General features: G+C 60.4%; 53 protein-coding genes and 1 other RNA gene (1 of these 54 only partly in view). 28 read left to right on the top strand and 26 right to left on the bottom strand.

Annotated features, from left to right (window positions below; genetic code table 11):
- Both IQ16_RS14770 and IQ16_RS14765 read left to right on the top strand, forming a co-directional pair.
- On the top strand, positions 1-1,388 hold the 3' portion of the coding sequence (locus tag IQ16_RS14770; RefSeq protein ID WP_145831572.1) for a DEAD/DEAH box helicase family protein. Its footprint begins 118 nt before the window's first position; 1,388 of the gene's 1,506 nt are visible here — the last part of the coding sequence; its start codon lies off the left edge, out of view; it ends in the stop codon at positions 1,386-1,388.
- A 1,213-nt stretch (positions 1,389-2,601) separates the two neighbouring features.
- Positions 2,602-2,988 carry a hypothetical protein gene (locus tag IQ16_RS14765; protein WP_145831571.1) on the top strand — a complete coding sequence of 129 codons (387 nt, stop codon included), beginning with the start codon at positions 2,602-2,604 and terminating at the stop codon, positions 2,986-2,988.
- 154 nt (positions 2,989-3,142) lie between these two features.
- Here the strand turns inward: IQ16_RS14765 and IQ16_RS14760 are convergent, their stop codons facing one another.
- The gene (locus tag IQ16_RS14760) at positions 3,143-3,811 is read right to left on the bottom strand and encodes a recombinase family protein (RefSeq protein ID WP_244635708.1); all 669 of its coding nucleotides are present in this window, start codon (positions 3,809-3,811) and stop codon (positions 3,143-3,145) included.
- Positions 3,812-4,121: 310 nt separating this feature from the next.
- On the opposite strand from IQ16_RS14760, the gene IQ16_RS14755 reads away from it, so the two are divergent.
- Entirely contained in the window at positions 4,122-4,718 is a 597-nt protein-coding gene (locus tag IQ16_RS14755; RefSeq protein ID WP_145831570.1) for a hypothetical protein, read from the top strand.
- On the opposite strand, the gene IQ16_RS14750 is transcribed toward IQ16_RS14755, so the two are convergent.
- Positions 4,719-4,997, bottom strand: coding sequence for a hypothetical protein (locus IQ16_RS14750; RefSeq protein WP_145831569.1), 279 nt, complete (start codon positions 4,995-4,997; stop codon positions 4,719-4,721).
- A gap of 851 nt (positions 4,998-5,848) precedes the next feature.
- Between IQ16_RS14750 and IQ16_RS14745 the strand changes: the two genes are divergently transcribed.
- Positions 5,849-7,495, top strand: coding sequence for an MFS transporter (locus tag IQ16_RS14745; protein ID WP_145831568.1), 1,647 nt, complete (start codon positions 5,849-5,851; stop codon positions 7,493-7,495).
- Between the two features lie 399 nt (positions 7,496-7,894).
- On the opposite strand, the gene IQ16_RS14740 is transcribed toward IQ16_RS14745, so the two are convergent.
- From IQ16_RS14740 to IQ16_RS14720, 5 genes are all read right to left on the bottom strand, one after another.
- Entirely contained in the window at positions 7,895-8,212 is a 318-nt protein-coding gene (locus tag IQ16_RS14740) for a DMT family transporter (RefSeq protein WP_145831567.1), read from the bottom strand.
- 109 nt (positions 8,213-8,321) lie between these two features.
- On the bottom strand, positions 8,322-9,092 hold the full coding sequence (gene budC, locus IQ16_RS14735; protein ID WP_145831566.1) for a meso-2,3-butanediol dehydrogenase: 771 nt from the start codon (positions 9,090-9,092) through the stop codon (positions 8,322-8,324).
- A 214-nt stretch (positions 9,093-9,306) separates the two neighbouring features.
- Positions 9,307-9,798 carry a carboxymuconolactone decarboxylase family protein gene (locus tag IQ16_RS14730; protein WP_145831565.1) on the bottom strand — a complete coding sequence of 164 codons (492 nt, stop codon included), beginning with the start codon at positions 9,796-9,798 and terminating at the stop codon, positions 9,307-9,309.
- 64 nt (positions 9,799-9,862) lie between these two features.
- Complete coding sequence (locus IQ16_RS14725) at positions 9,863-10,561, bottom strand: sensor histidine kinase (RefSeq protein WP_158646935.1); 699 nt, start codon at positions 10,559-10,561, stop codon at positions 9,863-9,865.
- Positions 10,562-10,604: 43 nt separating this feature from the next.
- Positions 10,605-12,209: a GMC family oxidoreductase gene (locus tag IQ16_RS14720; RefSeq protein WP_145831563.1), complete on the bottom strand. Its 1,605-nt coding sequence runs from the start codon at positions 12,207-12,209 to the stop codon at positions 10,605-10,607.
- A gap of 368 nt (positions 12,210-12,577) precedes the next feature.
- Between IQ16_RS14720 and IQ16_RS14715 the strand changes: the two genes are divergently transcribed.
- From IQ16_RS14715 to IQ16_RS14700, 4 genes are all read left to right on the top strand, one after another.
- Positions 12,578-15,373, top strand: a complete 2,796-nt coding sequence (locus IQ16_RS14715; protein WP_145831562.1) for a PAS domain S-box protein — start codon at positions 12,578-12,580, stop codon at positions 15,371-15,373.
- On the top strand, positions 15,373-15,783 hold the full coding sequence (locus tag IQ16_RS14710; protein ID WP_145831561.1) for a response regulator transcription factor: 411 nt from the start codon (positions 15,373-15,375) through the stop codon (positions 15,781-15,783). Before IQ16_RS14715 ends, IQ16_RS14710 begins: the two co-directional genes overlap by 1 nt.
- A 31-nt stretch (positions 15,784-15,814) precedes the next feature.
- The gene (locus tag IQ16_RS14705) at positions 15,815-16,444 is read left to right on the top strand and encodes a response regulator transcription factor (RefSeq protein WP_145831560.1); all 630 of its coding nucleotides are present in this window, start codon (positions 15,815-15,817) and stop codon (positions 16,442-16,444) included.
- Between the two features lie 252 nt (positions 16,445-16,696).
- Positions 16,697-17,335, top strand: a complete 639-nt coding sequence (locus IQ16_RS14700; protein ID WP_145831559.1) for an FMN-dependent NADH-azoreductase — start codon at positions 16,697-16,699, stop codon at positions 17,333-17,335.
- A 74-nt stretch (positions 17,336-17,409) separates the two neighbouring features.
- On the opposite strand, the gene IQ16_RS14695 is transcribed toward IQ16_RS14700, so the two are convergent.
- The 4 genes from IQ16_RS14695 to IQ16_RS14685 are packed head-to-tail and all read right to left on the bottom strand — an operon-like array spanning position 17,410 to position 19,705.
- On the bottom strand, positions 17,410-18,078 hold the full coding sequence (locus tag IQ16_RS14695; RefSeq protein ID WP_145831558.1) for a cysteine hydrolase family protein: 669 nt from the start codon (positions 18,076-18,078) through the stop codon (positions 17,410-17,412).
- 47 nt (positions 18,079-18,125) lie between these two features.
- A complete protein-coding gene (locus tag IQ16_RS47805; RefSeq protein WP_488226070.1) occupies positions 18,126-18,305 on the bottom strand; it encodes a hypothetical protein in 180 nt (59 codons plus the stop codon).
- Positions 18,299-18,676: a hypothetical protein gene (locus IQ16_RS14690; protein WP_244635706.1), complete on the bottom strand. Its 378-nt coding sequence runs from the start codon at positions 18,674-18,676 to the stop codon at positions 18,299-18,301. Before IQ16_RS14690 ends, IQ16_RS47805 begins: the two co-directional genes overlap by 7 nt.
- Positions 18,677-18,718: 42 nt before the next feature.
- On the bottom strand, positions 18,719-19,705 hold the full coding sequence (locus tag IQ16_RS14685; RefSeq protein ID WP_145831557.1) for a nitrilase-related carbon-nitrogen hydrolase: 987 nt from the start codon (positions 19,703-19,705) through the stop codon (positions 18,719-18,721).
- A gap of 403 nt (positions 19,706-20,108) precedes the next feature.
- Between IQ16_RS14685 and IQ16_RS14680 the strand changes: the two genes are divergently transcribed.
- Both IQ16_RS14680 and IQ16_RS14675 read left to right on the top strand, forming a co-directional pair.
- The gene (locus IQ16_RS14680) at positions 20,109-21,512 is read left to right on the top strand and encodes an aldehyde dehydrogenase family protein (RefSeq protein WP_145831556.1); all 1,404 of its coding nucleotides are present in this window, start codon (positions 20,109-20,111) and stop codon (positions 21,510-21,512) included.
- 209 nt (positions 21,513-21,721) lie between these two features.
- Positions 21,722-22,456: an NAD-dependent epimerase/dehydratase family protein gene (locus IQ16_RS14675; protein ID WP_347340202.1), complete on the top strand. Its 735-nt coding sequence runs from the start codon at positions 21,722-21,724 to the stop codon at positions 22,454-22,456.
- Between the two features lie 286 nt (positions 22,457-22,742).
- On the opposite strand, the gene IQ16_RS14670 is transcribed toward IQ16_RS14675, so the two are convergent.
- The 4 genes from IQ16_RS14670 to pdxR form a co-directional block, all read right to left on the bottom strand.
- Positions 22,743-23,741, bottom strand: coding sequence for an adenylate/guanylate cyclase domain-containing protein (locus IQ16_RS14670; protein WP_158646934.1), 999 nt, complete (start codon positions 23,739-23,741; stop codon positions 22,743-22,745).
- Positions 23,742-24,050: 309 nt separating this feature from the next.
- Positions 24,051-24,371, bottom strand: a complete 321-nt coding sequence (locus tag IQ16_RS14665) for a DMT family transporter (RefSeq protein WP_145831554.1) — start codon at positions 24,369-24,371, stop codon at positions 24,051-24,053.
- A 123-nt stretch (positions 24,372-24,494) separates the two neighbouring features.
- On the bottom strand, positions 24,495-24,959 hold the full coding sequence (locus tag IQ16_RS14660) for a carboxymuconolactone decarboxylase family protein (protein WP_145831553.1): 465 nt from the start codon (positions 24,957-24,959) through the stop codon (positions 24,495-24,497).
- A gap of 110 nt (positions 24,960-25,069) precedes the next feature.
- A complete protein-coding gene (gene pdxR, locus IQ16_RS14655) occupies positions 25,070-26,494 on the bottom strand; it encodes a MocR-like pyridoxine biosynthesis transcription factor PdxR (RefSeq protein WP_145831552.1) in 1,425 nt (474 codons plus the stop codon).
- Between the two features lie 162 nt (positions 26,495-26,656).
- Here pdxR and IQ16_RS14650 point away from each other — a divergent pair, with 162 nt between their 5' ends.
- Both IQ16_RS14650 and IQ16_RS14645 read left to right on the top strand, forming a co-directional pair.
- Complete coding sequence (locus IQ16_RS14650; RefSeq protein WP_208751640.1) at positions 26,657-27,310, top strand: FMN-dependent NADH-azoreductase; 654 nt, start codon at positions 26,657-26,659, stop codon at positions 27,308-27,310.
- A 170-nt stretch (positions 27,311-27,480) separates the two neighbouring features.
- Entirely contained in the window at positions 27,481-28,380 is a 900-nt protein-coding gene (locus IQ16_RS14645) for a hypothetical protein (RefSeq protein ID WP_244635704.1), read from the top strand.
- Positions 28,381-28,602: 222 nt separating this feature from the next.
- Here the strand turns inward: IQ16_RS14645 and IQ16_RS14640 are convergent, their stop codons facing one another.
- The 3 genes from IQ16_RS14640 to IQ16_RS14630 are packed head-to-tail and all read right to left on the bottom strand — an operon-like array spanning position 28,603 to position 30,168.
- On the bottom strand, positions 28,603-29,322 hold the full coding sequence (locus tag IQ16_RS14640) for an SOS response-associated peptidase (RefSeq protein WP_145831551.1): 720 nt from the start codon (positions 29,320-29,322) through the stop codon (positions 28,603-28,605).
- 2 nt (positions 29,323-29,324) lie between these two features.
- A complete protein-coding gene (locus IQ16_RS14635) occupies positions 29,325-29,777 on the bottom strand; it encodes a hypothetical protein (protein WP_145831550.1) in 453 nt (150 codons plus the stop codon).
- A gap of 16 nt (positions 29,778-29,793) precedes the next feature.
- Positions 29,794-30,168 (bottom strand): hypothetical protein, encoded by a 375-nt coding sequence (locus tag IQ16_RS14630; protein ID WP_244635701.1) that lies wholly within the window; start codon positions 30,166-30,168, stop codon positions 29,794-29,796.
- A 167-nt stretch (positions 30,169-30,335) separates the two neighbouring features.
- Between IQ16_RS14630 and ku the strand changes: the two genes are divergently transcribed.
- The gene (gene ku / locus IQ16_RS14625) at positions 30,336-31,271 is read left to right on the top strand and encodes a non-homologous end joining protein Ku (RefSeq protein ID WP_145831548.1); all 936 of its coding nucleotides are present in this window, start codon (positions 30,336-30,338) and stop codon (positions 31,269-31,271) included.
- A 68-nt stretch (positions 31,272-31,339) separates the two neighbouring features.
- Here the strand turns inward: ku and IQ16_RS14620 are convergent, their stop codons facing one another.
- The gene (locus IQ16_RS14620) at positions 31,340-34,408 is read right to left on the bottom strand and encodes a DEAD/DEAH box helicase (protein WP_167526328.1); all 3,069 of its coding nucleotides are present in this window, start codon (positions 34,406-34,408) and stop codon (positions 31,340-31,342) included.
- Between the two features lie 372 nt (positions 34,409-34,780).
- Here IQ16_RS14620 and IQ16_RS14615 point away from each other — a divergent pair, with 372 nt between their 5' ends.
- The 4 genes from IQ16_RS14615 (at position 34,781) to IQ16_RS14600 (ending at position 37,669) form a co-directional block, all read left to right on the top strand.
- Positions 34,781-35,977, top strand: coding sequence for an ImmA/IrrE family metallo-endopeptidase (locus tag IQ16_RS14615; protein WP_145831546.1), 1,197 nt, complete (start codon positions 34,781-34,783; stop codon positions 35,975-35,977).
- A 2-nt stretch (positions 35,978-35,979) separates the two neighbouring features.
- Complete coding sequence (locus IQ16_RS14610; RefSeq protein ID WP_347340201.1) at positions 35,980-36,492, top strand: DUF4411 family protein; 513 nt, start codon at positions 35,980-35,982, stop codon at positions 36,490-36,492.
- A gap of 80 nt (positions 36,493-36,572) precedes the next feature.
- The gene (locus tag IQ16_RS14605; protein WP_145831545.1) at positions 36,573-37,235 is read left to right on the top strand and encodes a hypothetical protein; all 663 of its coding nucleotides are present in this window, start codon (positions 36,573-36,575) and stop codon (positions 37,233-37,235) included.
- 101 nt (positions 37,236-37,336) lie between these two features.
- The gene (locus tag IQ16_RS14600; RefSeq protein ID WP_145831544.1) at positions 37,337-37,669 is read left to right on the top strand and encodes a hypothetical protein; all 333 of its coding nucleotides are present in this window, start codon (positions 37,337-37,339) and stop codon (positions 37,667-37,669) included.
- Between the two features lie 139 nt (positions 37,670-37,808).
- Here the strand turns inward: IQ16_RS14600 and IQ16_RS14595 are convergent, their stop codons facing one another.
- The gene (locus IQ16_RS14595; RefSeq protein WP_018640965.1) at positions 37,809-39,200 is read right to left on the bottom strand and encodes a FecR domain-containing protein; all 1,392 of its coding nucleotides are present in this window, start codon (positions 39,198-39,200) and stop codon (positions 37,809-37,811) included.
- A 279-nt stretch (positions 39,201-39,479) separates the two neighbouring features.
- The gene (locus IQ16_RS14590; RefSeq protein ID WP_018640964.1) at positions 39,480-40,262 is read right to left on the bottom strand and encodes a DUF2147 domain-containing protein; all 783 of its coding nucleotides are present in this window, start codon (positions 40,260-40,262) and stop codon (positions 39,480-39,482) included.
- Positions 40,263-40,892: 630 nt separating this feature from the next.
- On the opposite strand from IQ16_RS14590, the gene IQ16_RS46550 reads away from it, so the two are divergent.
- The gene (locus IQ16_RS46550; protein WP_244635699.1) at positions 40,893-41,294 is read left to right on the top strand and encodes a DUF2147 domain-containing protein; all 402 of its coding nucleotides are present in this window, start codon (positions 40,893-40,895) and stop codon (positions 41,292-41,294) included.
- Between the two features lie 356 nt (positions 41,295-41,650).
- A complete protein-coding gene (locus IQ16_RS14580) occupies positions 41,651-42,859 on the top strand; it encodes an extensin-like domain-containing protein (RefSeq protein ID WP_018640961.1) in 1,209 nt (402 codons plus the stop codon).
- Between the two features lie 91 nt (positions 42,860-42,950).
- On the opposite strand, the gene IQ16_RS14575 is transcribed toward IQ16_RS14580, so the two are convergent.
- Entirely contained in the window at positions 42,951-43,292 is a 342-nt protein-coding gene (locus IQ16_RS14575; RefSeq protein WP_018640960.1) for a DUF6665 family protein, read from the bottom strand.
- Positions 43,293-43,346: 54 nt separating this feature from the next.
- Positions 43,347-43,982 (bottom strand): TetR/AcrR family transcriptional regulator, encoded by a 636-nt coding sequence (locus IQ16_RS14570; RefSeq protein ID WP_018640959.1) that lies wholly within the window; start codon positions 43,980-43,982, stop codon positions 43,347-43,349.
- Positions 43,983-44,181: 199 nt separating this feature from the next.
- On the opposite strand from IQ16_RS14570, the gene IQ16_RS14565 reads away from it, so the two are divergent.
- The 4 genes from IQ16_RS14565 to IQ16_RS14550 all read left to right on the top strand — a co-directional run bounded on the left by IQ16_RS14565 (position 44,182) and on the right by IQ16_RS14550 (position 50,854).
- A complete protein-coding gene (locus IQ16_RS14565) occupies positions 44,182-45,492 on the top strand; it encodes an HlyD family secretion protein (protein ID WP_018640958.1) in 1,311 nt (436 codons plus the stop codon).
- 28 nt (positions 45,493-45,520) lie between these two features.
- Entirely contained in the window at positions 45,521-47,104 is a 1,584-nt protein-coding gene (locus tag IQ16_RS14560) for a DHA2 family efflux MFS transporter permease subunit (RefSeq protein WP_018640957.1), read from the top strand.
- Between the two features lie 476 nt (positions 47,105-47,580).
- Positions 47,581-49,380 carry an ABC transporter ATP-binding protein gene (locus IQ16_RS14555; protein WP_018640956.1) on the top strand — a complete coding sequence of 600 codons (1,800 nt, stop codon included), beginning with the start codon at positions 47,581-47,583 and terminating at the stop codon, positions 49,378-49,380.
- Between the two features lie 67 nt (positions 49,381-49,447).
- Positions 49,448-50,854 carry an MATE family efflux transporter gene (locus IQ16_RS14550; RefSeq protein WP_018640955.1) on the top strand — a complete coding sequence of 469 codons (1,407 nt, stop codon included), beginning with the start codon at positions 49,448-49,450 and terminating at the stop codon, positions 50,852-50,854.
- Between the two features lie 30 nt (positions 50,855-50,884).
- Here the strand turns inward: IQ16_RS14550 and IQ16_RS14545 are convergent, their stop codons facing one another.
- Positions 50,885-51,628: a sulfite exporter TauE/SafE family protein gene (locus IQ16_RS14545; protein WP_026311699.1), complete on the bottom strand. Its 744-nt coding sequence runs from the start codon at positions 51,626-51,628 to the stop codon at positions 50,885-50,887.
- 243 nt (positions 51,629-51,871) lie between these two features.
- Between IQ16_RS14545 and IQ16_RS14540 the strand changes: the two genes are divergently transcribed.
- Entirely contained in the window at positions 51,872-52,132 is a 261-nt protein-coding gene (locus IQ16_RS14540; RefSeq protein WP_026311698.1) for a hypothetical protein, read from the top strand.
- A 7-nt stretch (positions 52,133-52,139) separates the two neighbouring features.
- Here the strand turns inward: IQ16_RS14540 and IQ16_RS14535 are convergent, their stop codons facing one another.
- Positions 52,140-53,510, bottom strand: a complete 1,371-nt coding sequence (locus tag IQ16_RS14535) for an aminotransferase-like domain-containing protein (protein WP_026311697.1) — start codon at positions 53,508-53,510, stop codon at positions 52,140-52,142.
- 49 nt (positions 53,511-53,559) lie between these two features.
- Between IQ16_RS14535 and IQ16_RS14530 the strand changes: the two genes are divergently transcribed.
- The 3 genes from IQ16_RS14530 to IQ16_RS14520 all read left to right on the top strand — a co-directional run bounded on the left by IQ16_RS14530 (position 53,560) and on the right by IQ16_RS14520 (position 55,329).
- Positions 53,560-54,018 (top strand): DUF983 domain-containing protein, encoded by a 459-nt coding sequence (locus IQ16_RS14530; RefSeq protein WP_080648014.1) that lies wholly within the window; start codon positions 53,560-53,562, stop codon positions 54,016-54,018.
- 73 nt (positions 54,019-54,091) lie between these two features.
- On the top strand, positions 54,092-54,802 hold the full coding sequence (locus tag IQ16_RS46310) for an alpha/beta fold hydrolase (RefSeq protein ID WP_026311695.1): 711 nt from the start codon (positions 54,092-54,094) through the stop codon (positions 54,800-54,802).
- Entirely contained in the window at positions 54,799-55,329 is a 531-nt protein-coding gene (locus IQ16_RS14520; protein ID WP_051122940.1) for a GNAT family N-acetyltransferase, read from the top strand. The genes IQ16_RS46310 and IQ16_RS14520 overlap by 4 nt, the downstream gene beginning before the upstream one ends.
- Positions 55,330-55,446: 117 nt before the next feature.
- Here the strand turns inward: IQ16_RS14520 and rnpB are convergent.
- Positions 55,447-55,925: RNase P RNA component class A (gene rnpB / locus IQ16_RS14515), an RNA gene on the bottom strand.
- 244 nt (positions 55,926-56,169) lie between these two features.
- Between rnpB and IQ16_RS14510 the strand changes: the two genes are divergently transcribed.
- The coding region (locus IQ16_RS14510; RefSeq protein WP_488226069.1) for a transposase at positions 56,170-56,346 on the top strand (177 nt) is incomplete at its 3' end.

Genomic DNA, 56,346 nt, shown 5'->3' with positions numbered 1-56,346 from the left:
TCGCGCGCGCGATCATTGAGGAGGCCCGACGGAAAGACCGCGGATCTCTGTTTCTTGCCCACCGTCGCGAAATCCTGGCCCAGACCAGCAACAAGCTGCTCGGGATCCCCCACGGCATTATCCGGCCTGGAATTCAACCGCGCCCGCTCGAGATGGTGCAGGTGGCGAGCGTTCAGACTTTGCATCGTCGCGCCATCAAAGCGGGCGTGATGGAGTTGCCTGAAGCCGGCTTGGTCATCGTCGATGAATGTCACCACGTCGTTGCCGACAGTTACCGATCAATCGTCGAGCGGTACCCAGACGCGATCCTGCTTGGGCTGACCGCCACGCCGAGCCGTGGCGACGGTCGAGGCCTCGGCTCTGTGTTCCATAAAATGATCCAATGCCCGCAGGTTGGCGAGCTCGTCACGCAGAAGTACCTGGTTCCGACCCGCGTATACGCGCCCGTAGACCCTGACCTCGGCGGTGTTCACGTTCGCCACGGCGATTATGTCGAGAGCGAGCTAGCTGAGCGCATGGATCGTCCGCAACTGGTCGGTGACATTGTTACCAACTGGATAAAGTTCGGCGAGCGGCGCAAAACGGTGTGCTTTGCGACCAACGTCCGTCATTCGATCCATATCCGTGATGAATTCGCTGTCACCGGTGTCCACGCCGAGCACATTGACGGCACGACGCCGATAGCCGAGCGCGACGCCGCGCTGGCGAGGTTGGCTTCCGGTGAAATCCAGGTCGTCACGAACTGCATGGTGTTGACCGAAGGGTGGGATATGCCCGCGCTCGGCTGTCTGATCCTGGCGCGGCCGACGCAGCAGATGGGCCTCTATCGCCAGATGATCGGGAGAGGGCTGCGACCCGCGCCGGGCAAGGTCGATTGCATCGTTATCGATCACTCTGGGGCCACCTACCGGCTCGGGTTTGCAGAGGATTTCATCAAGTGGACCCTGGATCCTGACCTGCGCGCGGAAAACCCAACCCATACTGCTCGAGATGGGGACTATCCAGGCGGCCCGAAAATCGTCGAATGCCCTGAATGCGGCGCTGCCCGCGTTGGGGGGATGGCTTGTTTGAGCTGCGGCTACTTGCCAGCCCGATCGCCTCGCGCTGTCGAAGTGCTGGATGGTGATCTCGGCCTCGTCGATGCCAGTCGCAGGGCGCAACCCGAGCCTGTCGACCTCCGTATTCGTGATGAATGGCACGGCATGCTCGCCGGCATCGCAGCCGAGCGCGGCTACAAGCCGGGATGGGTGGCTCACCAGTACCATACGCGGTTTGGTGAATGGCCACCACCGGGAGCGGAAGCGGTATTGCGTGAGCCCACGGTGGAGGTCAGGCGCTGGGTGACGTCGCGGATGATCGCGTTTGCACGGCGGCGGAAGTCGGCATGAACAAGAGGCGTGCCACTGAGCGTTTTGTCCGGATTACCGAAGGGATGAGGGAGACCCCGGCTTGGCGAGGCCTCAACGGCAACGCGCGTGCCACCTACTTAGAACTGGCCAGACTCTATCGTGGTAACAACAACGGCCGGATAGGTTTCTCAGCTCGGCAGGCGTCTTCAGTCATTCCAATTTCAATATCCACTGCCGCCCGCGCTTTGGCGATGTTGGAAGAGCGGGGTTTCATCGTCGCAGAGGCCAAAGGACGATTTGACCGTAAACGTCAGGCCACTCGGTGGCGGCTCACCGAGTTCGACAGCAATGTTAGTGGCGAGGGGGCCAGTCGCGATTTCGAAGCTTGGAGTTCGGTCGACATTCCTCCAGCTCGACCTCGCAGAGATAGAGAAGGGAAGGGGATAGATGGATAGCTATAGACTGTCTCACCCATGACACTATGCATAGTGTCACCCATGAGACTATAAGAGGCCTACAGTGTCACCCATGACACCACATAGTCTCACCAGCGATACTGTTAGTCTCACCCATGACACTATGCGGCGAAGATTTTGGCGAACGACCTGAAGCATTGCTCGGCGAACTTTCAGCAACTCGCCATCGTGGCATTATGCTATAATTGGCCCGTCAAGCGCCGAGAGAAGCTGTGCCATGAGTTCATTGCGAGGTCGGCGAGATCCAAGGACCGGTCGCGTATTCGGATTTCAATCCGAAACGCAGCGCCACAACTTCATGATCGGTCGTGCACGGTTCTGCGATGGCCCAAACCGTCTTATGCCCACTTGCACGGCGGTGACCCGATCTGGCGAACCTTGCAAGGCAGCCAGGATGCGCGGCCGATCAACATGTTTTCGTCACGGCGGAAGTCCAAAAGCTAAAAAGACGCGGCTGACGGCCGCATACTTTTCAGGAGATGCGGACCGCATTCAGCGTGCCGAGATGCGATTGGAGCGCAATCGGTTATGTATGCTTTGGTCCCATGATCCCAGCCGGCCGGGCAAGACGATTGTTCTGATGCCCGATGATGAGGAGATCTGTAGAGCATGGGCATCGCAGCAAGATTTCCGGCTCGATACCCTGGACCAGGATCTCCCGGCGTTTTCCGACGCCCTCCGATGGCTATGGGCTAGGAAGTCGCGCGGCCTTGTCAGTGAGGAGGATATGACCGCCAAACTCGCGCGATTGCGCAATCGTATCTTGGAGGCCAGCGTTGCCCTCGATCATTCGCGATAAAAATGGCAGGTTTGTACCTGTAGTTCGGCCGAAGCTTTGGCAGACCGCTACCGTAAAGCGAAGCCGCGACCGAACCGATCGGATTGGACGCGCCCGGAAGCAGCTAAGGGCAAAGTTAGCAACGACCCAGTGGATTGGTGAGCTAGATCGCCAGGGAATTTACGAGCTGGAGGCGTGTGGCATTGAGTGGCCGACCGTTGAAGCGTGGGTCGACGCCCTAAACCCGCAAGAAGCCAGTGCGGCGCGAAGGTTCGTGAAAAACGTCCTGCAGGTGTTAACAGACCATGAGGCGCCGGCGAGGACACAAAACGAGGTCTACAATGAACTTTATCGGCGGTTGATCACCGCCGGCTTCGCGGACTGACCGCCTCGGGGTTTGATCACGGCAGAATGGTCCGCCATAACTCCACGCGGGCCGCTGATGCGCTCTTGGTGGCTCGGAGCCCCCAAGGCCAGTGAAGAAACAGGCCGCTCCTTGACCGTCTCAGGGCGCAGAGACGCTATCACCCCAAGACATCTTATTGGAGCGCCCGCCAGACCGTCGCTTCGCCGACCTCGTACTCGCGAGCCAATTGCGCCAGCGTTTCGCCGGCAGCGTACCGCTCGGCCAGTCGTCTGCGCTGACTGTGATCGAGTGCAGCAGGACGGCCGAACTTTGTGCCCTTGCGCCGGGCCCGCTGAATGCCTTCCTCACACCGCTTGCGGATCAGGCTGCGCTCGAACTCGGCAATGCCGCCCATGATAGTCATGACCAGCCGACCCACATCGGTCGTGGTGTCGCACCAGCTCTCGCCGAGCGAGACAAAGCCGCAGCCTAGTTCCTGCAGGTCATGCAGAATGTTTTGCAGATCGCGGCTCGACCGTGCCAAGCGATCCAGCTTCGAGACTACCAGCACGTCGCCTTGAGTGATTGTCTTCATCAGTTTGGCGAACTCTGGCCGCCCGTTGATCGACTTGCCCGAGACCTTTTCGCTGAACACGCGTTCGCATCCGGCGGCCTTCAGGGCTTCGATCTGCGCAGTGTGATCCTGCGCACCCGAGCTCACTCGTGCATATCCAAGTTTCATTTTCTGCCCCAATATTGAAAGAGACACTTTTGGAATCCAAAAAGCGCGATAATGCAAGGGCAATTTCGATCTTTCAGAAAGTAGAGTTTTTGAAAGATGCGGAGCCATCAGCGGCGACAATCGGCGACCCGACGCATGGTTCGCGGGGTATGATCGTGACCCGGTGACTGCGGCTGCGTCTCAAAACGAACCTATCAGCGGGCGTTCGGCAGACTGCTGAAGCACGGGCCCGAGGGCATGGCTTCTGGCACCGCCCCCTGGTAGCCCCCAACATCGGGATCTGAAACGTTCGCAATACTCCGCGGCAAAATTTCTCTTTCTTGAACTGCGGTTGCGTCGCCCGGTTGTCGCGTGGTGAGTCAAAATGACTCACGAGAAGCTCTTGCAGAATCAATGAGTCTGATACGCTTGCCATTGAAGGAGTTTTCCCATGGCAGATGCCACCTACAACTTGAATGGCGGTTTTAAGCCGACAATGAAACGGTTCGCCGACCTCAGCGGGCCTGACTATTTCCCGACCCCGCCATGGGCAACATTTGCCCTCATCGACAATGAGAGGTTCGACGGTGAGATCTGGGAATGCGCATGCGGCGATGGGACCATGTCCCGTGTGCTGGAGCAGACCGGCCAGCCTGTTCGCAGCTCTGACCTATATGATCGCGGCTATGGGGAGGTCGGCTTCGACTTCCTCGCGCCTAAATGGTCGGCCGACAACATCGTTACCAATCCGCCGTACAACTGCGCGGAAGGGTTTGTCGCTAGCGGCATCAAACATTCAAAGCGCAAGTTCGCATTGCTTCTGCGGCTCGCTTTCCTAGAGGGCGCCAACCGAGCGAATACGATCTTCACCAAAACGCCACCGGCGCGGGTCTGGGTTTTCAGCGAGCGCATCACCTTCTATCCGACTGGCGTCGAGCCCAAGGGGAGCGGTACGACCGCTTATGCTTGGTTTGTGTGGGACAAAGATGCGCGGAGCCAAACCGCATTGAAGTGGTTCAAGCCGGGGTACAAGGCAAAGTTTACCTGACTATCTCCCCGGTAACGCGAGGCCGCCCGGGATTGCCACCAACCGCCCCTCATAGATGGCATTGCCCGGTGAGGCCTTATGAGACGTTATGTTGCGAACCTGCTGCTCCCATACTGCCTCGTTGGTACGCGTCTCGCTCTGTTTCAGATCTTCTTCTGACAGAGTGAGGTGATTTGGAAGCTCTGCGACTAGTTCTTGTATCGTGGCCCGCCCCGCAGCGCTCGCTTGCAGGATGGTTTCGACAGCTTTGGCCACTTCATCCTCAGTAACGCGCGACATTGTTTTCTCCCTAACGCCAATGCACCCCTAAGTCAGCTCAGCCGACAACGAGCAACGCTGCAAGTTCGCCCCGAAAGCCAAAATTGCATGGGCCAGGACTAGATCCTGTGGGCTTTGCGCAAATCTGGGCAACTGGGAATTTTACGGGTGGGGCGGCGATGACGAGGAGGCTGGCACGTCCATACTGCGCGTTCCTGCCATGTTCGTTTTTAGAAAATCCTTCTCCTGACCTGAGCTGGTTTTCGCGGGGCGAACCGCGAACCAATTGTGGCGGTGAAGAATAATCATCTACAGCCGCCGAAGTCTTATTGAGTGTTGTTGCTTGGGTGACGCGGCGCTGCTTCTTTCCGGGGGCGGTGAGGATTGGGCGATGGTGTTTTCGTACTCACGCCGGAGCGCCATCTTCAGATGCACCACAAATCCGACGCCTACGCCTGGCAGTCCAGACGGCGCGCGATGGCAAGGTTCACGGTGATCAACGCTTGATCCCCGAGGGGTCCGGTCAAAACCGCTCGTGAATGAACCCTTCGTTCGCTTCTTGCAGGCGAGCGGCGTCGTGCTGGCGCGCGAGGGCGTTTCTTGGCCCAAGCTGCCGTGTGTCTCAACGGCCTGTCCGCGTTGTTGGGATACGACGTTGAGCGTCGCCTGCTCCCCTTCATCCTTCGTCCACATCAGACCAGCGTGCGCGAGCACGGTGAGCGGCAAGCTCTTGCGGAACAGATTGTCCTGTATGCCGGTTTACGTCGCATTCGCGTCTGGCAGGGACCCCGGCCCCATGATTTGATAGGCGCATCGGCAAGCGGTCCGTAGGCGTCCGATACTGCCAGCGATAACCATCGGCGTGATCCTTGATGTCTTCTGAGGATGAAGCAGTCACAGATGCCCCGGAGCGTGCGGCAGCACATTCCGCTTGGGCGCCGTTCGCAAGTCGCGCGTTTGTCTGGCTGTGGCTGGCCAACACGGTCTCTGCTCTCGGGACCTGGATCCAAAATGCCGCGAGCGCGTGGATCATGACCGATTTGGCGCCAAGTCCAATAATGGTCAGCCTGGTCCAAGCTGCGGCGCAGCTACCGGTACTCCTTCTCGCCCTCCCAGCTGGAGCCATTGCCGACTTGATGGACCGTAGGCGTCTGTTGATCCTGACCAACCTGCTGATGTTAGTCGCGTCGGCGATCCTTGCGATGGTTGCGGCGGTGGGAAATGTTGAACCCGCGGAGCTGTTGTTACTGACCACATTGCTTGCCGTGGGTGCCGCCTTGAACGGGCCGGCATGGGCCGCCTCCGTTCCTCTGACGGTGCCACGCCGGTCTCTTGCGCAAGCCCTGGTTCTCAACTCAGTTGGGTTCAATATCGCCCGAGCCATCGGTCCTGCGATTGGCGGGCTGATCCTGGCGGTTTCTGGTGCAACCGCGGCCTTTGCAGCGAACGCGGCTTCCTTCGCCTTCGTTGCTCTCGTCGTCGGCATCTTTTTGACGTTCCCGCGAAAGCAGGCGACGAACAACGTCCCGCCCGAGCCGTTCCAGTCGGCGATGCGCATTGGCCTCGCCTATGCGTTGGCTGAGCCTATTATACGTAGCACGCTGGTCCGCTCGGTGGCATTCTTTGGCTGCGCAAGTGCCATCTGGGCGCTGCTGCCGTTGTACGTGCGCCAGGTTTTAGGGTTCTCATCCGCATCCTTCGGCCTGATGATGGGCGTCATCGGGGCCGGTGCGGTGTTTGGCGGCTTGATGATGCCCGCACTGAATAGATTGTTTCCACGCAATAACCTGATTTTTCTGGCCGGCGCGGCGTGCGGCGTTTCGTTGGTGCCCCTTGCCATCGTTCCTAGCGCCGAGACCGCCTATCCAGCTCTGTTCGTGTTCGGCATCGGCTGGATCGTCGGTGCTTCGAACCTGCAGGCAACGGTACAGCTGGCGGCAGCGCCTTGGGTGCGCGCTCGTGCGCTGGCGCTATATCAGGCGATCTTCAATGGAGCCATGGGTCTTGGTGCCATCCTTTGGGGTTGGCTCGGTGACTACGCCGGATTGAAGGGAACGATCCTCGCCGCGGGCCTTGCGGGCTGTGCCATTGCTCTTCTCACCCGAGCAATACAGCTCCCGGCAGAGATCGATGATCCCTCTGCCTCGGCCATAACAGATCCCCCTGCTTTGGTGATCGCCGAGGAGATGGCGCCGCTTCTGCACAGCTCCCGGCATCGCCTGCGTGCCGCGATCAGCTACCATATCGACTCGTCTGACGCCCCGGCATTTCTGGTCGCCATGGCGGATGTTCGGTTGTCTCGATATCGCGACGGGGCGGTGGGATGGGCCTTGTCGCGCGATGTCAGCAATCCAATGCACTGGGTCGAGACATTTCTTATTCGCGACTGGCACGAGTTGCAGCGAGGGATGGACCGCCTCAATCTGGCAGACAGCGAGGCCGTCGTTCGTGCGCGCTCCTACCACCTTGGGAAGGAGCCACCCCGCGTGACTCTGCTGCTGCAAGAGAAGAGTGCATGATGCCCGCGGGCGATACCGTCGGGCTCGGCATAGTCCTCGCTCCGGCCGCTCCCATCCGGTTCGCTTTTGGAAGATTATTCTCATGACCGTGGCTCGGTTTTGCGGGTCGCGCGGATGAACCCGACGTCCGCTTATCAGAGGTGAGCCGACCAAGTTGATGCAAGGTATTGAGGGTAGCTTCTGACCCAAGGCAGACAATCGCCAGTGCGGTAGATGCCATGACCCGTGCGATATCGGTGCGGGAGAAATTCGCGGTACGCACCGGTCACGCAGCTTTAAGACTCTCATTTGATAAATGGAGCTAAGCGCGACGAAGGTTCGTTACGATCGAGGCATCAGCTTGAAATTGCACCCTTTGCGGAAGTCGGTAGCTTCATCAACTTTACTGCGCGTCGCTTCTCAAGCGGAAACCAACCTCAGACCAATAACCCCTCCCAAAATCAAAGCGATGAAAAGCATCCGAACAGGTGAGGCTGACTCACCCAGCATTGCGATGCCCACAATGGCGGTACCCGCCGCATCAATGCCGGTCCAGACCGCGTAGCCCGTTCCCACGGGAAGAGTTCGGAGTGCGAGCGAGAGCAGAAAGACGCTCGATAATCCGGTAGCAGCGGTAAACAGCGAGGGTATCAATCTTGTGAATCCCTCCGACAGCTTCATGCCGAAAGCAAATCCGATCTCGAGAACGCCAGCAGAAGCCAGTATCATCCGTGCCATACGATCAAAGCCCCTTAATTAGCTCACGGGATGCATTGGCCAGCCAGGTCGACGCGCTTGGACTGATTTGCTTGCCACCTCATATTCCCTGCCACGGCGCGAGCCCTCGTTAAAGGAAAGGCGCTTGGCCACTCGACGCATCCACGCCGCCGTCGATCGGTAAGTTGACTCCATTTACGAAACTTGCGTCGTCACTCGCCAGAAATGCGATGACGCTCGCGACTTCTTGCGGCTGGGCGCCGCGTCCCATAGGAATGCGCTCTAGCAAGCGTTGAAGCAGTTCGGGATACTGTTCAAACACTGGTGTTGTCAGGTCAGTGAAGGTGGTAGTTGGGCAAACCGCGTTCACCCGCACTCCTTCCTGAGCAAATTCGATGGCCAGACTACGGGTGAGATTGCAGACGGCACCTTTGGTCGCGTTATAGAAACTTAACCCGCGATCACCGCCCAGACCGCTAATGGATGAGACGTTGATGATCGAGCCTTTGCTTTGGATTAAATGAGGAAGCGTGGCTCGTGCTGTGTTAAGGATGCCGTCAACATTGACCGCAAACGCGTCGCGCCAATTCTGAACGGACATCGTGAGGAAGTCTCCGACGGTACCGGTCCCTGCATTATTGACGAGAACGTCAATCCTGCCGAAGCGGTCGACCACGTCGGCAATTAAACGTTCTACGTCCTCGATGATTGAAACGTCACCAGGCCGGACCATACAGCGATCGTTATCAAATGCCGTGCCGACCTCGATTAACTTGAACTCGCGCCGTCCATTCAGAACAACGGCCGCACCTTCGGCATGGAAGCGATTTGCTGTGGCCGCGCCTATGCCGCTGCCGGCGCCGGTAACTACCACAACCTTGTCTCGGAATCTTGCACGCATATCTGTCACCTCCATCTAAGGGCCGAGTGTCGATGCGATCTAAGAGTTCGGATGTCGGCTCGGCATTTGAGCTCCCGTTTGTTCATAACGCTTGGTCACCATTGTCTGCCTGTCCGCGAGCATAGGACGATCATTGAAGAAGGAGCCGTCGGTTCTTCCGACGGCTCCAGTTTTCCCTGGCAGCGGGAGGAGGTGCCAGGACTTGGTCGATGCCCTATTCGTCGCGCCGGCCGAGGGCCGATGCCGCATTCGCTACTTTGAGCGAGGCCGCGGGCGGGGTGCGGAATGCGATCGACAGGCGATTGAACACATTCATCAAGCTGACCGCATAGGTTAGGTCTGCGAGCTCCGTACCGTTGAACTCGGCGACAGCAGATTCATAGTCATAGGCAGGAACGTTGGTCTCGGCTACGCGCGTTACGGTCTCCGCCCAGGCGAGTGCAGCGCGTTCGCGGACGCTGAATAGCGCGCCTGCATCACGCCAGACCGGTACAAGCACGAGCTTTTCTACCGCGACTCCGAACTTGAGCAGATCGCGTGAATGCATATCAATGCAATACGCGCAGCCGTTAATTTGCGATGCCCGCAAATAGACGAGATAGATCAATTCTTTCGCGAGACTGCTCTCCTGAAGGAGCGCGTAAACCCCTCCGAAGGCCTTGTAACCCGCCGGCGACGCCTTGATGTAGTCAATACGGCCGTTCATGGAAGATCCTTTCCTGTTGGTGAGGGCTCTTAGAGACAACGATCGGTATGCGCCGCCGATTGCTTCACTTCTGACCTGGTTTGGCAGCAACGACGTCGACAAGTCGCGACTTGGCTTCGATCGGAAACGTGAGGGTCGATGTGGCGCCTTCCAATCCGAATTCATGGCTGATCGCGCCGCCCAGTTCCTCTGCTAGAGCAGCTACGATTTTCTGCCCTTGGCCGATCCCGTGTGGGCTCTGGGATGAGCCGTTGTCTTTAACGCAACACTCAACCAGCAAGCCCGAGGTACGCAGGGTGACCTCAATGGTCCCGCCGTGATTTCCGAAGGCGTGACGAGCGCTGTTTGTGATCAGCTCCGAAAGGATAAGACCAAGCTTCCAACACCGCTCTGAACCCAACTTGAATGGTCGCAACGCAAGTACCAGCTCAATTCCTTGAGGATCAAGCCGAGCGCACGAGAGCGAATGACAGAGCGCGGTGACATATTCAGATGCGTCAATTTCGGTGCAACTTAACGGCATCTGTAACGCCCGATGCGCCACCGCATAGCAATGTAGCGTATTGCTCACCTTGGCGAGGGCGGACTTGACTTCGTGAGATGTAGAGCGACGCGCGATCGATACAGCGAGTCCAATCACTGACGTGAGCTCATTTTTAACACGATGGGAAAGCTCTTGGATGAGCAAATGGTCGACCGCTGTTGGCTCGAGGCGCAAATCGACAACATTCTTTGCGTTGCCGCTGGAGTGGTTCGTCTGCATGTGTTCGGCCTCCATCCCTTTAGTCCCTGTGTGAAACGAACGTTCAAACGTTCTCTCGGATTAAATCTGCAGCCTTTTCGGCAATCATGATTGTGGGAGCGTTGGTGTTGCCGCCGACGATGGTTGGCATCACGGACGCGTCAACCACGCGCAACGCGTCAACGCCGCGTACACGCAGCCTGGCGTCCACCACCGCCATCGGATCGTCATCCGGACCCATCTTGCAGGTGCCAACCGGGTGATACTGCGTATCGGCTCGGCTGCGAATATCGCTCTCGAGACCGGCAACATCGTCGATTCGCATCGGGTACAGCATTTCCCCGCGGAGTTGATGGAATGGGCGGGATTCGATAATTCCTTGCTGGATCTGGGCTCCCTTGACCAGCAGCCTTAGATCGCGCTCGTCGGAAAGGAAGTTGGGATTGATCCGGGGCGGATCGCGCGGGTCGATGCTGGTAAGTCCTACGACACCTCGACTATGGGGTCGCAAGACATCAACGTGGCAGGATATGCCGTGGCCAAGGTGGAGCTTGCGTGCATGATCGTCGACGATTGCAATGACAAAGATCAATTGCAAATCGGGTGCGGGGACTTCTGGCGATGATCGTATGAACGCGCCAGCCGTGCCGTAGGTCGTTGTCACTAAGCCGGTACGGCTGCATTTCCACTCAAGGATTGCACGCAGCATTCTCGCTGCGCCTCTGAACGAAATGCCAACTGTCCCGATGTCGTCCAGTACGCGCCACGATTGGACGTAATCGATATGATCTTGTAAATTCGCACCAACACCGGGTAGGTCGTTCAGGATCGGAATGCCAAACTGCGCCAGCGCCTCGCCAGGTCCTATTCCGGAGAGTTGCAGAAGTTGCGGCGAACCAAAGGCGCCGCCGGAAAGTATCACTTCTCGCCGGGCGTGCGCCTCCTTCGCCTCCCCGCCCTGGTAATATGTAACGCCGTACGCTCGACGATCCCTCATCAATATCTTGGCAGAGATGGCATGTGTCAAAACTGCTAGGTTCTTGCGCGACAGGTTCGGAGTGAGGTAGGCCTTCGCCGTGCTGCACCGCTCGCCATCCTTATGGGTGACCTGATACGCGAAGGCACCTTCTTGCTGCGCTCCATTGTAATCAGGATTTAACCGGATTTGCCGCAGCGCCGCGGCCTCAAGGAACAGCTTGGCGAGCGGGCTCTCGTATCGCTGGTAGGTAACGTTCAGAGGTCCGCCCTGACCGTGGTATTCATCCTTGAACTCTTCATTGTGTTCAGCCCGCTTGAACAGCGGCAACACCTCGTCATAGGACCAGCCAGGATTGCCGAGCGAGGCCCAGTGGTCGTAATCCCATCTGTTTCCTCGCACGTAGAACATCGCATTGATTGAGCTTGAGCCTCCAAGCACTTTGCCACGCGGTTGATATCCGCGGCGGCCGTTCAGGCCGGGCTGCGGTACAGTCTGGAACGCGTAGTTGTTGAGCTTTGTCGGCACCATTGCGACGAAGGCAGCCGGGGCCTGTATCAGAACGCTCGTGTCTCCTCCGCCAGCTTCGAGCAGACAGACTGAGATGCTCGGATCCTCCGTGAGACGCGACGCGAGCACGCATCCCGCAGAACCCGCACCGACGATGACGTAGTCGAATTCACGTTGGTCCATGACGCACTCCAGCAGGGAGCTTTTGCTTCGGCGCCGATTGCGAAAAACAAGGAAGCGACGGTTTATCGGCTTACGTTCGATTTAACGGGTATCGGCAATGAATCCATTGCACGAAGGTGTCGCCAGCCGTCTGCCGTTTAAGTCGACAAGTCGTGCGATCGTCAGTCGTCGGCCCATGCAAGGGCCTTCGCCGATGCCAGTAAATCCCGAAGATCGCGGACAAAATCGATTGTCGATCGAGCAGGCCAGGGAGTAGGCTTCTGCTCAAAGCCGGAGCGGCGATCTTTGAACCAACACCAAGGTATCATCGACCCCGCGTGGCTTCCCGACGCATTATTCTGCCACGGTGACCGTCAGGAACGAGCCCCATGGAGAACGACCTCAGTCCTGTACTCGATGCGCTTCCAGGATTGGTTTGGACGGCGTTATCTGATGGAAATGTAGATCACGTCAGCCGTCGCTGGTGTGAGTACACCGGTCTTGATGCTGGCCAGCTAGTGGGGGCCGGTTGGCGGCGTGCCGTCCATCCGGAAGATCTACCCGGTCTGCTAGAGCGCTGGCGGTCGATTCTGATAGCCGGCGTGGAAAGCGCGATGGAAGCGCGCCTGCGTCGCTGCGACGGAGAATACCACTGGTTCACTATCCGAGTTCGACCGTTAGTCGACGGGCCCGAAAAAATCGTCAAATGGATCGGACTGAATATTGATATCGAGGACCGAGGGAGGCTTGGTCGGGCGAGCGAGAGTCTTTATCGATCCATTTCCGACACCATTCCTGCGATGGTATTCTTCATGACACCGGCGGGCGAACTCGAGAGTGTCAATCAGCATGTCCTCGACTATGTTGGGACGACGCTCGAGGATCTAAAGGGCTGGAGGACAGGAAGTCTGGTTCACCCCGACGATCTCCCTTCGGTAAGAGTGGCTTGGGACCGATCGATAGCCACGGGGGAGCCGTACGATGTCGAGCAGCGTATGCGACGCGCTGACGGCGTTTATCGATGGTTTCACGTGCGTGGAATGCCCCGCAGGGACGCGCGCGGACAAATTGTACGATGGTACATGATCGAGAGCGATATCGATGACCGGAGGCGTGCTGAGTCGCTACTCTTGGGCGAAAAGCAACTGCTGGAAATGGCGGCCGCCGGCAGTTCAATGTCGGACATTCTAGTGGCACTGTGCCGCCTCGTTGAGACTACGAGCGAGGGCTGCTATTGCAGCGTGGTGCTGGTCGACCCAACCGGCACGCGGCTTGAACACGGCGCCGCGCCTAGCCTTCCGGCCACCTTCATCAACTCAATCATTGGCCGCCCGGTAAATGCCGATTCAGGCCCCTGCGCGATGGCCGCGCATCTGAACGAACAGGTGGTCGCCGCCAATCTCACGCTGGAAACACGATGGGCGGCGCATGCCTGGTGCCCAATGGCCATGGCGCATGGGCTTCAAGCGTGCTGGTCAACACCAATCACGTCGACGATGGGCAAGGTTGCCGGCGCCTTCGCGATCTACTACGACAAGCCGCGCACGCCCACCCGAGAACAACAGGATCTTATCGCCCAATTTTCGCACGTCGCCAGCATAGCCATCGAGCGCTCGCAGAGCGACACCGCGTTGAAGCAAAGTGAAGCGCGGAAGGCCGCGATCTTGGACGCTGCGCTCGATTGTATCATCACGATGGATCACGAAGGGCGAGTAATCGAGTTCAACCCGGCCGCTGAACGCACCTTCGGATATCCCCGTAGCGAGATCGTCGGTCGGGAATTGGCGGCTGCCATCATTCCTCCAGCTCTGCGGAAGAAGCATCGGCAAGGCATGGCTAGATATCTGAAGACGGGTGAAACACGATTGATCGGCAAACGAGTTGAGATGACGGCCGTACGCGCAGACGGCAGCGAATTCCCCGTCGAGCTCGCGATCTCTCGTATTCCTCTGGAGGGACCACCTTCGTTTACGTGCTACCTGCGCGACATCACGGAACGCAGGCGATCGGAAGAGGCACTGCAGCGAAGTGGAGCGTTTCTCACGGAAGCCCAGCACCTAAGCAAGACCGGCAGTTTCTCATGGTGCGTCGCGACCGGAGAGATCATTTGGTCAGAGCAGGTTTATCGCATTTTTGAGTTTGACCAAGCGATTCCGGTGACGCTTCAGCTCATTGGATCGCGAGTTCACCCCGACGACATCTCGCTGATGAAGGATATGATCGCCCGGGTGAGCGCGGAGGCAGAGGATTTCGAGTACGAGCACCGGCTGCTTATGCCCGATCAGTCGGTCAAATACCTTCATCTCGTCGCTCATGCGATCCGGAACCGAAGTGGTCAGCTCGAATACGTCGGCGCCGTGCAGGACGTCACCAAGCGCCGCATTTCGGAGGAGGCACTTGAGGACGTCAGATCGGAGCTTGCCCGCGTATCGAGAATCGCCAGCCTTGGAGCGTTGACGGCTTCGATCGCGCATGAAGTTAACCAGCCCTTGTCGGGCATTCTCACCAATGCCAGCACCTGTCTGCGGATGCTGGCCGCGGATCCACCCAATGTTGACGGAGCGCGCGAGACCGCGCGACGAACCATGCGGGATGGGAAGCGTGCTTCCGACGTGATCGTTCGACTACGGGCGCTCTTCGGCAAACGCCGATTTTCGATGGAGCGAGTTCACCTCAATGAAGCGACGCAAGAGGTCATTGCGCTGCTGCTGAACGAGCTCAAGAGGAATCGAATTATTCTTGAGACCGATTTCGACGATTGCCTTCCGGCCATCATGGGGGATCGCGTCCAGCTTCAGCAGGTTATCCTGAACTTGGTTCGCAATGCGTCGGATGCGATGGGCGGCATCGACAATCGCCCAAAGCGGCTCATCGTCAAAACCGAACGCGATACGGGGAGCGTGCGCCTTACCGTGAAAGACGAAGGAGTTGGCTTCGCCTCGCACGACCTGCACAGGATCTTTGATGCTTTCTTCACAACGAAGGAAGCCGGCATGGGGATCGGCTTGTCGGTCAGCCGGTCCATTATCGAAAATCATCATGGGCGGCTGTGGGCGCAACCAAATGATACCCATGGCGCCTCCGTTTCCTTTTCTATCCCACTTGAGCTTGGGAGTGCGGGGAACCACGAGCTAAACGCTAATTGGGGCCCGGCCACGCGGGACCAAGCGATGAGGAGCCTTTAATGACGAGCCGTTTGCTCGTTTCGATTGTCGATGACGACGAATCGGTACGTGAATCGCTGCCAGACTTGCTGAGGGAATTCGGTTTCGCTGCCGAAGCGTTTTCGTCAGCCGAGGAGTTTCTTGTTTCCGACCATATCGATCTCACGAGCTGCTTGATTCTGGACATGGCTATGCCGGGAATGTCCGGGCCGGACCTACAGCGAGAACTCCGGTTACGCCGGCAAGACGTTCCGATCGTCTTCATTACTGGTCACGGTGACGAGACAGTCCGGCCACGCGCAATGGCAGAAGGCGCGGTGGAATGTCTGCTCAAGCCGTTCAGTGACGCCTCCTTGCGCGATGCCATCGATCTTGCGCTTCGTGTGAGCAGAATGCCGCGTAGTACCATCGAATGCGGGAAGGTACGGTAAATTAGCAGAGCGCTTGTCCTGGATGTCATTCATGTCGCACACCCTACCGATCGTTTTTGTTGTCGACGACGATATTTCAGTGCGCGAGTCATTGGAATTGATGATTAGTTCGGCCGGTTGGCGACCGGAGACCTTCTCATCAGCTCAAGGGTTCCTTTCTCATCCGCGAGTGCAGGCTCCCAGCTGTCTTATCCTTGATGTCAATTTGCCCGATTTGAATGGTCTCGATCTTCAAGTTCGCGTGGCGGGTGATCGCACGGACATGCCAATCATTTTTATTACCGGATACGGGGACGTGCCGACGTCCGTGCGGGCAATGAAAGCCGGTGCGGTCGAATTCTTGACCAAGCCATTCTCCGACGATGCTCTGCTCGAGGCCATTCGTAACGCCATTGAGCATAGCCGCGCGTTAATTGATCAGGCAGTCGAAGTTCAAGTCATAGCCGATCGATACCGGATGCTCAGTCAACGCGAACGAGAGGTCATGTCGTTGGTGACGACTGGCCGGTTGAATAAGCAAGTTGCGTTCGATCTTGGTATCAGCGAAATCACGGTGAAGGCGCATCGAGGGCGGGTCATGAGGAAGATGCAGGCTGGCTCGCTTGTTGATCTAGCAACGATGGCCGCCAAGCTCCGTCTTGGTCAGGACGGGTCCTCTTAGTACGGATCTGTGCTTTTCAACGGCGACGGGGGCCTTCTTCAAAGTTCTTAGGTTGCCTCTGGATCCGTGGACGCTTCCCAAAAGGCGAGAGCCGACTGCCGTTTGTGATCCGAACCCCCGTGGCCGGTTGTACGTGGGCTCGGCAAGTCAGCGACTTGACGATACCATGGTGCAATAGAGGCAGGCTTGAAGAGGATTATGTCTTTCAGGGTGCGAGTCTTCTAACGCTTCTAGAACCTGAGAGAGACAATAATGAAAATCCTTCATGTCATTTGCAGCCCTCGCGGAGACACCTCTGAGAGTTACATATTGTCTCGGAAGATTATCAAATACTTGCTTGAGCGGGAGCCAGCGGCAGTAGTGGTGGATCGAGTAATCGGTGCCGGCGCGATCCCGCATATAGATGAAAGTTACGCGACGGCACTTGGATGCACTCGGCAATCGTCAGCCGAGCGATTTCCAGAGGGCACCATGGCTCGATCTGACGAACTCATTCAAGAGCTAGAGCACTCGGATTACGTGGTCATCGGAACTCCCATGCACAACTTCACCATTCCATCGGCGCTGAAGGCCTGGGTCGATCACATCGTGCGAGTACGCCGTACGTTCAACGCGACAAAGGAAGGCTACAAGGGGATACTGCGCGATCGCCCGGTCTATGTTGCGGTGTCCTCGGGCGGCAGATACTCCGGCGGGCTGGCGCGTCAGCCGGACTTTTTAACCCCGTACATGAGAACTGTGCTAGGCGTTATTGGCTTTACTGACGTCACGTTCTTCTCCGTTGAAGGATCATCCCTTGACCAGGAGGCAGTCACCGAAGCGAGAGCCGGGGCGGATCGAGCGCTACGAGAGCACTTTTCTCCATCGTGCGTTTGGCTTCACTCACCCTAATAGCCTGAGGATGCGTGTGGGACGAACGCCAGAGCGCCACGGGCCTGCGAAATTCCTTACCCGCGTATGACCGGCTATAGCGGCTTTGAACTCGCCTGTCCTGCAGACATTTCGCCAGCGGACGCGGAAGCCCGGATAGCGGAAACCAACTCGGCGGTCGTCAGGATCTCGTGAGCAAAGGTCGGGCCGTCGATGTCCAGCATAGCATGCAGGGCTTCATGTGAGCGCGCTGCCGTCCCATCACGTACCAACGTAACGTGGAAGCCGAGTTCCATTCCAATACGGGCCGTCGCTTCGACGCAGGTGTTCGCCAACAAGCCCGTGCAGATGATCTTCTCCTTGCCGTATCGCTTGAGCTGGTGTTCTAGATCCGTGTTGGGAAAGCCGCTCGACGCCCAGTGCTCGGTTGCAACTATATCGCCCACCTCGACCTGGAAGTCTTTGTGAAACGTCCCGCCCCAACTATTCTTTGCAAAGGCTTGCCGTTCCGCCGCGCCGAGCTGATAGGGCGAGGGATACTTCCAATCCACGTAGTCTCCGGGTTCCCAGCGATGATGTGGAACGTGATAGATCGCGATACCTGCCTCACGGGCGGCTCGAACGATCGTGCGAAGGTTTTCCAGCAGGTTGGCCTCCTCGGCGCCCTCCTTAACCCACGGCCAGAGCTTTCCGCCGACGCTCAGGAAGTCGTTGTAGAAGTCGATGCACAGCAGCGCCGTGATCGCGGGTTCGTAAGTAGCCATCGATTTGCTTCCTTGTCTGCACTCAGCGCGCATTCGGCCCAGGCTTGCTACCGCCTTCGGATATGCAATCGATTCATGTTGCGGCGCGGATCAAAACATCGTGGAATATTCTCATCAAGATCTTGTGCCGCTGCAGTCACGCGTTCGTTGCCGAATTGACCAAAAAGCGCCGATGGTCGGTCGTATTCGATAGTCGCGGCGCCTGACTCATTCTCGTAGACTACGATGCGAAGAGGCGCATAGAGGGTCGCGTCGAGTTCGTGCGTGTCATTTGCGTTGGGATCAGCACATTGCCGATCACGTACTGCACGACATTTCGCTTGCTGGAGACAATTTGCAGCCAGTCCCCATGGGTTGCTACCGAGAAACTGACGAGGCCTGCATCACCCTGAATTTTCTGCAATGCGGATCTCACCTTATCGATATCGCCGTACTGCAGGAGGGTTCGAATGCGGTCATCGAAGTGAGGTAGCCCCTCCAGGGTCGCCCGAGTGTCCGCGTAAGACTTGATCGAGTCGATGCGAATGTGTTCGACACTGATGGTGCTGAGACTGGGTTTGGGAAGACTCTTTGGGTCCGAACGCGCGACGGGAAACATCATTTTCTCCGCTGGTTGCTTAGTTCTCGGTCGCGACGCTCGTCATCCCGTGACGGGAAGCGGATCATTGGCGGTCTCAAGCACAACTGACGACATCTGCGCGTGGACCTCGTGGACGTGCGAAGCCGGTGCGCGATTGATCAGAAGACTGAGCAATTCCGGGCGACTATAGTGACCACGCGAATCCATCAGGCGCTTGCGCTTGTCGATCAATGAAAAGTCGAGATCCGCAATCACCGTCCCCTCATCGGAGCGCAACGGCTGTCCCAGGAGTTGTCCCTGTGGCGTGACGATTGCCGTGAAGCAGCCACCGGAAATCGGTGCAATCGGACAACCGGTGTCTTGCATGATCCGGGCTTGCTGGTCCGCATCGAGCCAGGCACACGCATTGACGACGAAGCAAGCAGACTCCAGTGCGTGCTGCCTGATGTTAATTTCGGTCTGCTCGGCGAAGAGGTCGCCGCCGAATGAGCCTGGGTACATTGCCGCATGAATCTGCTCGCCGTCCGCCATCAGCGCGTATCGCGCCAATGGATTGTAGTGCTCCCAGCATGCCAGCTGCCCCACGCGCCCCACCGCGCTGTCGACGGCCTTGAGCCCCGAACCGTCGCCCTGCCCCCAGATCATACGTTCGTGATGGGTCGGCAGTATTTTGCGCCGGTGCTGGATAAGGGTGCCATCCGCATCGAAGAGCAGTTGAGTGTTGTAGAGCGTTCCACCATCTCGTTCGTTGATGCCGATGGACACAACGACATTGGCTTGCCGGCAAGCCTCGCCGATCGCTGCCGTCGTGGGTGACGGCACGGTCACAGACTGCTCGAACAGGACGAGGTTCTGACCGATCGCTTCAAATGGACGCTGCACGAACGAGAAATAGGGATAGTAGGGCAGAATGGTTTCAGGGAAGGTCGCGAACTGCACACCCTGTCGACCGAGTTCGACGATCTTCTGGACAATCTTCTCCGCCGTGCCTTCACGACTGTAGAGAACCGGACTGATCTGCACGGCTGCTGCTTTGATGATGGTCATGGTTGTATCCTATAAGTGACCGACGTTCATGTGTAGCTAGGCGGGCCCGAGGCCTGGCTCAATTGCACCATGGTGTCGTCGGAAATTTTGCGGGCACCTCGCGCGCGAGCGCCGACGCAACGATGCGGCGGCGTGCGCCAAGACGGCCCAGTGAAGCCAGGCAGAGCCAACAGTTGCGATGAATCGATCCCAAGGTATCGGCGACACCTTGGTCTGATTGAGGCGGAGCATGTGTGTGACCAATTCTTGCTCATGAGTTGTCGCCATTCGATAAACATCTAGCGGGATCGGCCGACGAACGTGTCGTCCGGATGATTGCGCCGGGGCGCGATGCGATGAAGCGCTTCTCTACGTGCCGCGGTTCGGACAGCGGTCGACAGTGCGATTGGACCAGGAGAGAACAATGAACGAATTCAAACTACTGATCGATGGTCAGTTGGTAGCTGGTGCAGCAACGCTCGACGTCATCAACCCAGCAAACGAAGAACTGCTTGCGGTTGCTCCACGGGCTGATATCGCGCAGCTCGACCAAGCGATTGCAGCTGCGAAAGCGGCGTTCCCTGTGTGGTCAGCCAAGCCGGTTCGGGAGCGCGGCGCTCTCCTTGGGAGGTTGGCCGACGCCCTTGAAGCGCGAAACGACGAGTTCGCACGATTGCTGACGCTGGAGCAGGGCAAGCCACTCTCCGAAGCGGTATGGGAGATCACTTTCTCCACAGACATCATTCGCTATCACGCCGAGCTCGATCTGCCGTATGAAGTATTGAACGACAATGCGACGCGAAAGGTCGTGCGTCAGCGCATGCCGCTTGGCGTGGTCGCTGCGATCGTGCCATGGAACTTCCCGGTTGTTCTGCTGGTCCTCAAGCTGGCGCCGGCGTTGCTCGCCGGCAACACGGTGGTCGCGAAGCCGGCTCCGACCACGCCACTCACGACGCTTCTGTTCGGTGAAATCTGTAAGCAGATTCTGCCGCCGGGTACCATCAACATCATCGTGGACAACAATGATCTGGGTGGGGCGTTATCGAGCCATCCCGATGTGACGAAAGTTGCCTTCACTGGCTCGACCACCACCGGGAAGAAGGTGATGAGCGGAGCAACAAGCACCCTGAAGCGGTTGACCCTGGAACTGGGGGGCAACGACGCCGCGATCGTGCTTGATGACGTCGACCCGGTCGAAGTAGCGCCAAAATTGTTTGTCGCGGCAATGATGAACGCCGGGCAGCTCTGCCTCGGAGCTAAGCGCATCTACGTCCATGAGTCGCAGTATGATCGGATCTGCGAGGAACTCGGTCGTCTCGCGCGGGAATCGGTGGTCGATGACGGATTGAAGCAGGGGACGCAGATGGGCCCGCTGCAGAACAAAGCGCAGTTTGAGAAGGTAAAGGGCTTCCTCGAAGACGCCAAACGGAACGGTAAGATCGTTGCGGGCGGCGAAGTACTCGGACGCAAGGGCTATTTCGTTCAACCGACCATCGTCCGGGACATCGCCGACGATGCGCGACTGGTCACTGAAGAGCAGTTCGGCCCGGTCGTCCCGGTGCTGCGCTACTCTGACGTTGATGACGCGATCGCCCGTGCCAATAACTCGGAGTATGGGCTCGCCGGAACGGTCTGGGGCAAGGATCTCGATCGGGCGTTCTGCGTAGCAGCTAAAATCGAAACCGGGACTGTCTGGATCAACAAGTTTCTCGACGTGTCGCCCGATATTCCCTTTGGTGGCGCCAAGCAATCAGGCGTCGGCGAAGAATTGGGACGAGAAGGCCTCGAGGCGTACACTCAAGCCAAGATCATCAATATGGCGAAGTAGCGCTCGGGCATCCGCCCGACATGCGAAGAGTTGTGCGCGTCTCAAATGAGGAATGTCCGGCATCGCGGGAACGCCTGGTCCGGCCCATGGCGGAAATTCACCTGGGATCATAGGAATGGAGCGATTGCGTTCTCATCGCTGGATGCATCGGAAAGAAAGCGCACAGCGGGGTAGTCGCTGTTAAGGCGCATTCTGGCTCAGGAGTAAGAATGATGGGTTATAGGATATTCCTCGCGGGTGCGTCAGGAGCCATCGGTAGACGCCTGACGCCGCTCCTGCGCAGCGCGGGTCATTACGTCTGCGGTAGCACCAGGTCAGAAGCGAATGTCAACACACTGCGGTCGCTCGGGGCGGATCCGATCGTGGTCGACGTCTTCGACGCATCAGCTCTATCACGCGTCGTTGCATCGGCACGCCCGGATGTCGTGATCCATCAGCTCACCGACCTCCCGAAAGACCTCAATCCACGTGAGATGGGAGCAGCGATCGTTCGTACCGCCCGCATTCGTAGTGAAGGTACGCGCAATCTCGTCAGGGCGGCAATCGCGGTGGGCGCCCGCCGGATGGTGGCACAAAGCATCGCGTGGGCCTATGCGCCTGGGGCGGAGCCGCACGCGGAGACGGACCCTCTCGACACGGGTGCCGAGGGGGAAGGCGGTGTCAACGTGCAGGGCCTGATCGCGCTCGAATATCTAACTTTGAAATCGCCGCCGCTAGAGGGCATCGTCCTCCGCTACGGTCAGCTTTATGGCCCCGGAACCATTTCGGACCAGCCGTCAAATTCTGCACCTGTTCATGTCGATGCGGCTGCCTATGCCGCTCTGCTGGCCATGGACCATGGTAGGCCGGGCATCTATAACATCGCACAGTGCAATAGAAGCGTTGCGGTCGGAAAGGCACGCGCGGAGCTGGGTTGGACTTCCGATTTCCGTCTTCCCGCCTAAACATCTCGCATAGTGGTTCAGCGCGACAGGAACATTCGCGCGACTCTCATGAGCGGACATTCGCGGGCCAATAAAGCAAGTCCGTTATGGGACCGACTTTGTTGCAAAAGTCGGCTGCTAACGATGTAAGATGGCTAAGCGCACAGCAGATGCATTGCATCAGTAGGCAGCTTCTAAAAATCGAATTCAGACATCGACGGTGATGGAAGGTTCGCTACCCTGCTGGGCGGACCGCTCCGTTCCCATAGCCGCGTCATCCAACACTTACATACTTCGCCTTGAGCCCTCAGTGTAGTGTTAGGCTGTAGAGATAGAGAGGCTCTTGGCAGCCTCTGAGCAGATGCCGTCCTTCACTTGTGAAGGACTTTGCGACGTCGACGCTGCCTTCAGCAATAAGCGATTGAATGAAATCTCCGGTAACGAGTACTGTCGCGTTGAGTGTCCGGCAGTAGGCTTCCACACGACTCGCAACGTTCACGATATCGCCAACCACTGTAAACTCAAGCCGCTTATCGGTGCCGATGTCACCCTGCACAACCTCCCCCCAGTGAATGCCGACAGCAATGCGAATGGGTTTGCCTGGATTATTGGCATGTCGGTCATTCCAGTGCGCGATGCGATCACGGATTCGTATTGCGCAAAGCGCCGCGTTGGTTGCGTCCCGGTTGCTGGGAAGAGGTGGGCCGAACACGGCCATGAGGCCGTCCCCAAGGAATTTATCTATCGAACCACCGTGCGCAAATACGGCCTCGCTGAGAATTGCCTGCAACTCGCGTAAGAATCCGATGACCTCGTCAGGCGTCTTTCCAGATGTAAGGGCGGTGAATTCGACGACATCGGCGAACAGGACCGCTGCCTTCTCGCGACGAGCTGCAGAAAGGGGGACATCGATCTGAACAAGCCGCTTCACGATTTCTGGCGAGAAGAAACGCGCAAGGTTCCTACGCTCTCGTTCAACCTCAGCAAGACTCTCATTTGCCGACCGATTTTTGAGCACCAGGGCGGTCGTTGTTGTGATGGTCACGAAGCTGACCATTGACCTCAATGGGGCTGCGCCGACAAAGATAATTCCGTGGGTTAGAAGATAGCTGAGCGCGGTTAGCGCCACGCACGAAATTCCACTGAGAATGATGCCCGTGCACTCAAGATCGCGCGCGCCAATCAGAATGGCGGCAACGTATAGGGAGGCAACAGCAAAGTGAATAGTTGAGAGTGTATCGACAAGGAAGATGAGTATTGCCAGGACAATTGCGAAGAAGGGGTGTGCGCGCGCAGAGTGAAACATATTTGCCGCTTTGACGCCTGCTACCGCGGGATTATGAGAAGTATTGTTCCGCAAATGATTGCGAGATGATCGCCAGTGAACCGTTGGGAGCATCGAACAAGCCACAGCGACCGTCGCAGTCAGACGCCTGCCTCAACCTCGATCGTCAATGATACGTATTCGTGACCCGCACCCAAGGGCCATGAAATTGCTTTCTGACTAGTCCAAAACTCTGTCCTTGGCTGCTCGGTTCTGTGAGAAGCCAGACCGCTTCGAGCCACTCGGGCACATCCGGACGTCCATAGTCAGCGAGATCGTGCTTTTTATGCCTCAGTTCGCTGAGACAAGTTTTAACCCAATCACGCCTCCCACAATGAAGACGATGCAGAGCACCCGCGCAGGCGAGGCTGAATCGCCCAGCAATGCCATTCCCAGAATCGCGGTCCCCACTGCCCCAATGCCCGTCCAAACTGCGTAACCGGTTCCTACCGGTAGCGTGCGGAGTGAGATAGAGAGCAAGAAAATGCTGGAAAGGCCGGTAATAGCCGTAAACAGTCCGGGCATCAGACGTGTGAAACCTGCAGACCACTTCATGCCAAAGGCGAAGGCGATTTCGAGAACGCCAGCCATGCTGAGAAATAACCATGCCATGGATACGATCCTTACATTAATACTTGGCAGTGACGCTGAAGGGGTTTCGCGGAGCAGCGAGGCCAACGACGCGAGCGCTCGGGACTGATGTGTCTTGCGCGAAGCGCTCGCCAATGGATCGGCTCAAGCCGCGCGAGCAGGCGCAGCAGCGGCGGGAGGCGTACGGAACGAAATTCCCAACCGATTGAAGGCTCCCATCAGGCCGATCGCATAGGTGAGATCGGCAAGTTCCTTATCGCCGAACGCGGCAGACGCAGCCTCATAATCGACATCGGGGACGCCGGTTTCGGCGACGCGAGTGACCGTTTCCGCCCATGCCAGCGCGGCGCATTCGCGCGGACTGAAAACGGCGCCCGCGTTGCGCCACACCGGCACGAGGACGAGCTTGTCGATCTCGATGCCCGACTTGAGCAGATCGCGGGAGTGCATATCGATGCAGTAGGCGCAGCCGTTTATCTGCGACACTCGTAAATACACCAGATTGATGAGGTCTTTTGAGAGGCTGGAGTTTTGAACATGGACGTAGACGCCTCCGAAAGCCTTGTAGCCAACGGGTGAAATCTTGGCGTAGTCGATACGGTTAGTCATGATGAATCCTCGTTGCTGATTGAGGATTCGATCGTGCGATATCTTGGCCTATTCCAAAAGGTCCAAGAATGGCGTCACTTACTAGTCCATGATTTCTGCTAAAGCCGCGGTCACATCAGCTTCAGGATTTGCCGTCCGAAAGTCTCGGCGGCGCGCTGCGAACTGATATTGGTGAAACTGACCAGCAAGGCCGAGGCACCGCCACCACCTCCCGCCATCCAATCCGACAACGCTTCGGCGTATAGGCCCTCTTCGCGCATGCGTGCGGCAAGCCGGCGGTCCGATCGTCGGCCTTGCAGTCGCAGGATCAAGTGCATTCCTCCCGGCTGTAGATCGATCCGCAGCCGTTTCCCAAGCGGGCCTTCCAGCCCCGCGACCGTCGCTTGCCTGCGCTCGGCATAGAGCTTTCGCATCCGCTGGATATGGCGTGCGAAGTGCCCTTCCGCGATGAAGGCCGTGACAATGGCTTGCGTCAGTCGGGGACAGCCGCCCGCCAACGCCTCGGTGATTTGCTCGACCCGCTCGACCTCGCTTTCCGGCACGACAAGATAGGCAAGCCGAAGGCTCGGAACCAGCACCTTGCTAAAGGTGCCCGAATAGAACACGCGGCCATCGCGATCCAGACTCTTCAACGCCGGCAGCGGACGGCTGACATAGCGGTACTCGCCGTCGTAATCATCCTCAATGATCCAAGCATCGTTTCGCGCAGCCCAGTCCAGCAGCGCGAGGCGACGGGACAGAGACAGCGACATCGATAGCGGAGACTGATGCGCGGGCGTTACCACCGCTGCGCGCGCCCGCGGCGCCAGTCTAAAGCCTTCCGAGACGACCATGCCCTCCCGATCGACCGGCACCGCGACGGCTTCAATCTTCATATGGTCAAGTATGTCTCGCGTCGGTGGGTATCCCGGGTTTTCAAGCCAGACGCGATCTCCCGCATTCAGCAATGAATGCGCGATCAGCTCAATGGTGTGACGATATCCCGAGGTCACGAATATCTGCGACGGCGAGCAACTGATCCCGCGCGATACCCCGAGATAGGCGGCAATTTGGGCGCGCAGCGCCGGCAGGCCGCACACGGGGGGATGAACCATGTCGGACGGTTGCATGGCGCGTACACAGCGCGCGCCAAGCCGCGCCCAGATCTTGCGCGGAAATGCGTCAAGCGCGGGCAGGCCCATTTGGAACGGCAAAATCGAATCCGGACGAAAGCTGGTCGTCGTGGTGCTGCTGCGGGCTTGCGGTGTTGGAATGGCGACTGGTGTTCGCGGTGTGAGACCCGGCGCAACGATGGTGCCGGCCTGGCCGCGGGCCTCGATGTATCCCTCCGCGGCCAGCAATGAATAGGCGGCGTCAATTGTGCCGCGTGCCAAACCCAATTCCTTGGTCAGCGCGCGTGCCGAGGGAATGCGATCGCCCGGATGCAGCAATCCGCTGGCGATGGCGCTGCGAAACCGATCGTAGATCTGCCGATAAAAAGGCTCAGGCGCCGCCGGATCCAGCGGCGAGATTTTGCCGGCTTTTACGGTCGTCATGAGGCTAGCCAACTCCGCGCACGGATTAAAAGCATTATAGCATGGCCCAGTCGCAATCTCAATTCATGGACCTTTGGTGCGGACCATCGGACTCGTAAAACGTTTCGTACGACGATCGGCCTCCAGGCGTCAGCGACGCAGCCGAATCCTTGACCCGAGGCGATGATGAAAATCTTGCATATCACTTGTAGCCCACGCGGACAGATTTCGGAGAGTTACAGGCTCTCTCAGCAGATTATCGGCCATTTGCGGAAGCGCGATCCGGCGGCCCGGTTGGTCAGCCGAGTGATCGGCGGCGGTGCCATCCCGCATATCGATGAAAGTTACGCAAGCGCCCTTGGTGCCGCACAGCAGTCGCCCGCAGAGACGTCGCGGGAAGGCTCGATGTCGCTGTCCGAACAACTCATTCGGGAACTGGAGGATTCGGACATCGTGGTCATTGCAACACCTATGCACAACTTCACTGTTCCCTCCACGTTGAAGGCATGGATCGACCATGTGGTTCGAGTGCGCCGGACCTTCACCGTGACCACGTCCGGCAAGGTAGCGGGTCTGCGCGATCGTCCGGTCTTCGTCGCCGTGTCCTCGGGCAGCAGGTATTCCGACGAGCATCCGCGACAATCCGACTTTCTGACGCCGTATCTGAAGGCCGTTCTAGGCACCATCGGATTGCGTGACGTGACTTTCTTCTCTGTTGAAGGGGTCGCTCCTGGTTCAGACGAAGCAGTCAGGGCAAGAGCAAGGACGGATCGCGCGCTACAGGATCACTTCTCTTCCGGTTCTCCTCTGTCACTCCGCACGGAAGTTTGCGTGTGATGTGCAAGCGTCTTCAGGAACGAGTGAAAGCCCGACCCATGACGGCCGAACATGTCGAAGATAACAGGGCAGTCGCGACATAGAGGATGTCGCCGATTGTCGGTTTCCTTCACCTCTTGCGACCTCGGCGGCGTGCGGTCCTCAACGTTTGCCGAGACAACGGTTGGAACATGTTTCTCGAAGCTACTTTCCTGCTGACACTCGGCCTGCGGATGGCCATCACGGCGGCGTTCGTGGTGACGGCTTCCATCATAACCGAGCGATCGCGCCCGGTGATCGGCGCGTTGATCACGACTTTGCCGATCTCGTCGGGACCATCCTACGTATTTCTGGCGCTTGATCATGATGCGTCGTTTGTGGCGGCTGGGGCGCTCGCGAGCCTACCGATCAACGTTGCGACGATATTCTTGGGGTTGACTTATGTCGTGTTTGCGCAACGCCGGGGAGCGGCCGTGAGCTGCCTCGCCGCGGTCGCGGTGTGGATCGCATTGGCAGCGATCATTGGCGCTGTACAATGGACTGTGACCGGTGGTTTGATTGCAAATACCATTGCCTTTTCGATCGCCGTCCCTCTGCTCGCACGCTACCGCCATGTCGACATGCCGGAGGTAACGCGAGGTTGGTACGACATCCCCTTGCGCGCTTCGTTCGTAGCCGCGCTGGTCGCGGTCGTCATCACGGCATCGTTCGCGGCCGGGCCCAAAATCAGCGGTATCATTGCGCCGTTTCCGATCGTATTCACAAGCATGATGTTGATCCTGCATCCACGTGCCGGCGGCCCTCCGACCGCCGCTGTGTTTGCGAACAGTGCTGGTGGACTGATGGGATTGGGCTTGGCCCTTGCAGCACTGAACGCCTTAGCACCGCAAGTTGGTTCCGCGATCGGCATCAGCTTCGCGCTTTCGATCTGTGTCAGCTGGAATTTAGTGCTGTGGTGGTTCGGCCGACGAATGGTCGCGCCTTTCCATCTGGCCTTCGACCGTCAGAGCACCGGAAATAAGTCCGATGCTCATGTCGCCTGTTGCCCCTTCGCGGACCACCCAGACCGGAAAATCCATTGCCGAGATTGAAGCCTTAGCGGACATGGAATTTGCTTGCGACGGAAATCACAGCGCTGGAAGCGGGCGCGAACCGCCTTCACGAACGAAAAGTGGACGTATCCTGGTGCGGCGGCCGCGGTGCAGGCAACAAGAACGACGTAAGCGACTGATCACGTTGGTGGGCCCAGCAGGACTCGAGCCTGCAACAGACCGTCATGAGCGGTCGGCTCCAGGGGCAGGCGTCAGCGTGTTTCAAGTAGCGGCCAGGTCCTCTTTCACGCCACGTGCCACGATCCGCAACGCGCCGTCTGCAAGCGGACGCTGAAGTTCTTTGGCTTCATCCCACGGCGCGGTCATCCAAGCCTCGACTTCCTCAGGTTGTGTCAGGATCACGGGCATCGCCTTCGGATGGATGGCACCGACCTCGGCGTTGGCCTCCGTCGTCAGGAACGCATAGAGGTCGTTGGTGGTCTCGCCTTCCTTGACCTTCCTGACCGACGTCCAGTTGGCCCAGATGCCCGCAAAGCAGGCAAGGGGCCGGCTCTCGTCGAGAGCAAACCAGATGTCGCCGCCCTCGGCCTTGTTGAACTCACTGAATGAGTTGAAGGGGACCACGCACCGGTTCTCGACGCCCAGCCAACGGGCCCAATGTTTCGATTTCACGTTTCGGATATTGGTGGTGCCGCCGTCGGGCTCCATCCGGAGCAATTCCTTGAAATCGACAGGCTTGCCCTTTGCCTCCAGCTTCTCGGCCCGCTTCTGCGTCGCGTCCAAGAGCGCTTTTGACGACGAGGGCATGCCCCAGCGTGCTGTCGTAAGCTCGCGGCCATCAGCGCCGGTGCGGACGATCGGCGCTTCGTAGTCGGGAAACACGCCGGGCATCGGCGCGAGGTTGCCGACGTACCGGTTGACCACGCGGAACAGCGCGCTGATGGCGGCCTGGTTCGTGGTGATCGAGTAGAGGTTGCACATCGTCAGGTCTCGGGAGAAGCGGGGCGGGGATGGTGATGCGCGAGCTGTAGCAACGTCGCGGCAGGACGGCGTCCCGCCTTAGCACATTTGTTGCAACGGAGCCTTCCAGACAGGTCATGGACAAAGGTGGTGGAGGCGTGCGGCAGTACAGTCAGATCCACATCGCGTCGCGTCTTGCAGCGCGAGCACTGGATTTCCAGCCACGGGTAGCCGCCGTTGATCGCCTGGTCGATGGTCGGCGACGGATCGATCGGCTCGCCGTTCGCCCACATGCGCTCGTTCCAGCTCTCGCACAGGAGGCAGTCGGCCTGTTTGATCAGAGCTTCACCCTCGGCGCGAGCCGCAGCGGACTTTGCGGCCAGAATGGTAGTCATCGCGCGTGCCTTGCGGAGCTCCTTGCTGAGGGCTTTGCGGTCGCCACCGGATAGCGGCGTTGGATGATGCTTCGGAGCCATGCGAGTGAGTGTTTGGTCAAACGGGCCCGAAGGCCGGCCAACAGCCGTCTTCCTGATGGCGGCCCGTCCGGTTCTGACATGTGTTGTCGAGCAATCGCTGCGCGACCTCCTTCCATCCGGCCTGCTGCCCGTAGAGCCGGACGGCGTCCGCCTTCTGGATCTCAACAATGCGGTCGCACCGGCGGCAGGAAACCCGCAGGACGTGCTGCGAGAGCTCGGACAGGCGAAGTCCTGCGGCCCGTCCCAGCGACTTGGCGTCAGCCGGGGTATCGTCGAGGACCGAGCGCCAATATTCCTCCGGCATCTCGTCCTGAGGGCCAAACGGACTTTCCTTCGCAGGCTGATTACCCATTGACTTGGCTAGCTTTTCCATCTGCTTCGGGCTGGGCATTCGCCAACTCGCTGGTCGATCGCTCATGGCGAAATTAGAACATAAAGCGAACAAATGTCGAGTCCACCCGAAGCGGGTAGGCCCGAATTTTTTGACACCGACCTTGTCGGAACTGGCCGCTTCCGCTCGTCTTGATTCCAGGCCGCCTCGAACGGAGTTCTGCGTACATGGCCCCCCGCGCCAACTGGAAAGGCTTCCTGCGTCTATCCCTCGTGACCTGTCCCGTGGCGCTCTACCCGGCGACATCAGAATCCGAGAAGATCTCCTTCAATCAGCTCAATCGTCAGACGGGGCATCGCATCAAGTATCTCAAGGTTGATGCGGATACCGGCGACGAGGTGCCCAACGAAGATATCGTGAAAGGTTATGAGCTCGAAAAAGGACAGTTCATTGAGGTGACCAAGGAAGAGCTCGAGGAGCTCGCGCTGGAATCCACCCGCACGATCGAGATCGACGAGTTTGTCGACAAGACCGACATTGATCCGCGCTATTTGATCCGCCCATACTATTTACGTCCCGACGGCAAGGTCGGCCACGACGCCTTCGCGGTGATCCGCGAGACGATCGGTGAGATGAACAAGGTCGCCATCGGCCGTGTCGTATTGACCAGTCGCGAGCACATCATTGCTCTCGAGCCGATGGACAAGGGGTTGGTCGGAACGTTGCTGCGCTACCCCTACGAGGTTCGCAGCGAGCAGGAGTACTTCGACGAGATCCAGGACGTCAAAGTCACCAAGGACATGCTCGACCTTGCCAAGCACATTGTGAACCAGAAGGCAGGCACATTTGATCCCAAGAAGTTCGAGGACCACTACGAAAGCGCACTGGTCGAACTGATCAATGAGAAACGAGCAGGCAAGGTCATCCGCCCGAAGGAACGGCCAAAGGGTGAGAACGTCGTTGATCTGATGGAGGCACTTCGACAGAGCGTCGGAAGAGAGAAGTCAACAGAGCCTACAAACGCGCCGAAGAAATCTGCCAAGAAGCCGCGCAAGGCCGCAAGCGGTCAGAAGGAGATGTTGATGCCAATTTCCGGCAAGAAGCGAGCGAAGGAGACTGCTGCTAAAAAGCAGCCTGCCCGGTCGCAACGTCGGTCTGCGTAGCGGCGTAGCAGGCTCCGTTGATCTGCCGCCATTTTTGCCGCTGCATCCACTAAAGGCGCGCGAAGGATTCACTTCGCGCAAAAGATTTTCAAACCCACCCCGACGGACTGGCAGGCAGAATAGGCCGAAACCACGAGATGATAGAATTGCAGCACATTCGCCCGCGGCTTCGGTCGGCGAAATTCGCGTTCAAGCGCCGACTTTGACAACATACCACCAGCGCACACAAGCCACAGCGTGCGCTCGGTGCCAGGCGTCCTGGTGGTGCGGGCTAGTAGCTTACGAAATGCAATCGAACCAGGCCCGGCTCGCTTTCGCGGAACAAAATCCGTCTTGCCTTCTTCAGTCATCTTCCATTTCTGATCAAACTTGGTTGGTGACCCAGGCAGTTCCTGCCCATCGCTTTTGAGGTACGCGAGGTTCTTCAGAGCTTGGCCAGAAACGTCATAGAAGGCAGAGGTTGATACGCCCGGATTGCCAGACTTGGGTGTTTTCTTGTGTTTTGCCACCACGAAGGCGACGCGTGGATGAGATGGATCCGCGTCTACACCGATGAAGTCTCCGGCCTCAGTAGCGAGGTCATCGCAAACCAATGCGGGGAAGGGGACGCCTAACACGGGGCTACCGCGTCCTTTGACCAATGCGTCGTCAATGAACCGGAATAGTGATCCGGTGCGCCAAGTTGTCAGGGTGTCACCTTTAGGCGTGCCCTTTTCCGATGTAATGCCAGCAAGCCCATCAATGGGAGTGATAAGATCGAGAACCATTCTGCCTGCACCCTGCGGGTCGGCAAGACGGAGGTCGAGGGTGTAGAAAGCGCCATCGACGTAAGCATGTCTGCAGTCACTCGTGATAATGCGAAATGCCTGCAATTGATTCAGGCGTTTCGTGAGCGAGATTCTGTCGTCCGTTTTTGTCTTGATTTTGCTTACGGTCGATGACGTCAGCCAATACTTCTTCTTTCTGCTATCCCACCTGATCCAAATGGTGTGCGGCGTGCCATTCAGGGTCAACTCAAAGCGGAACGGCGCCGGAGGTTTTGGTCCCGTATCGCGTGTTACGTCAACGCAGAGTCCTTCTGCATCAAATTTGACGTCCCCTTCAGCGCTTGTGAATTGTTCTTGAATCTCGTTGATATCGATCAGGATGTTGATCGGCGTTGTGTCGGCTGGGACAGAACCCGGAAGCGCGAATCTGCTGAGCATCGGGGCGGCAGCCCTCTTCGACGCTAGGTGCTGATCGATTTCCTCACACCAATCGGAAAATCCTTTAGCAGTCACCCCGTATCCTTCGCCATCGCGAACGCGACTTCGTGAAAACCCAACCGTACGACGAGTTTTATCATCCCATCCAGTCGCGCGAGTGATGACGTTCATGTGCTCGCCCATAAATACTCCAGAACGCGCCAACGAACGTGCGGATAGCGTGCGCGACCTAAGTGCTGTGGGGCCGATATCTGTATTTTTGACCGCCATGAAGGTGATCAAGTCAGCGGAGGTGTCGGGTAACAAGGAATGCAATACCTTGGGGCCGACCCTGGCGCCAATGTGCTCTAGCTCGTCGATCCACAGACCAGCGCTGTCGTAAAAATAGAGCCGCCGTCCGACGGTCGCATAGATCGTGATTTCAAGTGACGCCACCTGGAATAGCGAGTCGGCCAGATAGGGGGTTTGTGTTAGCCCAAGGGATACGTGATAGCGCCCCTTGTCGCCGGCTTCGCCAACCCGATGCTCCAGTCGATCCTCTTCCTCGAGAAGCGCCGATACGTCCGCTCTGAATTCATCTAGATCGAAGCCGGGCTCCGTTTCATAGACCACCGCTGCCTTTGGGAAGCGAAGGTCACCAGACAAGTCCTCTTCCTCAAGATTGATGCGCTTACGGAACTTTCCTTCCACGTAGTCCATCTCGGGCAAGGCTGCGACGAGCCTTTGAAAGACTTCTTCACCTTTGCGCAACGGGGGCTTGCCGCCGTTATCGATGCAGGCCCTGTCGTATTGGAGGAAGCTCTTCCATTGCTCCGAAACCCCGTCATCCTTGCGGGCCAGCACCACAGCGGGCGACGCCTTGTCGCCGATCTTCCCAAGCGGCTGCCGAGTCAGCCGCCCAACCTGCTGCACCAGCATTCTCGTGCTGGTAAAGGGCTCGTAAACTGCCAGAATTGTACATGCTGGATCGTCGATCCCTTCCACCAACATGAACTGGTGGATCAGGAACTTCTCGGTTCGTTGCTTAAGGTTGGGCACGTCGCGTCGCCGTTGGGCGCCTACGGGACCGCTGTCAGCAAAATTGATATGCATCGCGAGTACGCCATCGTCACGGCGGCCGAGAGCTGCGACGAAGGCGTCAAAAAGGTCGCTGACGGTATCCTCGCTCGCTGCTCGTATAATGACCTTACAGTCTTTGTCGAAGGTCCCAGCGGCGATAAGTTTGTCCCGCGCCTCAATTATCTGCTTTGCGAACACTTCAGGATTGTCGCTAAGCACACGCTCCTCGACGATCACGCCACGTATCAGCGCTTGGTTCACGGCGTCAGTGAACGAGAGGAAGTCGATGTGATTTTCGTCGATATCAAACACCTTCAGGTCGCCGCGGAAGGGCGTGGCACTGAACAGTACGGTCGGAACGGCGAAACTTCTGATTACCCTTGCCCACGACGGGGCGGGCTCTCGATGTCCTTCGTCAAAGAGGACTGTACCGATGAATTTATGCAGCTTATCCACCTCGCCAGCGGCGTAGATCTGCTGTACGGCCTGAATAGTCGCAACGACGATAATGCGCTCTCCGGATGCTTGCTTTAGCTGCTCGGATAATGCGTCAATGGAGCCGGGCAGCGCCTGAACGACCTTGTCCGGTCGCCACAAACCAGGTGCGCCGAGCTTCATCCAGAACTCTGACCGAAACTCCTGGCGGAGCTGCGCCACAAGAGCGGCCGACGGGCACACCACCAGCACCGGGGTTTTAGCCGCGCGTCGACTTGCGAGCACCGCCATGACGCCTGTCTTGCCCGTGCCGGTTGGCATATGTACCAGGCAGCCTTTGGTACTGCCGGATGCAAAATATGCTTCGCAGCGGTTCACAGCTTTCAGCTGATGTGGCCACAAGCCTAGTTCGGACGGATTTCTCTTGTCGAATGCCAATCTCACCCCCGGAAGGCGCTCACCGAGGTTGGAGGCTACACGCTGCAGTTGAAGGTTTGGTTTACGCTTGCGCGCGCGTTCGAGACTTCGCGGGGTCGGAAGAGCGCCGAACTGGCGGTGAGCATGGAGTGCCAGGTGTCAGCCGCTGGCACCCGATCCGGCACGCGAGCACGAGCGCATCGAGGCGGGGCTCCACCCCGGAAAGCTGGCTTGAACAGAAAGGCCCTCTGGAGGCCCCCCTGCCGACGAGATATAGTCCCAGCGGTTGAGGGGGAGACCAAATGCGGATGTTGAACTTCCTGAAAGGAACGTAAGCTATCGTTACTTGGCTGCCCTCTCGCCAGTCCGCTGGTCCCGTGCGAATGTCCACAGATGCCTGACGTGAATCCAGATATTTTGGTTTGGGCGCGGGAAAGCGCCGGTCTTGCGCCCGAGGAGGCTGTAAGGAAGCTCGGCATTAGTACGACTAAAAACATGAGCGGCGCTGAAAAGCTCGCCGCCTACGAGAAAGGAGTACTGAGCCCCTCGCGACCGCTGCTCCTGAAGATGTCGCAGCAATATCGGCGTCCTCTCGTTGCGTTTTACATGAAATCCAGACCGGCGGATGGCACGCGCTCAGAGGATTTTCGAAACATCCCGGATCGTGATCCTGACTCGGATATTCTGATCTCCGTTCTTGTGCGGAATGTCAGGGCGAGGCAATCGGCGGTTAGAGAGATTCTCGCCGATGACGAAACGCCGCCGCTCAAGTTTGTCGCATCCAAGTCAGTAAAGGATGGCTCGGCCGCAGTCCTTAAAAGCATCATCGAAGTCACAGGCATCAAGCGAGAAGAGTTCCGCTCGAAGGCCTCCCCAGAGCTCGCTTTTGCTTACCTGAGAACAAAAATCGAAGCTGTTGGCGTTTTCGTTCTGCTGATTGGCAATCTCGGCAGTCATCATACCGCGATTGACGCTGAAGCGTTCAGAGGCTTCGCTCTTGCCGACAAAATCGCGCCGTTCGTGGTCGTGAACGACCAAGATGCAAAAACGGCGTGGTCATTCACGCTTCTTCATGAGCTGGCGCATATCTGGCTGGGCGCAAGCGGCATCAGTGGTAAGGTTTCTGACGCCGAGACCGAGAAGTTTTGTAACACTGTTGCTAACCTTTTCTTCCTTTCGGAAGGCGAACTGGACGAGCTGAAAATTACGAAGAATACGTCGCTTCAAGAAGCGATTTCAGCCATCGCGGAGTTCGCTAGGAGGCGACACGTTAGTGGGTCAATGGTTGCTTATGGTCTTCTGCGAAAGGGGCGCATCACGGAAGAAACTTGGCGCGCCATCACGCATTTTTTTGCTGCGCAATGGCGGAAGAGCCGAGATGACCAAAAGCAGCGAGACCAAGATTCGACAGGACCCAGCTATTACGTTGTGCGGCGTCACCGTCTGGGTCGCGCCCTCATGCATACTGTCTCCAGAGCGCTGAGCGAAGGTACCCTGAGCCACACTCGCGCAAGTCAAATCCTTGGCGTGAAGCCGCGAAGCGTATCGCCACTGCTGAGCGACGAGTCCTTCGGTGGTAGAGCGGCCTAAGCATGCTGTACCTGCTTGACGCAAACGTACTCATTACTGCTCATACCCTTTACTACCCAGTCGATAGCGTGCCCGAGTTCTGGAGTTGGCTGGCCCATCAGGGCGCTGCCGGTGTTCTAAAAATCCCCATCGAGAATTTCGAAGAGGTGAAAGATGGGGGCACCGATGACGAGAAAGACCTGCTGTTTGGCTGGATTTCGGACAAGGGCATTCGAGACGCCATTGTGTTAGACGCTCAAAGTGACCCGGCACTCGTTTCAGACGTAATCAATCGCGGATATGCGCCCGATTTAACAGAAGACGAGATTCTTACCGTCGGCCGCGATCCATTTCTCATTTCGCACGCCCTAGCGTCTCCCAAAGACCGATGCGTTGTTACCACTGAGGTGTCTAAGCCAACACGACAGCGACAGAACCGGCATATTCCAGATGTCTGCAATTCCCTCGGCGTTCTCTGCTGCGATACTTTTAAGATGACCAAGGCGCTCGGGTTCAAAACTGGATGGAAGCCATAGTCGGCAGACCATCTGTCTCCGTTCTGTCAATACCGAGCGGCCTTCGATGGAAAATGCCACTAGGGTAAATGGAGCGTCCGATGGACGAAGAAGAACAAGCGCGCAAAGACCTCGAAGAGTTCAAGGTGGTCATTGGCCGAACGGCGACGAAAATGACCGACAGAATGCATCACGCCGTCGGGAGGTCGATTACCGAATGGTCCCGGATGGAGGGTTTCATTGTTCATATCGCCAGCATGCTTCTAGATTCAAGGGCAAACAAAGTCGGTCTCGTCTTTTACTCGATCAACAACGTCCACACGTGGCTGTCGATAATCGACGAGCTATTCGAGATGGACACTAACTTCAGCCCGCTGAGATCAGATTGGAATAAGATCGCAGCGCGGTTGAGGAAGCTCAATGACGTGAGGGTTCGGCTGGCGCATCACGCACTCGAACCGGGAAACGCTCTTGAAATTCTCGAGACCATTACGGTCGAAAACGTCAATCTCGAAACATTCGAAGCTGACTTCGACGCGGAGCAGGTGTTTCCAAGCCTTAAACCGCATGCGAACGACACACGGATGAAGTGGAAGAAGAAGACGATCAGCTTGGACGAGATCGTGACATTCCTAGAGCAACTTCATGAGGTGCTTGAAGCACTGACCGCATTGTTGATTCGAATGAAACCGATTTACTTGGGACCGAAACAGCGACTAGTGGCGAAGATCAGGGAGCTGCAGCAGAAGGTCGCTCAGCACTAGCAGGCCCCCCAAGCTCGCGGCGCTGGCGAAAGCTGAGATGGACAAGCTGAATTTCGAGTGATCATCGTTGGCAACGTCGCAACGGAGCGAGAGGCGACATCATGTGCGAGAAAAAACAGGGTTGGGCAACTGACAACAGGATTGCTCACTTCCAACCCGGCGATGTGGTCGCGGACTACGACAAAGAACCTGACCCCAATACCAATCAAGGAAAGGTGGAGAAGGTCGTGGACGAGCAACTCGTGCGGGTGCTCTGGAAGGATGGGACGACGAGTGATCGACCCGCCAGCAAACTAGCTAAGATCACAACTACGAGCGGCTACACGCCGGACCCAGCAAAGCGCAAAGCACTTTGGGACAAAATTCTGCAGATGAGCGACGAAGAGATGGACGCAGAATTAGAGCGGCTTGAGCGGCAGTTGAAGTTGAATTGATGCGAGTATAACAGCCACATCTCCCCGGAGTGTCAGCAAATTCTCTGTTTTTAACACCCGCTAGACACCGCGTGGCTTGTGCATTGAAAACCTTGTGCTTTTTTGGCCATTGACTTTCCCACAAGGGGAGAAGGAAGAGTCACTGCCGCTCCTTCTCCTTCGGAGCGGGCGCCGGCTTGCGCGGCGCTGCGGGGCGTTGTGCGGCGGGGACGCGCTGCTGGAAGCCGCCCTGGCGCTGGATGCTGCCTGGCTGTTGAGCCGCGGGCGGTTGCCCGGGCCGCATGCCGGTGCGCGGTGGCTGCGTTTGCGGCGTGCTGTTGGGCGGCGTGCCTTCTCCGGCGCGCGGTGCACCTGGACGCCCTGCGCCTTGTTGCTGGCCACGTTGCTGCTGACCCTGACCCGCGCGCTGGCCACCCGGCTGCACCGCGCCGCCTTGTTGTCCCTGGCCCTGCCGCTGCGGCGGCTGGGCGCCTTGCTGTGTTCCTTGCCGGCCCGGCGTGCCCGGCTGCTGCTGGCCCGGACGGTTGTTCTGGCCGGGCTGGCCGTTCGGCCGCTGTTGGCCCGGCGCCGTCGTCGGCCGCAATTGCTGCTGCTGCGGCGGCTGCGCCGGCCGCAATTGCTGCTGCTGCGGCGGCTGCGCCGGCCGCGGAATGCGACTGATCGCGGCCGGATTGGCGCGGCGGAAGTCGCGCTGCTCGGTCACGATCTGCCGGCCCGTGGTCTGCGCCAGATGCACCTGGCTGACGAAGCCGCGGTCGCGGGCGATCTGCTGCGCGGGAATCGCGATCGGCACGGCGGCAAAACGCATACCGCCGGCCGCGCCTGGCCGAATGGCAAAGCCGCTCGCGGCTTGCGTCAGCGCGCCGAGCCGCGCGCCGCTGCTGCGGTCGTTGACCTCGATGTGGCCGACCCGGCCGTCGGCGTCGGGATAAAGCTTGATGTTGACATTATTCGCAGTGCTCGCGGTCGCGTTTTCGGGCACGTCGACGACGCCCGTGGTGCCGCGGATGCCGAGCGTCGCGGTCGGCGTCGCGATCTTCATGTCGCCGGTCTTCGCCACCGCAGCCGCAACGAAGGCCACGGTGCCCTTGCCGATGTCGAAGATCGCCGAATTCTGCTTGCCGCCGTCCTCATAGACGTAATTGTCGATGGTGATCTTGGCGCTGGCGGAGAGGTTGAACGTGGTCGCGTCGTTGAAGGTGATGCCGAGCGTGGAGTTCGACGAGGTCTGCACGACGTCGTTGAGATAGATGTCGTCGCGGACGCGCAGCGGATAGGAATTCTTGTCGCGGATCACGGTCGCGATCCCTGTCACCGTCGCGACGTTGCCGATCGGCTCGACGGTGGCGGATTGCGCTTCTGCCGCCGGTGTCGGTGAAGCTGATGGCGTCGGTGACGGAGTGGGCGTCGGTTGTGCCTGTGGCTGAGCTTGCGCAAGCTCGATTGCATCGGATGCGAAAGCCACGCTGCTGTCGGCGGCCGGCAAGGCCAGCAGCACGAGCGCGAACACGGAGCGGCGCCAAGCCACCATTGAAGTCACGAGGATGTCCCGGTGAGAACGCGAGGCGAGATCGACCGATATCAGCCGTCTGAGGCTGAATGGCGGATGAACGTCGCATGGGGGGAAATGCTCAAGAGCCACGTCCTGCGAGGGACGTGGCGCCCCGTTGCTCGTCATTCCGGGGCGCGCGATAGCGCGAACCCGGAATCTCGAAATTGTAGTGCGAGCTTGCTGCGAGAGATCCCGGGTTCGATGCTTTGCATCGCCCCCATTGCGCAATTGCGCAATAGGGATGACGCGCTCCGCGCGTCAGCTCACGCGCTTCCAGGTCTGGCCGCCGCAGAACATGCCGCCGAAGGCGCAGCCCTGCACGCGCAGTGCGTTCGGGCCCTTCATCGCGATCGTGGAGTCGTAGTTGCGGCCGGAGTCGGGATCGTGGATGCGGCCGCTCCACTTCGCACCATCGGGCTTCATGTTGATCAGGATGCGCTCGTTGGTCTTCTGGGCATAGCCGCAGAGATTGGCGCCGCACTGCTCGACGCGGACATTGCCCTTGTTCTCCTCGGTCGCCCACACGCCGATCGGTGAGTTCGGGGCGGCCACGGGCGCGGCGGCAACGGGAGCCGGTGCGGGAGCGACTGCGACCGGCGCAGCCGCAGCGGGAGCCGCGACAGGCGCGGGCTGGGCCGCGTTGTCGTAGGTGGCGGCCGGAGCGGCGGCAACGGTCGGCGCGGGCCCGGCGGGAGCAACAACGGGAGCGGCCGGTGCGGTCGCCTGAACCGGCGCCTGCTGCACGGGCTGCTGCTGCACCGGAGCCGGCGCGGGCTGGGTGGCCGTGGCCGGAGCCGGCGTGGTGTCGACGTCATCGTCCTTGGGGCCGCCGAGGCCCTTCAGGTTGATGTTGTTCAGCTTGATCGGCTTGTCCGACAGGCCCGGCGCAACGATGGTGACGCAATCGAGCGAGGCGCAGTTGCGCGGCGTCTCGATGCGGATGTGCTGGCCCTCGATCTGGAACGAGATCGAATTGCCGGCATGCGCGGCGGCGGTCGAAGCGAGGAAGAGCGCGGTGGCGGCGATGGTGAGCTTGTTCATGACAACCTCCGAAAGGGCGCGGTCCCGAGATGGACTGAAGTCGCTGGTGGATGAAGCGTGGTTCGACCCTATGCCGGGCCGGTCCCGCCTTCCGTGACGGACGTCACAACGGCTCGCGCGCGTCTGGGTGAGGCAGCGCACATTCAGCCCCGGCTCGTCCTGCGTAACCTCGTCGCGACACGACTGGAGGCGCCGATGCAGCGGCTTGCGACTTCGCTTGGCCTATCGATCGTACTGACAGCGATGGCGCCCGCGGCCCAGGCCGGTTCCTACGCCTTCTCGATCGGCGGTCACCGGTTCCATATCGAGGCGCCCAGGAATTGCCGATCCGCCGCCTGTGTTTCGGTGTCCAGCCGCAGTCTTCGGTTGAGGGAAGACGTCAACACGAGACCGGTCGCGCCGCCCGCACCGATTGTCCAGGTGCCGCCGCCGGCCAGTCCGGCCGCTTCGGTCCGGCCGCCGCAGCCGTCTGGGGTCGCCCCGCCACCGGCACCATCGGCCCCCGTCCTTGCCGCCACGACGTCACAGCCTGTCGTGCCGCCGCCGGCGCAGAAACTCGAGGCAGCAAGAGTTGAGGCGCCGAGTCCCAATCCGCCACGGGTTGACCTGCAGAGGGTCGATCCGCCGCGCGTGGAGAGCAGCCAAGGCACAACGGTCGCACAGCGCCGAGACGACGAGGCGACCTATTTGCCGCTGGGGGAGTGGGAGAGCGACGGTGCCAAGGGCACGGTTCGCATCGAGCGCTGCGGCCCTGCGCTGTGCGGCTATGCGCTCACCGAGACGTCGAGCCGGGGCGAGAGCGTGCTCGTCAACATGAAGCCGAAATCGCACGACGTCTGGACCGGCAGCATCTACAGCCGCTCCAGCGGGAGCACCTATTACGGGAAGATCACGCTGAAGAGCTCCGGCACGCTTCATGTCGAGGCCTGCGCGATTGGCCGCTTCTGGTGCTCGGGCAACGACTGGACGCGCGTTGAAGAGCAGCAGGAGAAGATGGTCACGACGTCGCGGCAGTGGGACGTGCGGTCGTAGCTATTGTCGACGTGCGCACGCGGCCTCTTCCCTGACGAAGGGAAGAGGGCAAGGCAGCCTGTGGTGTGGTCGGACTGATGCGCTAGATCATGCCGAGCACGATGGCGCCGACGAAGGCCATGGCGAGGTACGCGGTGACTACGCTCAGTCTCCCGGCGAACGTCATGAGGTCGTCCCTCCATGCGCGCTGCCTGGCGCGCAGTCCTTATGGTTAACAGAAAGTCTCTTTTCGAAAAAGTCAGCCTCGCTGTCGCTCGTCATCGTCAGCAGTCCGCACTGCCGCGCCCGCTATGGTTAAAGAACACTGAAATCAACGTGTTGAAGAGTCTTTAAGTAAATTCACCGAACGTGCGTCCATGACGCGCGGAGTTCGTTTGTATCTCGTCGGCTCCATCGTCCTTGTTTCGCTAGCGGGTTGCGGACGCGGCTTCTTCCAGGCCGAACGTGAACCATGGCGGGCCGAGGCGGAAGCCGCATGCCTGAAATCCGGCGCGGTCAAGGAGAGTGCGGACATCGTCCGCATCGACCCGATCTCGGGGCCCGGCATGTGCGGCGCGGAGTATCCGCTGAAAGTCGCCGCCATTGGCGAAGCCTCCAGCAGCTACGGCTTTGCCGACGAGACGTTGCGCCCGCCCGGCAGCATCGGCAACCAGCCGCGCTGGCCGGTGCAGCCGCAGTCGAATTACCCGCAGAGCCAGAATTATCCGGCATCGTCCTATCCGCAGCGGTCGAACTATCCCGACAGCGCAGTGCGCCAGCCCTCGGGCTACGGTGCGCCGTCCGGACCGATGTCGCTGAACGCGCCCGGCGTCGCACCGCAGGAAGACGAGATCGATCTGCCGCCCGAGGGCACCGATGCCGCGGGCGCAGCGCGCTACATGAATGCGCCGAGCTATCCGGCGCGGAAGCCCGGTCCCGCGCCTTATTCACAAGCGCCGGCACAGCAGCCACTGCCGCGCCTTGGTCCGGCGCAGGGCAATCCCGTCACCGCCGTCGGCCCCGTCGCGATCAAGCCGACCGCGACGCTCGCCTGTCCGATCGTGTCGGAACTCGACCGCTGGCTCGCCGACACCGTGCAGCCCTCGGCGATGCGCTGGTTCGGCGTCCGCGTCGCCGAGATCAAGCAGATCTCCGCCTATTCCTGCCGAGGCATGAACGGCAATTCGCATGCCCACATCTCCGAGCACGCCTTCGGCAACGCGCTCGACATCTCCGCCTTCGTGCTCGCCGACGGCCGCCGCGTCACCGTGAAGGACGGCTGGCGCGGCATGCCGGAAGAGCAGGGCTTTCTGCGCGACGTGCAGTCGGGCGCGTGCGCGCATTTCACCACGGTGCTGGCGCCGGGGTCGAACGTCTATCACTACGATCACATCCACGTCGATCTGATGCGCCGCGCCAGCCGCCGCCTGATCTGCCAGCCCGCCGCGGTCTCAGGCGAAGAGGTCGCGGGCCGCGCCCAGCAGCGCAATCCCTACGCGGGCAGGCGCGATCCCTATGTCACCGGCTCGCTCGGTACGCGCAAGAGCACGCGGAAGCAGGAAGAGGACGAGTACGCGGACGATTAACGGTCGCGTAGCCCGGATGAGCGAAGCGATCCGGGCACGGTGTTCCCGCATGTCGCTTCGCTCATGCGGGCTACGGGCGGACGCGGCAAAATCATTTCGATCCCTGCTTCGACGGTGCAGGGGCCAGCCCCATGCAGCGCTGCACCTCGGCCGGGACGTTGTAGGTGCGCATAATGTGGCGGCTGTCGCGCAGGCCGGTCGCCTCACGCTGCACCACGAACATCCAGAGCGCCTGGCCGGCTTCCAACACCAGCTCGCGCCTCGCCGGCTGCGTCGAGGCCGCAGTCGGCGTGGCGGCGTGGGCGGCGTCGAACTCGCGCAAACGCGCCAGCGCCTGTTCTAGCGTGCGGCCCATCCGTCCAAGCGCGGAAGCTTGTTCCTGGACGATCTCGTAATGAAGGATATCGACCGGAGGGCGAAGATCACGGGACATGGCTCAAATATAGTGCCGTGAGACGGGCCCGCGCAACGCGCGGCCCGCTTGCCGCTACTTCGCCCGGTACGCCGCCAGGAACATCCGCGTCGCGCTGTCGACCACTTCGGTCATGCGCTCTTCCGACGGTGCGGGCGCGGCCTGGAACACGAAGGGCAGGAACAGCGAGGCCTTGCACAGCTCCATGAACTGCGACGCTGCGAGGTCGCAATCGTCGATCCTGAGATCGCCGGAGGCGACATGGATCTTGAGATAGTCGGAGAGGCGGTTGATGGTCTTGTCCAGCACCCGCGCATAGTAGCGGCGGCCGACATCGGGCATGCGCTCGGCGATCGCCATCACGGTGCGGATCGCTGATCCGCCGCCGGGGCGGCACAGCAGGTGGATGTAGGCCCGGCCGAACTCCTTCAGCGTGGTCTCGGCATCGCGCACCGGATCGAAATTGAACACGACCTGGCCGTGCTGGAGCGCTTCCTGCTCGAGGATGGCTTCGAACAGCGCGCATTTGTCGGCGAAGTAGACGTAGAGCGTGCCCTTGGAGACCTGCGCGGCGCGCGCGATCTCGCCCATGCTGGCGCCGTCGAAACCGAGATCCATGAACACCTTGCGGGCGCCGTCGAGGATCTGGCGGCGCTTGGAGCTGTCCTCCTCCTGGATGACGTGCAGATGTTCGCCGGCAGCTACAACCATTGGTTCAGGGTCTCGGAAGGTTTCTGGGCGAGGTGCCGACCTATGAAACGCAAATAAAGGATTCGGGCCAGTAGGGTCCCGGCCCGGTAATATTATCTATATTGACCGAACGGTTCGGTCAATGATATTTGGAAATGAGCGAGAGGGAACAGGCCGCGAGGCGGCGGTCCCTGGTCGCGCTTTTTTTGGGGAGGCCTTTATGGCCGTATCGAGAGACCAGGCTGCGCGGGTCATTCGCCAGGAAACGGTGGAGACGATGTCGGCGAACGATGCGGCTGCGGCCGAGACGCCCGCGGCCCTTGCCGAGCAGTTGCGCTCCCATGTGGCCGAGGAAACCAAGCGCCGCAGCGAGGCGCCCGAGACCCCCGTAACGGACAAACCGGCCCCTGCGCCGGACGCGCCCGCTGCCGGCGCGCCGAAACCCGGCAAGCGCAAATTCGTGCTGATGGGTGTCGGTCTCGTGCTGGCGCTCGCGGCCGCGAGCTATGCCGGCTATTACACGCTGGTCGGCCGCTTCTACATCTCGACCGACGACGCCTATGTGCGCGCCAACAACACCATGCTGGGCGCGCGCGTTGCCGGCCACATCTCCTCGATCCTTGCCGGCGACAACACGACGGTGCGCGCCGGCGACATCATCCTCCGCATCGACGACGGCGACTACAAGATCGCGGTCGATGCCGCAGCGACCAAGATCGCGACCCAGCAGGCGACGATCGATCGCATCGGCCGCCAGGTCGCAGCCCTCGACAGCCAGGTCGCCCAGGCCAAGGCGCAGCTCGTCTCGGCCGAAGCGGGCCTCAAGCGCGCCGACCTCGATTATGAGCGCCAGCAGGCGCTGAGCAGCAAGGGCTTTGCCTCGCGCGCCACCTTCGAGAGCTCGGAAGCCGGACGCGACCAGGGCGCCGCCGCGGTCAAGGCCGCGCAGGCCGCCTATGACGTCGCGGTCAGTAATGTGGATGTCGCCAAGGCGCAGCAGGCCGAAGCGCAGGCGCAGCTCGCCGAGCTCAAGACCTCGCTCGCCAAGGCCGAGCGCGACCTCGCCTTCACCGCGGTGCGCGCGCCGGTGAGCGGCACGTTCTCCAACCGCCTGGTCAATGCCGGCGACTTCGTCGCGGTCGGCCAGCGGCTCGGCAACGTCGTCCCGCTCGACGAGGTCTATATCGACGCCAACTTCAAGGAGACGCAGCTCAAGCGCATCCGTCCCGGCCAGCCGGTGACGATCAAGGTCGATGCCTATGGCATGCGCAAGTTCTCCGGCGTCGTCGACAGCATCGCGGCGGGCGCAGGCTCGGTGTTCACGCTGCTGCCGCCCGACAACGCCACCGGCAATTTCACCAAGATCGTGCAGCGCGTGCCGGTCCGCATTCGCGTGCCGAAGTCGGTGGCCAAGCAGAACCTGCTCCGCGCCGGCATGTCGGTCTACGCCACTGTCGACACCAACAAGGGCGCGGCCGACGCCGACAGCGAGGTCGATCTCGACGATCCCACCATGATCCATCCGCAGTAGCATAACCCGAGCGCTGCGAGGTCAGACCATGGCCAACGCCACGACCGCTTCACCCGCCATGATGGCGAACCCCGCTTCGGAGCGCATCGCGCCGAAGCGGCTGTTCGCGTTCATCATCATGGTGTTCGGGATGTTCATGTCGATCCTGGACATCCAGATCGTCTCGGCGTCTCTCAGCGAAATCCAGGCAGGTCTTTCTGCAAGCTCGAGCGAAGTCGCCTGGGTCCAGACCGCCTATCTGATCGCCGAGGTGATCGCGATTCCGCTATCGGGCTTTCTGTCGCGCGCCTTCGGCACGCGGCTGCTGTTCGCGATCTCGGCGGCCGGCTTCACGGTCTCGAGCCTGCTCTGCGGCTTCGCCACCACGATCGAGGAGATGATCCTCTGGCGCGCGCTGCAGGGTTTCCTCGGCGCCGGCATGATCCCGACCGTATTCGCCTCGGCCTACACGGTGTTCCCGCGCACGAAATTCCATATCGTCGGTCCCATCATCGGGCTGGTCGCGACCTTGGCTCCGACGATCGGGCCGACGGTCGGCGGCTACATCACCGACGCGATGTCGTGGAACTGGCTGTTCTTCATCAACGTCGTGCCCGGCATCGGCATCTCGCTCGGCGTGCTGGCGCTGGTCGATTTCGACGAGCCGCATTTCGAGCTGCTCGACCGCTTCGACTGGTGGGGCCTCTTGTTCATGGCCGGCTTCCTCGGCACGCTGGAATATGTGCTGGAAGAAGGTCCGCAACACGAATGGATGCAGGACACGTCGGTGGCGATCTGCGCCTGGATCTGCGCCATCTCGGCGATCGCCTTCTTCTGGCGCGTGTTCACGGCGGCCGAGCCGATCGTCAATTTGCGCACCTTCTCCAACCGCAATTTCGCGGTCGGCTGCGTCTTGCAGTTCTGCATCGGCATCGGCCTCTACGGCCTGACCTACATCTATCCGCGCTATCTCGCCGAGGTGCGCGGCTACAGCGCGCTGATGATCGGCGAGACCATGTTCGTCTCGGGCATCACCATGTTCCTGGTCGCCCCGCTGGTCGGCCGGCTCATGGTCAAGATCGACATGCGCTACATGATCGCGTTCGGCCTCGTCGTGTTCGCGATCGGCTCCTACCAGATGACCTGGATCACGCGCGACTACGATTTCTTCGAGTTGCTGGTGCCGCAGATCCTGCGCGGCATCGGCATGATGTTCGCGATGGTGCCGACCAACAACATCGCGCTCGGCACGCTGGCGCCAGACCGGGTGAAGAACGCGAGCGGCCTGTTCAACCTGATGCGCAACCTCGGCGGCGCGGTCGGGCTCGCCGTCATCAACACCGTGCTGAACGACCGCACCGATTTGCACATCACGCGCCTGCAGGAGCGCGTGACCTGGGGCAACGCGACCGCGACCGAAACCCTGACCATGCTCCAGCAGAAATTCCAGGGGCTTGGCGATTCCACGCTGATGGCGATGAAGCAGCTCAGCCAGATCGTGCACCGCCAGGCCGTGGTGATGAGCTTTGGCGATGCCTTCTTCGTGCTGACGGTGTTCTATCTCGGCCTCAGCCTGCTGGTCACGCTGCTGAACAAGCCGGCCTCGCTCGCCGGCGGTGGCGACGCGCATTAATCGGGACACACAATCGGTGTCATCGCCCGGCCTCGACCGGGCGATCCAGTACGCCGAGACAGTTGTGATTGAGCCGGCTGGCCGCGGCGTACTGGATTCCCCGCCTTCGCGGGGAATGACGGTGGAGTGTGAAGCGGCGCCCCGGACCAAATTGCAACACTCATCCGTGATCTCGCGTGGGCCCCGTTGCAAATCTCCCACGGCACATCTATAAAGCGCACCTCATTCATTCGAACCGGGGAGATTTGCATGATTTCGTCGCACTCGCAGATCGTACGCCCGCGCTCGATGATCTCCTGGTTCGGTATGTACGCGGCCTGTTAGAGGCCTCCTCCGCCAGATTCGATTGGGCGCTTCGTCCCGATCGCTCCTCTTCCCAAGTCAAAATCAGTCTTACGTGACGCCGTCCCGGCCCTTGCGGCCGACTTGCGTCCATCGATGGAGCCGGCCCGCGCCAAGAGCGGCCGGATGATGTCATGACCGTTCTTTCACAGAAGCCCGCGGCGATACGCGTGGTGCTGCCCTTCGTATTCAAGCACTGGCTGAAGCAGCCGGGGCGTACGCTGGTCGTCGCCGGCGGCCTGTTGGGCGCGACCGTCGCCGACCTGTTCATGCCGGTCTTCTCCGGACAATTGGTTGACGCGTTGACGCGCGGCTCGTCCGACCCCGATGCGCGCCATGCAGCGCTGGTCGCATTCGGCGCCATCGTGGCGCTCGGTGCAGCCTCCGTGGTGCTCAGGCTGATCGGTCTCCAGGCGATCGTGCCGTTCACGCTGAAGACCATGACGGAGGTGGCGCAGGACGCGTTCATGCGCGTGCAGCGTTTCTCGACCGACTGGCACGCCAACGCCTTCGCCGGCTCCACCGTGCGCAAGGTCACGCGCGGCATGTGGGCGCTCGACCTGCTCAACGACACCATCCTGATGGCGTTGGCGCCGTCCTTGCTGGTGCTGATGGGCTCCGTGGTCCTCATCGGCCTGCACTGGGCGTCGCTCGGCGCGGTGATCGCGGTGGGAGCGCTGTTCTACGTCGCCATCACCGTGCTGTTCTCGACCCGGTACATCGCGCCGGCCGCGCGCGTCTCCAATGCCTGGGACACCAAGGTCGGCGGCACGCTGGCGGACGCGCTGACCTGCAACGCGGTGGTGAAATCCTTCGGCGCGGAGGCGCGCGAGGACGCGCGGCTCGCCCGCGTCGTCAACCGCTGGCGCGTGCGGGTGCGGCGGACCTGGTTCCGCTACAATTACACGGCCATGGCGCAGCTCGCGCTGCTGCTGGCCTTGCGCGCCTCGGTGATCGGCGGCTCGGTGCTGCTGTGGATCTCGGGGCATGCCTCGCCCGGCGATGTCACCTATGTGCTGACGAGTTACTACGTCATCCACGCCTATTTGCGCGACGTGGGTATGCACATCAACAACCTGCAGCGCGCGGTGAACGACATGGACGAGCTGGTGGCGATCCATGACGAGCCGATCGGGATTGTCGATGCCGCGGGCGCCCGGCCGATCGCGATCGAGGGCGGCGAGATCGTGTTCGACGACGTCACGTTCCATTATGGCGGCCATCGCGCGCCGCTGTATGACGGCTTGTCGCTCACGATCCGTGCCGGTGAACGCGTCGGTCTCGTCGGCCGCTCCGGCTCCGGCAAGACCACCTTCGTCAAGCTGGTGCAGCGGCTCTACGACGTCACCGATGGTCGCGTGCTGATCGACGGGCAGGACATCGCGCTGGCGACGCAGCAATCGCTGCGCAGCCAGATCGCGATCGTGCAGCAGGAGCCGATCCTGTTTCACCGCTCGCTCGCCGAGAACATCGCCTATGGCCGGCCCGGCGCCAGCATCGAGGCGATCGAGCAGGCGGCGCGGCTCGCCAATGCGCACGACTTCATCCTGCGCCTGCCTAAGGGCTACGGCACGCTCGTCGGCGAGCGCGGCGTAAAGCTGTCGGGCGGCGAGCGGCAGCGCGTGGCGCTGGCGCGCGCATTCCTGGCGGATGCGCCGGTGCTGATCCTGGACGAGGCGACGTCGAGCCTCGATTCGGAATCGGAGGCGCTGATCCAGCAGGCGATGGAGCGGCTGATGAAAGGCCGCACCTCGATCGTGATCGCGCACCGGCTGTCGACGGTGCGGAGCCTCGATCGGATCCTGGTGTTCGACCGCGGCGAGATCGTCGAGCAGGGCACGCATGCCCTGCTCGCGGGCAAGCCGGGAGGCATCTATCGCGGCCTGTTCGAGCGCCAGGTGGTGGAGCTCGGACAGATCGCGGCGGCGGAGTGAGGCGCGGCCTGCGGACGAAGGAGAGCGTCCGCAGGCGGCGAAGGATTTAGGGCAGGGATGGACTGACATGAAAGACCTGACGCGCGGCTCCATCGTGGGCCACATCCTGAGCATGGCGCCGCCGATCGTAGTCGGCATGATCACGATCATGATCTGCCAGCTCGTCGACCTCTACTTCGTCTCGAGTCTGGGCGAGGCTGCGATCGCGGGCGTCGCCGCGGCCGGCAACGCCGGCTTTCTCGTCAATGCCCTGATGCAGGTGCTCGGCGTCGGTACAGTTGCGTTGATAGCGCATGCCGTGGGCCGCAAGGACCGTGGCGATGCCAATCTGGTGTTCAACCAGTCGGTCGTCCTGTCGGTTCTGTTCGGGCTGCTGACACTGGTTGCGGGTTTCGTGCTGTCGCGTCCCTATATGCGCGCGGTCGCGGCCGACGAGGCAACGGTCGAAGCCGGCACCGTCTATCTGCTTTGGTTCACGCCGGCACTGGCGCTGCAATTCGCGACGCAAGTGATGGCGTCCGCGTTGCGGGCGACCGGCATCGTGCGGCCGAGCATGCTGGTGCAGGCGCTCGCCGTGGGCATCAACATTGCGCTGGCGCCGATCCTGATCTCGGGTTGGGGCACCGGGCATCCGCTCGGCGTCGCCGGGGCCGGCCTCGCAAGCTCGATTGCGGTGTTCATCGGCGTGCTGATGCTGCTCGCGTATTTCCTGAAGCTGGAGCGTTACGTCGCCTTTCATCCCGCGCAATGGCGGCCTCAGCTTCGGCAGTGGAAGAGAATCCTCAATGTCGGCTTGCCCGCCGGCGGCGAGTTCGTGATGGTCTTCATCATCATGGCCGTTGGCTATTATGTGCTGAGCGTTTTCGGCCCGGCGGCGCAGGCCGGATTTGGTATCGGCACGCGTCTCCTCGGCCTGATCCAGATGCCGGCGCTCGCCGTCGCGCTGGCTGCGGGGCCCATCGCCGGCCAGAATTTCGGCGCCGGCAATGGCGCGCGCGTGCGGGAGACCTTTGTCAAGGCGGCGCTTGTCGCGACCGCCGTGATGACTCTCTTCCTGATCCTCGCGCAGCTCGCGCCAGGTCTGTTGCTGGCCGGCTTCTCGAATGATCGGGAGACGATGGCAGTTGCGTCGCTCTTCCTGCGCGTTGTCTCGTTCAACATGGTGGCGCAGGGGCTGATTTTCACCACCTCCAGCATGTTCCAGGGGCTCGGCAACACCAAGCCCGTGCTGGTGACCTCGGCAATGCGGGTCCTCACCTATTCCCTGCCGTCGATCTGGCTCTCGACGTGGCCGGGGTTTCGGATGGAGCATGTCTGGTATCTGTCGATCGCGACAACGACGCTTCAGGCCGCGCTGAGCGTGTGGTTGCTATACCGCGAGTTCGGCAAGCGCCTGGCGCCATTGCGGCCTCCCGAGGTTCCGGCGCAGATGGAGGCTGAGCCTGAAGCGCCTCCCGCGCGTGCACCGGCGTAGCGACGGCTGATTGTTGTGTTGGCGTGCGCGTCAGTGCGCGCCAACGCTGTTCCAGACGAGTGTGAGGCCCGACAGAAACAGGAGGCCGAGCACGACATCGCCAAAATGCTTGTCGTTCAGCGCGTGGTAGACGCGCGCGCCGGCCCAGGCTCCGATCAGCGTGCCCGGAAAGGCGACAGCAGCGAGCCAGACCACCTTGAGGGCGACGAGGCCGGACGCGGTCTGCAACACCAGCGCGGTCGCGAGCACCGTGAAATTGAAGAGCTGGAAGATGCCGCGCCGCTCGTGCTTGTTCCAGCCGCGGATGTTCGCCCACAGGATCGGCAGCGGCCCGGACAGTCCGGCAAGCCCGCCCAGAATGCCGCCGGCAAAACCGATCGCGCCGTCCGCGATCCGGCCGCCGAACTTGAAGGCGAGCGGTCTTTTGTTCAGGTAGAGCGCGCTCGAAAAGATCAGGATCAGCACGCCGACGCTCAGCTTGAAGACTTTCGGATCCGCGGAGGCGACCATCATGATCCCAAGCGGTACGCCCATCAGTCCTCCGATCAGGAACGGCCACACCAGCGAAAGATCAAAACTCTTCCACATCGACGGCAGCGTCGAGGTCTGTGCGATCACCGAGCAGATCAGCACCAGCGGCACCGCGAGCGAGGGCGGCAGGACGTAGAGCCAGATCCCGAGCGCCATCAGCGCCGTGCCGAATCCGGCAAGGCCCGAGACGAAGCCGCCGGCCAGCGCGCCGAACAGCAGCAGCGCGTAAGTGGACGTTTCCACCAATCATTTCCTGTTGTCAGCGGCGATGCCGAGCTTCGATCGCCGCTTTTGATCGTCATCTGGCGCATAGCACAGATGCGGCCGGGAAGGTCAATTTCATAACCGCACGCAAGCGTGATCCCCAAGGGCGGATCAAGGGCGAGCGTTCGCCGAAGCGGCTCCTACATGACGCCTGTACTTTAATCCTGGGGGCCTGCCGGGCGTCATGCCGCACCGTCCCTGACGAGATGATGGAGCATGATCATGACCCGCGTGAGCATTGCCGTTGCGGCCGCATTGTTGTCGGCCGCCGCCTTGACGCCGACATTGGCGCAGGCGCAGTTATCAGAGCCTGCCGCCTATCAGGCCGCGCATCCCGACCGCGATGTGCTCAATGGCGGCCAGCTCACGCCCGCGGGACGCGCGGCACGTGGCGAGACGGTGGTCCCGGGCGAGGCCTACGCGGCTTATCCCGCAGCCGTTGCGCCTGTCGTTCGTCCACGCCACCGTCGTCACCATCAATAAGAAGAGTCTAGACGATCTGCCTGGTATCGGCGGGCTTGTGTAGCGCGCCGACCAGGATACGCAGCGCTTCTGTCAATTCCGCCCTGTTACGCGCAGCGCCCAGCGAGACGCGCGCCGCATGCGGCGGTGTTCCGTCCACGGTGAAGGCATCGCCGGCGACGATCGCGAGGCCATTGCGCAGCAGATAGGCCGCGACATCGGGCCGGCTCTCCGGCAATCGTAGCCACAAATGATGGGCGGCGGGTTTGGCCAGGAACTCGAATCCCTTCAGTGCCCGCTGCGCGAGTTGCTGGCGGCCGACCGCCTCGTTGCGAATGGCGGTGATGATGCGATCGGCAATGCCGCTCTCGATCCAGTGCGTCACCAGAGCGACCATCAGCGGTGCTGGCATCTGCACCGTCGCTTGCAAGGAGGCGCGCATCTCTTGCTGCGCAGCGTTGTCGGGCGTCATCAGATAAGCGACGCGAAGCGCCGGCGCGATGCATTTTGACAGCGTGGTTGCAAGATACGTCCGCTCCGGGATGAGGTTCGCGATCGGCGAAGCCGCGCGATCGAGCAGCCCGTAGGCGTCATCCTCGATCAGAATCGTATCGGCATCGCGGATGATCCTGGCGATGGCGCTGCGGCGCTCGGGGAGTAGCGTCGCGGTGGTCGGATTATGCAGCGTCGGAATGAGGTAGACGGCCTTCGGCCTGTGCGTGCGGCAGGCCTTTGCCAGCGCATCAGGCAGGATGCCGCCGTCATCCATGGCGACGCCGACGAGCCTGACGCCGAGCCGCGCGGCGGCGGCCTTGATGCCGGGGAAGGTGAGCGCTTCGGTCAACACGATGTCGCCGGGCCGCGTGAGATGGGCGAGCAGGTTGAACAGGATCGTCTGCGCGCCGGGAAAGATCACGAGCCTGTCGGCGTGCGCGTGCGGGACGCGTGTACGCATCCAGCGCGCCGCGACCTCGCGCTCATGCGCGCTGCCGCCGGGCGGCTGGTAGTTCAGGAACGCGGTCAGGCCCGATTGGGCGCGGAGGGCTTCCATCCCGGCGATGATGCGCTCGTCGAGCTGCGCTTCGAGCGGATGCGGCGGCACGTTCATCGAGAGGTCGATCGCGACCGGATGCGGCAGGTCGACCGCGCGTCGCGCGCTGGTCTCCGACACGAACGATCCCTGTCCGACCCGGGCCTCCATGATGCCGCGGCGCCGGGCCTCGGTATAGGCGCGCGTTACGGTGGTGAGGTCGATGCCGAGCGCCTTTGCCAGCGCGCGCTGTGTCGGCAGCTGCTGGCCGCGCACCAGGCGGCCGGCGGCGATATCGGCCTCCATGGCATCGACGATGCGCTGGTAGCGCGGCCCGCTCAGCTCCGCGATTGTAGGGGTCCAGTCCATGCAATTCAGGCCCATATTCTTTGAATGTATGGATACAAGAGATTATTGTATGGACCATCAAAAAGGAAGAGGTGTGGTCATGGCGACCGGTTCAATCTCTCTGGCGAAGGCGATGTGGCGCGGCTTCTTGGGCAGGTGCCCGAATTGCGGCGAAGGACATATGTTCGGCCGCTTCCTGAAAGTCGCCGAGGCTTGCGATCATTGCGGCGAAGAACTGTTCCATCAGCGCGCGGATGATTTTCCCGCCTATCTGGTGATGGTCGTGGTCGGCCACCTCGTCGTGCCTGCGATCCTCGCAATCGAGACCGCCTACGCGCCGCCGATCTGGCTGCAATTGGCGGTGTGGCTGCCGGTGACGCTGTTCGCCTCGCTCGCGCTGCTGCAGCCGACCAAGGGCGCCATCGTCGGCCTGCAATGGCAGCTCGGCATGCATGGCTTCGAGGCGAGCAAGCTGCGGCGGGAAGCCGGTGCGCTCGTCCTCGCAAAAGTGAATACGCGCGCGGCCTAACGCGGCGGCGTCGTTTACATCGCGCGCGCGGCCGTTACACTCGATCGTACAAACAAGAACGATGGAAACGCCGATGGCCGCACGCGCGAAAACTTTCCTGCTCTGTCATGGCGCGTGGTCGGGCGGATGGGCCTGGAAGAAGATGCACCCGCTGATGGCGCAGGCGGGCCACCGCCTGGTTGCGCCGACCTACACCGGTCTCGGTGAGCGCGCGCATCTGGCCAATCCCGCGATCGACCTCGAGACGCATATCCAGGACATCCTCAACGTCATCGCCTTCGAGGACCTCAACGACATCGTGCTGCTCGGCCACAGCTATGGCGGCATGGTCGCAACCGGCGTCGCCGACCGCGCGCGCGAGCGCGTGACGCAGCTGATCTATCTCGATGCCTTCGTGCCGCGTCACGGCCAGTCGCTGTTCGACCTCAACGAGGCCGGGCGCGAGCCGATGCGCAAGGCAGCAAGCTCCGGCGACGGCTACCGTATTCCGCCGAACCCGCCGCCGCCGGATACGCCGCAGGCCGATCTCGATTGGCTCAACGCGCGCCGTGTGGCGATGCCGGTCAAATGCTTCGAGACCAGCTTGAGGCTCGAACATGGCGAGCCGGCGATGCCGCGCAGCTACATCTATTGCACGCGCATTCCGCCGGGCGACGTGTTCGGTCAGTTTGCGCAGCGGGCGAAGAACGAGGATGGCTGGCGCTATTTCGAGCTCGATGCGAGCCACGCGCCGAACGTCACGGCGCCGGAGGCGCTGATGGCGGTGCTGGACGGTGCAATGTGATCAGGAAAGCTGAAGAGCGGGACGCCTCCAGTCTGGCAGCGGTGAGCATTGAAGTCTGGTTGAGCACGTATCTTCGGGAAGGAGTGAGCTCATTTTTCGCGGACTACGTTCTTGCAGAGTTCACGGCGCAAAGACTTCGAAACTCTCTTAGCGATCCAAACCTGTCGATCTGGGTATCGGAAAACCGGATAGGAATTGATGGTTTCGTGACGGTTTGCTCGATGGCTGCGCCGCCGCTGCCCAATTGCTCACCGCTGGAAATCATGACCCTGTATGTTCAACCAAGGCACCAGTCGGGCGGAAGAGGCATCGCTCTTTTGCAGCGTGCCATGGATCATTGCAGGAGCATCGGTGGCGAACGCGTCTGGCTGAAGGTCAACGCGGAAAATCATCGGGCCATCGACTTCTATCTGCGGCATGGCTTCAAGAAGGTTGGCTCTACGCATTTCAAGATCGCCGATAGCGCTTACGAAAACTTCGTTATGGAAGCAGATATCCGGCGTCTCGGGGGACTGAGCCCGGAATGACATCGGCAAAAATGGTGAGGGGGCCGATGCGCTGGCATCGAACCCCTCGTTGCTTCCTAGTTAAGACGCGCATTCTTGACGCGAACCGGAACTCCACTTCGCTCGAAAGCGCTTTAGAATATCAGCCGGCCTGTAAGCCGGGTTCTGTAGGGCACCGCCCGCCTGCGCGAACGATACGTGACGGCCATTCCTCTGGGACCATGTTTGCACATGGCCTCGAGCAACCTACCCGGACGGCGGGCCTGACATCGCCCCGCGGCGTTATCGCTTGCGCGAACAGCCCGCTACGCCGTCCCTATTCGGTTTTGCTCCCGGTGGGGTTTACCATGCCGGCCCCGTTGCCGGCGCCGCGGTGCGCTCTTACCGCACCTTTTCACCCTTACCCGTCTACGCAGCTTGCGCTGCTACGACGTGGCAAGCCCGGCGGGCCTGCCTCGCCGAAGCCCGAAGGGCGAAGGCGGGCGGTTCGTTCTCTGTGGCACTTTCCCTGGGGTTGCCCCCGCCGGATGTTATCCGGCACCGCATGTCAAGGGAGCCCGGACTTTCCTCCCCGGCGGCCTTTCGGCACCTGCCGGAGCGGCCGTCCGGCCGACTGACGGGTTACGCATGGCGCATTTGTGACGGTTCCGTCAAGCCGAGATCGCCGCGCACGCGTTCTCGAAAATAATTTAGTCGTCCGTGAAGAAGGACTAAGCCACTGATCGGGAATCTCGATTTGGGCTAAGGGGCATTTCCAGATTGCAAGGTTTTGATGCTTTGGGCGTCAGAACCTTGCGATTTGGTTTTCGTGGATTCCCTCGAAGCGGGAAGCATGATTCCTTGTCTGCATCGGAGGGAACGATGCGGCCGAAGAAGCACAAGACGACGGGATCGAACGATCTGTTCCGGGCTCGGCTCGACCAGATCATCAATATGAAGCACGAGCTGGTTCTGCTCGCCGGCAAGGTCGATTGGGACTGGATCGACGGCGAGATCGCGCCGCTCTACAGCGAGAACGGCAGGCCCGGGATCGAGACG

Source organism: Bradyrhizobium huanghuaihaiense (genome assembly GCF_007830635.1).
Classification (GTDB): domain Bacteria; phylum Pseudomonadota; class Alphaproteobacteria; order Rhizobiales; family Xanthobacteraceae; genus Bradyrhizobium; species Bradyrhizobium huanghuaihaiense.
This window is presented reverse-complemented; position numbering and strand designations above follow the sequence as displayed.

What these genes read in the sequence shown, in the direction of transcription:
- IQ16_RS14755 (WP_145831570.1), top strand. Translation starts at nt 4,122, where the DNA reads ATGGCAGATGCCACCTACAACTTGAATGGCGGTTTTAAGCCGACAATG.
- IQ16_RS14750 (WP_145831569.1), bottom strand. Translation starts at nt 4,997, where the DNA reads ATGTCGCGCGTTACTGAGGATGAAGTGGCCAAAGCTGTCGAAACCATC.
- IQ16_RS14745 (WP_145831568.1), top strand. Translation starts at nt 5,849, where the DNA reads ATGTCTTCTGAGGATGAAGCAGTCACAGATGCCCCGGAGCGTGCGGCA.
- IQ16_RS14740 (WP_145831567.1), bottom strand. Translation starts at nt 8,212, where the DNA reads ATGGCACGGATGATACTGGCTTCTGCTGGCGTTCTCGAGATCGGATTT.
- budC (WP_145831566.1), bottom strand. Translation starts at nt 9,092, where the DNA reads ATGCGTGCAAGATTCCGAGACAAGGTTGTGGTAGTTACCGGCGCCGGC.
- IQ16_RS14730 (WP_145831565.1), bottom strand. Translation starts at nt 9,798, where the DNA reads ATGAACGGCCGTATTGACTACATCAAGGCGTCGCCGGCGGGTTACAAG.
- IQ16_RS14725 (WP_158646935.1), bottom strand. Translation starts at nt 10,561, where the DNA reads ATGCAGACGAACCACTCCAGCGGCAACGCAAAGAATGTTGTCGATTTG.
- IQ16_RS14720 (WP_145831563.1), bottom strand. Translation starts at nt 12,209, where the DNA reads ATGGACCAACGTGAATTCGACTACGTCATCGTCGGTGCGGGTTCTGCG.
- IQ16_RS14715 (WP_145831562.1), top strand. Translation starts at nt 12,578, where the DNA reads ATGGAGAACGACCTCAGTCCTGTACTCGATGCGCTTCCAGGATTGGTT.
- IQ16_RS14710 (WP_145831561.1), top strand. Translation starts at nt 15,373, where the DNA reads ATGACGAGCCGTTTGCTCGTTTCGATTGTCGATGACGACGAATCGGTA.
- IQ16_RS14705 (WP_145831560.1), top strand. Translation starts at nt 15,815, where the DNA reads ATGTCGCACACCCTACCGATCGTTTTTGTTGTCGACGACGATATTTCA.
- IQ16_RS14700 (WP_145831559.1), top strand. Translation starts at nt 16,697, where the DNA reads ATGAAAATCCTTCATGTCATTTGCAGCCCTCGCGGAGACACCTCTGAG.
- IQ16_RS14695 (WP_145831558.1), bottom strand. Translation starts at nt 18,078, where the DNA reads ATGGCTACTTACGAACCCGCGATCACGGCGCTGCTGTGCATCGACTTC.
- IQ16_RS14690 (WP_244635706.1), bottom strand. Translation starts at nt 18,676, where the DNA reads ATGTTTCCCGTCGCGCGTTCGGACCCAAAGAGTCTTCCCAAACCCAGT.
- IQ16_RS14685 (WP_145831557.1), bottom strand. Translation starts at nt 19,705, where the DNA reads ATGACCATCATCAAAGCAGCAGCCGTGCAGATCAGTCCGGTTCTCTAC.
- IQ16_RS14680 (WP_145831556.1), top strand. Translation starts at nt 20,109, where the DNA reads ATGAACGAATTCAAACTACTGATCGATGGTCAGTTGGTAGCTGGTGCA.
- IQ16_RS14675 (WP_347340202.1), top strand. Translation starts at nt 21,722, where the DNA reads ATGATGGGTTATAGGATATTCCTCGCGGGTGCGTCAGGAGCCATCGGT.
- IQ16_RS14670 (WP_158646934.1), bottom strand. Translation starts at nt 23,741, where the DNA reads ATGTTTCACTCTGCGCGCGCACACCCCTTCTTCGCAATTGTCCTGGCA.
- IQ16_RS14665 (WP_145831554.1), bottom strand. Translation starts at nt 24,371, where the DNA reads ATGGCATGGTTATTTCTCAGCATGGCTGGCGTTCTCGAAATCGCCTTC.
- IQ16_RS14660 (WP_145831553.1), bottom strand. Translation starts at nt 24,959, where the DNA reads ATGACTAACCGTATCGACTACGCCAAGATTTCACCCGTTGGCTACAAG.
- pdxR (WP_145831552.1), bottom strand. Translation starts at nt 26,494, where the DNA reads ATGACGACCGTAAAAGCCGGCAAAATCTCGCCGCTGGATCCGGCGGCG.
- IQ16_RS14650 (WP_208751640.1), top strand. Translation starts at nt 26,657, where the DNA reads ATGATGAAAATCTTGCATATCACTTGTAGCCCACGCGGACAGATTTCG.
- IQ16_RS14645 (WP_244635704.1), top strand. Translation starts at nt 27,481, where the DNA reads ATGTTTCTCGAAGCTACTTTCCTGCTGACACTCGGCCTGCGGATGGCC.
- IQ16_RS14640 (WP_145831551.1), bottom strand. Translation starts at nt 29,322, where the DNA reads ATGTGCAACCTCTACTCGATCACCACGAACCAGGCCGCCATCAGCGCG.
- IQ16_RS14635 (WP_145831550.1), bottom strand. Translation starts at nt 29,777, where the DNA reads ATGGCTCCGAAGCATCATCCAACGCCGCTATCCGGTGGCGACCGCAAA.
- IQ16_RS14630 (WP_244635701.1), bottom strand. Translation starts at nt 30,168, where the DNA reads ATGCCCAGCCCGAAGCAGATGGAAAAGCTAGCCAAGTCAATGGGTAAT.
- ku (WP_145831548.1), top strand. Translation starts at nt 30,336, where the DNA reads ATGGCCCCCCGCGCCAACTGGAAAGGCTTCCTGCGTCTATCCCTCGTG.
- IQ16_RS14615 (WP_145831546.1), top strand. Translation starts at nt 34,781, where the DNA reads ATGCCTGACGTGAATCCAGATATTTTGGTTTGGGCGCGGGAAAGCGCC.
- IQ16_RS14610 (WP_347340201.1), top strand. Translation starts at nt 35,980, where the DNA reads ATGCTGTACCTGCTTGACGCAAACGTACTCATTACTGCTCATACCCTT.
- IQ16_RS14605 (WP_145831545.1), top strand. Translation starts at nt 36,573, where the DNA reads ATGGACGAAGAAGAACAAGCGCGCAAAGACCTCGAAGAGTTCAAGGTG.
- IQ16_RS14600 (WP_145831544.1), top strand. Translation starts at nt 37,337, where the DNA reads ATGTGCGAGAAAAAACAGGGTTGGGCAACTGACAACAGGATTGCTCAC.
- IQ16_RS14595 (WP_018640965.1), bottom strand. Translation starts at nt 39,200, where the DNA reads ATGGTGGCTTGGCGCCGCTCCGTGTTCGCGCTCGTGCTGCTGGCCTTG.
- IQ16_RS14590 (WP_018640964.1), bottom strand. Translation starts at nt 40,262, where the DNA reads ATGAACAAGCTCACCATCGCCGCCACCGCGCTCTTCCTCGCTTCGACC.
- IQ16_RS14580 (WP_018640961.1), top strand. Translation starts at nt 41,651, where the DNA reads ATGACGCGCGGAGTTCGTTTGTATCTCGTCGGCTCCATCGTCCTTGTT.
- IQ16_RS14575 (WP_018640960.1), bottom strand. Translation starts at nt 43,292, where the DNA reads ATGTCCCGTGATCTTCGCCCTCCGGTCGATATCCTTCATTACGAGATC.
- IQ16_RS14570 (WP_018640959.1), bottom strand. Translation starts at nt 43,982, where the DNA reads ATGGTTGTAGCTGCCGGCGAACATCTGCACGTCATCCAGGAGGAGGAC.
- IQ16_RS14565 (WP_018640958.1), top strand. Translation starts at nt 44,182, where the DNA reads ATGGCCGTATCGAGAGACCAGGCTGCGCGGGTCATTCGCCAGGAAACG.
- IQ16_RS14560 (WP_018640957.1), top strand. Translation starts at nt 45,521, where the DNA reads ATGGCCAACGCCACGACCGCTTCACCCGCCATGATGGCGAACCCCGCT.
- IQ16_RS14555 (WP_018640956.1), top strand. Translation starts at nt 47,581, where the DNA reads ATGACCGTTCTTTCACAGAAGCCCGCGGCGATACGCGTGGTGCTGCCC.
- IQ16_RS14550 (WP_018640955.1), top strand. Translation starts at nt 49,448, where the DNA reads ATGAAAGACCTGACGCGCGGCTCCATCGTGGGCCACATCCTGAGCATG.
- IQ16_RS14540 (WP_026311698.1), top strand. Translation starts at nt 51,872, where the DNA reads ATGACCCGCGTGAGCATTGCCGTTGCGGCCGCATTGTTGTCGGCCGCC.
- IQ16_RS14535 (WP_026311697.1), bottom strand. Translation starts at nt 53,510, where the DNA reads ATGGACTGGACCCCTACAATCGCGGAGCTGAGCGGGCCGCGCTACCAG.
- IQ16_RS14530 (WP_080648014.1), top strand. Translation starts at nt 53,560, where the DNA reads ATGGACCATCAAAAAGGAAGAGGTGTGGTCATGGCGACCGGTTCAATC.
- IQ16_RS46310 (WP_026311695.1), top strand. Translation starts at nt 54,092, where the DNA reads ATGGCCGCACGCGCGAAAACTTTCCTGCTCTGTCATGGCGCGTGGTCG.